This is a genomic window from Mycobacterium sp. SMC-21 (assembly GCF_045310825.1).
Taxonomy (GTDB): Bacteria; Actinomycetota; Actinomycetes; order Mycobacteriales; family Mycobacteriaceae; genus Mycobacterium.
The window spans coordinates 113,624-171,294 of sequence record NZ_JBJIAO010000006.1 but is presented as its reverse complement, the minus strand read 5'-3'; the positions used below and the strand labels follow the sequence as shown (position 1 = coordinate 171,294).

53 protein-coding genes and 1 pseudogene (2 of these 54 running past the window's edge) are annotated in these 57,671 nt (G+C 69.1%); 41 read left to right on the top strand and 13 right to left on the bottom strand.

Annotation, left to right across the window (positions count from 1 at the left end; translation table 11 throughout):
• From ACJH6H_RS09230 to ACJH6H_RS09205, 6 genes are all read left to right on the top strand, one after another.
• Positions 1–1,757 carry the 3' portion of a circularly permuted type 2 ATP-grasp protein gene (locus ACJH6H_RS09230; protein ID WP_406774700.1) on the top strand. It extends 928 nt beyond the left edge of the window, so 1,757 of the gene's 2,685 nt are visible here — the last part of the coding sequence; its start codon lies off the left edge, out of view; the stop codon is at positions 1,755–1,757.
• Positions 1,754–2,650, top strand: coding sequence for a transglutaminase family protein (locus ACJH6H_RS09225; protein WP_346415621.1), 897 nt, complete (start codon positions 1,754–1,756; stop codon positions 2,648–2,650). Before ACJH6H_RS09230 ends, ACJH6H_RS09225 begins: the two co-directional genes overlap by 4 nt.
• The gene (locus ACJH6H_RS09220) at positions 2,643–3,668 is read left to right on the top strand and encodes a putative zinc-binding metallopeptidase (RefSeq protein WP_212811581.1); all 1,026 of its coding nucleotides are present in this window, start codon (positions 2,643–2,645) and stop codon (positions 3,666–3,668) included. The genes ACJH6H_RS09225 and ACJH6H_RS09220 overlap by 8 nt, the downstream gene beginning before the upstream one ends.
• 32 nt (positions 3,669–3,700) lie before the next feature.
• On the top strand, positions 3,701–4,009 hold the full coding sequence (locus ACJH6H_RS09215) for a DUF4333 domain-containing protein (protein WP_244872566.1): 309 nt from the start codon (positions 3,701–3,703) through the stop codon (positions 4,007–4,009).
• Positions 4,010–4,077: 68 nt separating this feature from the next.
• Positions 4,078–4,914, top strand: a complete 837-nt coding sequence (locus ACJH6H_RS09210; RefSeq protein ID WP_212811580.1) for a DUF3097 domain-containing protein — start codon at positions 4,078–4,080, stop codon at positions 4,912–4,914.
• Positions 4,915–4,948: 34 nt separating this feature from the next.
• On the top strand, positions 4,949–6,277 hold the full coding sequence (locus ACJH6H_RS09205; protein WP_318984526.1) for a replication-associated recombination protein A: 1,329 nt from the start codon (positions 4,949–4,951) through the stop codon (positions 6,275–6,277).
• Here ACJH6H_RS09205 and ACJH6H_RS09200 read toward each other — a convergent pair.
• The gene (locus tag ACJH6H_RS09200) at positions 6,274–6,891 is read right to left on the bottom strand and encodes a hypothetical protein (RefSeq protein WP_212811578.1); all 618 of its coding nucleotides are present in this window, start codon (positions 6,889–6,891) and stop codon (positions 6,274–6,276) included. The two genes, ACJH6H_RS09205 and ACJH6H_RS09200, sit on opposite strands and share 4 nt — an antisense overlap.
• 152 nt (positions 6,892–7,043) lie before the next feature.
• Here ACJH6H_RS09200 and alaS point away from each other — a divergent pair, with 152 nt between their 5' ends.
• From alaS to aroB, 9 genes are all read left to right on the top strand, one after another.
• Positions 7,044–9,731, top strand: coding sequence for an alanine--tRNA ligase (gene alaS, locus ACJH6H_RS09195; protein WP_318984528.1), 2,688 nt, complete (start codon positions 7,044–7,046; stop codon positions 9,729–9,731).
• 2 nt (positions 9,732–9,733) lie between these two features.
• A complete protein-coding gene (gene ruvX, locus ACJH6H_RS09190) occupies positions 9,734–10,237 on the top strand; it encodes a Holliday junction resolvase RuvX (protein WP_212811576.1) in 504 nt (167 codons plus the stop codon).
• On the top strand, positions 10,234–11,526 hold the full coding sequence (gene mltG, locus ACJH6H_RS09185; RefSeq protein ID WP_244872565.1) for an endolytic transglycosylase MltG: 1,293 nt from the start codon (positions 10,234–10,236) through the stop codon (positions 11,524–11,526). Before ruvX ends, mltG begins: the two co-directional genes overlap by 4 nt.
• Positions 11,523–12,299, top strand: a complete 777-nt coding sequence (locus ACJH6H_RS09180; protein ID WP_212811575.1) for a shikimate dehydrogenase — start codon at positions 11,523–11,525, stop codon at positions 12,297–12,299. The genes mltG and ACJH6H_RS09180 overlap by 4 nt, the downstream gene beginning before the upstream one ends.
• A 147-nt stretch (positions 12,300–12,446) precedes the next feature.
• The gene (locus ACJH6H_RS09175; protein ID WP_212811574.1) at positions 12,447–12,878 is read left to right on the top strand and encodes an A24 family peptidase; all 432 of its coding nucleotides are present in this window, start codon (positions 12,447–12,449) and stop codon (positions 12,876–12,878) included.
• A complete protein-coding gene (locus tag ACJH6H_RS09170; RefSeq protein ID WP_212811573.1) occupies positions 12,875–13,369 on the top strand; it encodes a GNAT family N-acetyltransferase in 495 nt (164 codons plus the stop codon). The genes ACJH6H_RS09175 and ACJH6H_RS09170 overlap by 4 nt, the downstream gene beginning before the upstream one ends.
• A 42-nt stretch (positions 13,370–13,411) precedes the next feature.
• A complete protein-coding gene (aroC, locus tag ACJH6H_RS09165) occupies positions 13,412–14,608 on the top strand; it encodes a chorismate synthase (protein WP_212811572.1) in 1,197 nt (398 codons plus the stop codon).
• Between the two features lie 4 nt (positions 14,609–14,612).
• A complete protein-coding gene (locus tag ACJH6H_RS09160) occupies positions 14,613–15,248 on the top strand; it encodes a shikimate kinase (RefSeq protein WP_020101671.1) in 636 nt (211 codons plus the stop codon).
• On the top strand, positions 15,245–16,324 hold the full coding sequence (aroB, locus tag ACJH6H_RS09155; RefSeq protein ID WP_212811571.1) for a 3-dehydroquinate synthase: 1,080 nt from the start codon (positions 15,245–15,247) through the stop codon (positions 16,322–16,324). Before ACJH6H_RS09160 ends, aroB begins: the two co-directional genes overlap by 4 nt.
• A 7-nt stretch (positions 16,325–16,331) precedes the next feature.
• On the opposite strand, the gene ACJH6H_RS09150 is transcribed toward aroB, so the two are convergent.
• Positions 16,332–16,679, bottom strand: coding sequence for a hypothetical protein (locus ACJH6H_RS09150; RefSeq protein ID WP_053853629.1), 348 nt, complete (start codon positions 16,677–16,679; stop codon positions 16,332–16,334).
• 143 nt (positions 16,680–16,822) lie between these two features.
• Entirely contained in the window at positions 16,823–17,392 is a 570-nt protein-coding gene (locus ACJH6H_RS09145) for a B-4DMT family transporter (RefSeq protein ID WP_212811570.1), read from the bottom strand.
• Positions 17,393–17,425: 33 nt separating this feature from the next.
• Here ACJH6H_RS09145 and ACJH6H_RS09140 point away from each other — a divergent pair, with 33 nt between their 5' ends.
• The 11 genes from ACJH6H_RS09140 to ACJH6H_RS09090 all read left to right on the top strand — a co-directional run bounded on the left by ACJH6H_RS09140 (position 17,426) and on the right by ACJH6H_RS09090 (position 29,580).
• Positions 17,426–18,520: a Xaa-Pro peptidase family protein gene (locus ACJH6H_RS09140; RefSeq protein WP_212811569.1), complete on the top strand. Its 1,095-nt coding sequence runs from the start codon at positions 17,426–17,428 to the stop codon at positions 18,518–18,520.
• A gap of 28 nt (positions 18,521–18,548) precedes the next feature.
• Entirely contained in the window at positions 18,549–19,112 is a 564-nt protein-coding gene (gene efp / locus ACJH6H_RS09135) for an elongation factor P (protein ID WP_212811568.1), read from the top strand.
• Positions 19,105–19,572 (top strand): transcription antitermination factor NusB, encoded by a 468-nt coding sequence (gene nusB / locus ACJH6H_RS09130; protein ID WP_020101665.1) that lies wholly within the window; start codon positions 19,105–19,107, stop codon positions 19,570–19,572. Before efp ends, nusB begins: the two co-directional genes overlap by 8 nt.
• Before the next feature lie 2 nt (positions 19,573–19,574).
• Positions 19,575–20,114 carry a hypothetical protein gene (locus ACJH6H_RS09125; protein WP_212811567.1) on the top strand — a complete coding sequence of 180 codons (540 nt, stop codon included), beginning with the start codon at positions 19,575–19,577 and terminating at the stop codon, positions 20,112–20,114.
• Between the two features lie 64 nt (positions 20,115–20,178).
• Entirely contained in the window at positions 20,179–22,428 is a 2,250-nt protein-coding gene (locus ACJH6H_RS09120; RefSeq protein WP_406774699.1) for a molybdopterin-dependent oxidoreductase, read from the top strand.
• A 431-nt stretch (positions 22,429–22,859) separates the two neighbouring features.
• Positions 22,860–23,630, top strand: a complete 771-nt coding sequence (locus ACJH6H_RS09115) for a GntR family transcriptional regulator (RefSeq protein ID WP_318984529.1) — start codon at positions 22,860–22,862, stop codon at positions 23,628–23,630.
• Positions 23,627–23,857 (top strand): ferredoxin family protein, encoded by a 231-nt coding sequence (locus ACJH6H_RS09110; protein ID WP_061006677.1) that lies wholly within the window; start codon positions 23,627–23,629, stop codon positions 23,855–23,857. Before ACJH6H_RS09115 ends, ACJH6H_RS09110 begins: the two co-directional genes overlap by 4 nt.
• A gap of 8 nt (positions 23,858–23,865) precedes the next feature.
• On the top strand, positions 23,866–25,281 hold the full coding sequence (locus ACJH6H_RS09105) for an ABC transporter substrate-binding protein (protein ID WP_406774698.1): 1,416 nt from the start codon (positions 23,866–23,868) through the stop codon (positions 25,279–25,281).
• Positions 25,278–26,132 (top strand): ABC transporter permease, encoded by an 855-nt coding sequence (locus tag ACJH6H_RS09100; protein ID WP_212811564.1) that lies wholly within the window; start codon positions 25,278–25,280, stop codon positions 26,130–26,132. The genes ACJH6H_RS09105 and ACJH6H_RS09100 overlap by 4 nt, the downstream gene beginning before the upstream one ends.
• Positions 26,129–26,872, top strand: coding sequence for an ABC transporter ATP-binding protein (locus ACJH6H_RS09095; protein WP_212811563.1), 744 nt, complete (start codon positions 26,129–26,131; stop codon positions 26,870–26,872). Before ACJH6H_RS09100 ends, ACJH6H_RS09095 begins: the two co-directional genes overlap by 4 nt.
• Positions 26,869–29,580: a fumarate reductase/succinate dehydrogenase flavoprotein subunit gene (locus ACJH6H_RS09090; protein WP_212811562.1), complete on the top strand. Its 2,712-nt coding sequence runs from the start codon at positions 26,869–26,871 to the stop codon at positions 29,578–29,580. Before ACJH6H_RS09095 ends, ACJH6H_RS09090 begins: the two co-directional genes overlap by 4 nt.
• Here the strand turns inward: ACJH6H_RS09090 and ACJH6H_RS09085 are convergent.
• The 3 genes from ACJH6H_RS09085 to ACJH6H_RS09075 are packed head-to-tail and all read right to left on the bottom strand — an operon-like array spanning position 29,526 to position 33,522.
• Positions 29,526–30,962 (bottom strand): amidase, encoded by a 1,437-nt coding sequence (locus ACJH6H_RS09085; RefSeq protein ID WP_212811561.1) that lies wholly within the window; start codon positions 30,960–30,962, stop codon positions 29,526–29,528. The genes ACJH6H_RS09090 and ACJH6H_RS09085 overlap by 55 nt on opposite strands.
• An 8-nt stretch (positions 30,963–30,970) precedes the next feature.
• Positions 30,971–32,269, bottom strand: a complete 1,299-nt coding sequence (locus tag ACJH6H_RS09080; RefSeq protein WP_212811560.1) for a D-arabinono-1,4-lactone oxidase — start codon at positions 32,267–32,269, stop codon at positions 30,971–30,973.
• Positions 32,266–33,522 (bottom strand): alanine racemase, encoded by a 1,257-nt coding sequence (locus ACJH6H_RS09075; protein WP_212811559.1) that lies wholly within the window; start codon positions 33,520–33,522, stop codon positions 32,266–32,268. Before ACJH6H_RS09075 ends, ACJH6H_RS09080 begins: the two co-directional genes overlap by 4 nt.
• 101 nt (positions 33,523–33,623) lie before the next feature.
• Here ACJH6H_RS09075 and ACJH6H_RS09070 point away from each other — a divergent pair, with 101 nt between their 5' ends.
• Positions 33,624–34,628 carry an AraC family transcriptional regulator gene (locus tag ACJH6H_RS09070; RefSeq protein ID WP_244872563.1) on the top strand — a complete coding sequence of 335 codons (1,005 nt, stop codon included), beginning with the start codon at positions 33,624–33,626 and terminating at the stop codon, positions 34,626–34,628.
• Here the strand turns inward: ACJH6H_RS09070 and ACJH6H_RS09065 are convergent.
• Positions 34,616–35,822 (bottom strand): annotated as a pseudogene (locus ACJH6H_RS09065) (FAD-dependent monooxygenase). The gene ACJH6H_RS09070 and the pseudogene ACJH6H_RS09065 overlap by 13 nt on opposite strands.
• A gap of 47 nt (positions 35,823–35,869) precedes the next feature.
• On the opposite strand from ACJH6H_RS09065, the gene ACJH6H_RS09060 reads away from it, so the two are divergent.
• On the top strand, positions 35,870–37,540 hold the full coding sequence (locus ACJH6H_RS09060) for a sulfatase-like hydrolase/transferase (protein WP_212811557.1): 1,671 nt from the start codon (positions 35,870–35,872) through the stop codon (positions 37,538–37,540).
• Here ACJH6H_RS09060 and ACJH6H_RS09055 read toward each other — a convergent pair whose 3' ends face one another.
• Positions 37,541–38,755, bottom strand: coding sequence for a serine hydrolase (locus ACJH6H_RS09055; protein WP_212811556.1), 1,215 nt, complete (start codon positions 38,753–38,755; stop codon positions 37,541–37,543). It lies immediately after the preceding gene.
• A 111-nt stretch (positions 38,756–38,866) separates the two neighbouring features.
• Between ACJH6H_RS09055 and ACJH6H_RS09050 the strand changes: the two genes are divergently transcribed.
• The 8 genes from ACJH6H_RS09050 to pyrF all read left to right on the top strand — a co-directional run bounded on the left by ACJH6H_RS09050 (position 38,867) and on the right by pyrF (position 48,830).
• Positions 38,867–40,171 (top strand): MFS transporter, encoded by a 1,305-nt coding sequence (locus ACJH6H_RS09050; RefSeq protein ID WP_406774748.1) that lies wholly within the window; start codon positions 38,867–38,869, stop codon positions 40,169–40,171.
• Positions 40,172–40,268: 97 nt separating this feature from the next.
• Positions 40,269–40,841: a bifunctional pyr operon transcriptional regulator/uracil phosphoribosyltransferase PyrR gene (pyrR, locus tag ACJH6H_RS09045; RefSeq protein ID WP_406774747.1), complete on the top strand. Its 573-nt coding sequence runs from the start codon at positions 40,269–40,271 to the stop codon at positions 40,839–40,841.
• A complete protein-coding gene (locus ACJH6H_RS09040) occupies positions 40,838–41,782 on the top strand; it encodes an aspartate carbamoyltransferase catalytic subunit (protein WP_267325448.1) in 945 nt (314 codons plus the stop codon). The genes pyrR and ACJH6H_RS09040 overlap by 4 nt, the downstream gene beginning before the upstream one ends.
• Positions 41,779–43,062, top strand: a complete 1,284-nt coding sequence (locus ACJH6H_RS09035; RefSeq protein WP_406774697.1) for a dihydroorotase — start codon at positions 41,779–41,781, stop codon at positions 43,060–43,062. The genes ACJH6H_RS09040 and ACJH6H_RS09035 overlap by 4 nt, the downstream gene beginning before the upstream one ends.
• Complete coding sequence (locus ACJH6H_RS09030) at positions 43,059–43,562, top strand: transporter (protein ID WP_212811553.1); 504 nt, start codon at positions 43,059–43,061, stop codon at positions 43,560–43,562. The genes ACJH6H_RS09035 and ACJH6H_RS09030 overlap by 4 nt, the downstream gene beginning before the upstream one ends.
• Positions 43,559–44,686 carry a glutamine-hydrolyzing carbamoyl-phosphate synthase small subunit gene (gene carA / locus ACJH6H_RS09025; protein ID WP_212811552.1) on the top strand — a complete coding sequence of 376 codons (1,128 nt, stop codon included), beginning with the start codon at positions 43,559–43,561 and terminating at the stop codon, positions 44,684–44,686. The genes ACJH6H_RS09030 and carA overlap by 4 nt, the downstream gene beginning before the upstream one ends.
• Positions 44,686–48,027: a carbamoyl-phosphate synthase large subunit gene (gene carB, locus ACJH6H_RS09020; RefSeq protein ID WP_212811551.1), complete on the top strand. Its 3,342-nt coding sequence runs from the start codon at positions 44,686–44,688 to the stop codon at positions 48,025–48,027. Before carA ends, carB begins: the two co-directional genes overlap by 1 nt.
• Complete coding sequence (gene pyrF, locus ACJH6H_RS09015; protein WP_406774696.1) at positions 48,024–48,830, top strand: orotidine-5'-phosphate decarboxylase; 807 nt, start codon at positions 48,024–48,026, stop codon at positions 48,828–48,830. The genes carB and pyrF overlap by 4 nt, the downstream gene beginning before the upstream one ends.
• Here the strand turns inward: pyrF and ACJH6H_RS09010 are convergent.
• From ACJH6H_RS09010 to ACJH6H_RS09000, 3 genes are all read right to left on the bottom strand, one after another.
• Positions 48,818–49,855 carry a DUF2330 domain-containing protein gene (locus tag ACJH6H_RS09010; RefSeq protein ID WP_406774695.1) on the bottom strand — a complete coding sequence of 346 codons (1,038 nt, stop codon included), beginning with the start codon at positions 49,853–49,855 and terminating at the stop codon, positions 48,818–48,820. The genes pyrF and ACJH6H_RS09010 overlap by 13 nt on opposite strands.
• Positions 49,856–49,885: 30 nt before the next feature.
• The gene (locus tag ACJH6H_RS09005) at positions 49,886–50,245 is read right to left on the bottom strand and encodes a hypothetical protein (RefSeq protein ID WP_133426668.1); all 360 of its coding nucleotides are present in this window, start codon (positions 50,243–50,245) and stop codon (positions 49,886–49,888) included.
• A gap of 139 nt (positions 50,246–50,384) precedes the next feature.
• The gene (locus ACJH6H_RS09000) at positions 50,385–50,765 is read right to left on the bottom strand and encodes a hypothetical protein (RefSeq protein ID WP_406774694.1); all 381 of its coding nucleotides are present in this window, start codon (positions 50,763–50,765) and stop codon (positions 50,385–50,387) included.
• A gap of 757 nt (positions 50,766–51,522) precedes the next feature.
• Here ACJH6H_RS09000 and mihF point away from each other — a divergent pair.
• From mihF to metK, 5 genes are all read left to right on the top strand, one after another.
• On the top strand, positions 51,523–51,840 hold the full coding sequence (mihF, locus tag ACJH6H_RS08995) for an integration host factor, actinobacterial type (protein ID WP_011894593.1): 318 nt from the start codon (positions 51,523–51,525) through the stop codon (positions 51,838–51,840).
• Between the two features lie 39 nt (positions 51,841–51,879).
• The gene (gmk, locus tag ACJH6H_RS08990) at positions 51,880–52,434 is read left to right on the top strand and encodes a guanylate kinase (protein WP_406774693.1); all 555 of its coding nucleotides are present in this window, start codon (positions 51,880–51,882) and stop codon (positions 52,432–52,434) included.
• A gap of 75 nt (positions 52,435–52,509) precedes the next feature.
• Complete coding sequence (gene rpoZ / locus ACJH6H_RS08985) at positions 52,510–52,803, top strand: DNA-directed RNA polymerase subunit omega (protein WP_020101623.1); 294 nt, start codon at positions 52,510–52,512, stop codon at positions 52,801–52,803.
• 19 nt (positions 52,804–52,822) lie between these two features.
• Positions 52,823–54,082 (top strand): bifunctional phosphopantothenoylcysteine decarboxylase/phosphopantothenate--cysteine ligase CoaBC, encoded by a 1,260-nt coding sequence (coaBC, locus tag ACJH6H_RS08980; RefSeq protein ID WP_061006656.1) that lies wholly within the window; start codon positions 52,823–52,825, stop codon positions 54,080–54,082.
• 112 nt (positions 54,083–54,194) lie between these two features.
• A complete protein-coding gene (gene metK, locus ACJH6H_RS08975) occupies positions 54,195–55,403 on the top strand; it encodes a methionine adenosyltransferase (RefSeq protein ID WP_212811544.1) in 1,209 nt (402 codons plus the stop codon).
• Between the two features lie 112 nt (positions 55,404–55,515).
• On the opposite strand, the gene ACJH6H_RS08970 is transcribed toward metK, so the two are convergent.
• Both ACJH6H_RS08970 and ACJH6H_RS08965 read right to left on the bottom strand, forming a co-directional pair.
• Positions 55,516–56,748, bottom strand: a complete 1,233-nt coding sequence (locus ACJH6H_RS08970) for an MFS transporter (protein ID WP_346415697.1) — start codon at positions 56,746–56,748, stop codon at positions 55,516–55,518.
• On the bottom strand, positions 56,748–57,671 hold the 3' portion of the coding sequence (locus ACJH6H_RS08965) for a PLP-dependent cysteine synthase family protein (protein ID WP_346415698.1). The gene runs 102 nt beyond the window's last position; only the last 924 of its 1,026 coding nucleotides appear in the window; the start codon falls outside the window, past its right edge; the stop codon is at positions 56,748–56,750. Before ACJH6H_RS08965 ends, ACJH6H_RS08970 begins: the two co-directional genes overlap by 1 nt.

The window sequence follows — 57,671 nt, the reverse complement described above, 5'->3', positions numbered from 1 at the left end:
GCACCCTCAAACGGGTCGACGTCGTACTGCGCCGGGTGGACGCCGAGTACGTCGATCCCTTGGACCTGCGTCCGGATTCCCGGCTCGGCGTCGTCGGTCTCGTCGAGGTACTGCGCCGCGGGGCGGTGACGGTGGTGAACACCCTCGGCAGCGGCATCCTGGAAAGCCCGGGTATCGCCCGCTTCCTGCCGGAGCTGGCCGAGCTGCTCACCGGGGAGACCCCGGAACTGCCGAGCGCCCGATGTTTCTGGGGCGGCATCGACGCCGAACGTTCGCACCTGTTGAGCAAACTGTCCACCCTGTTGATCAGGCCGGTGACCGGCGGACCGGCGATCGTCGGCCCCGCCCTGTCCAGCGCCAAGCGGGCCGCGCTGGCGGCCCGGATCTCCGCCGCCCCGTGGCAATGGATGGGCCAGGAACTGCCCGAGTTCTCTACGGCCCCCGTGGATCTGCTGCCCAGCGGACTGTCCGCCGACAGCGTCGGGATGCGGCTGTTCACCGTCGCCCAGCGCGGGGGATACGCGCCGATGATCGGTGGGCTGGGTTACGTGCTGGCCCGCGGGCACGCCGCCTACGGCATGGAAACCGTTGCGGCCAAGGATGTCTGGGTGCGATCGCCCGACCGGGCCGCGGTGGTGCAGACGCAGGCCGTCGAGCTGCCGGCCATGACGGCGAGCCCGACCCGCGCGGTGAGCTCGCCGCGTGTGCTCTCCGACCTGTTCTGGCTGGGCCGGTACGCCGAACGTGCCGAGTTCACCGCCCGGCTGCTCACCGTCACCCGTGAGCGCTACCACGAATTCCGCTACCGGCGGGACCTCGGCGGCAGCGACTGCGTGCCGGTACTACTGACCGCACTGGGCCAGATCACCGGCACCGACACCGGCGCCGACGGCGACTACGCCGAACAACTGGCCATCACGCCGACCACGCTGTGGGCACTCACCGCCGACCGGCACCGTCCGGGCTCGCTGGCGCAATCCGTCGAACGGCTGGGCCTGGCCGCGCGCGCCGTCCGCGACCAGATGTCGAACGACACCTGGATGGTGCTCGCCGCCGTCGAACGCGCGGTGCTGCAGCCGTCCGACCGCGCTCGGCAGCGCCAGGGCACCGCACTGCCGCCGCCGGATTCGAAAACAAAGGGGGAGGCGTACCTGTCGACCGCGCCCAGCCAGACCCTGGCGGGGATGCTGGCGCTGTCCGGCGTGGCGGCCGAATCCATGGTGCGTGACGTGGGCTGGACGATGATGGACATCGGCAAGCGCATCGAGCGCGGTCTCGGCCTGACCGCGCTGCTGCGGGCCACCCTCACCACCACCCACGGCGCCGAGACCGAACGGACCGTCAGCGAGTCCGTGCTCGTGGTGTGTGAATCGGCGGTGATGTACCGCAGGCGCATGCTGGGACAGGTGAGCGTGGCAGCCATCGCCGACCTGGTGCTGTTCGACGAGGAGAACCCGCGGTCGCTGGCCTTCCAGTTCGAGCGCCTGCGCGCCGACCTGCGGGCACTGCCGTCCTCCACAGGATCGACCCGCCCGGAACGGATGATCGACGAGATCGCCGCCCGCCTGCGACGCCAGGATCCGGCCGATCTCGAGCACGTCACCGACGACGGGCGGCGCGCTGAACTCGCCGAGCTGCTCGACGGTATGCACACCGATCTGCGGGAGTTGTCCGAGCTGATCCGGGCCGCGCACCTGGCCCTCCCGAGTGGCATGCAGCCGCTGTGGGGCCCCGACGAACGGCGGCAGATGCCATGAGCTGCGAGTACCAGATCACCCATCGCACGCGGTACCGCTACTCCGACGTCGTCACCAGCTCGTACGGCCGCGGATTCCTCACCCCGCGCGACAGCGGTCAGCAGCGCTGCCAGTCGTACCGGCTCAACATCGACCCCGAACCTGCCGACCGTTCCACGAGCCGGGACGCGTACGGCAACATCAGCTCGTATTTCCATGTGACGCAACCACATCACGAACTCGTCGTGACGGGACGCAGCATCGTGGAGGTCGACCCGCCGCCCGCCGAGTGGTACGCCGCAGGTGCGGCGCTGGCGCCGTGGGAGCAGTCCCGGCCGACGGGGCCGGACGGTGCGCTGGCCACCGAATTCGTGCTCGACCTGCAACCCGCGGAGATCACCGACGAGGTGCGGGATTACGCCGCACCGAGTTTCGTGCCGGGCCGTCCGCTGATCGAGGTGCTGCGCGACCTGAACTCGCGCATCTTCGCCGACTTCACCTACCGGTCCGGGTCGACGACGGTGTCCACCCGGGTCGCGGAAGTCCTGGCCGCCCGCGAAGGGGTGTGCCAGGACTTCGCCCGCCTGGCCATCGCCTGCCTGCGCGCGAACGGTCTTGCCGCCAGCTATGTTTCGGGGTATCTGGCCACCGACCCGCCGCCGGGCAAAGAACGTATGGTGGGAATCGATGCCACCCATGCCTGGGCGTCAGTGTGGACGCCGCAGAACAACTGGCTGGGGCTGGACCCGACCAACGACCAGATGGTCGACGAACGCTACATCGTGGTCGGGTTCGGGCGCGACTACGCCGACGTGCCGCCGCTGCGCGGCATCATCTACACCGACTCAGAGAGCAGCATCATCGACGTCTCCGTCGACGTCGCACCTATTGCGGGAGGCGAACTGCGTGCGTGACTTCAACTGCCCCAACTGCGGCCAGCGGCTGGCCTTCGAGAACTCGGTGTGCCTGGGCTGCGGCAGCGCCCTGGGGTTCTCGCTGGACGACATGGCGCTGTTGGTGATCGCGCCGCCGGACGGTACCGGCGACAGCGACCACGCCGGAGCGGTGGCCTCGACCGACTACCAGCTGTGCGCGAATCTTCATCTGGCGCAATGCAACTGGCTGGTCCGGATCGAGCCGGTGCGGCAGCTGTGCCCATCCTGCGCGTTGACCCGGACGCGCCCCAATGACGACGACACCAAGGCGCTGGCGGCCTTCGCGGTCGCCGAGCAGGCCAAGCGCCGGCTGATCGCCGAACTGACGGAGCTGGGCCTGTCGACCGAGGGCCTGGCCTTCGACCTGTTGTCCAGCGAGCAGCAACAGGTGTTCACCGGGCACCAGAACGGCGTCATCACCCTGGACCTCGCCGAGGGCGACGACGTGCACCGCGAACAGCTGCGCATCGCCATGGCCGAGCCGTACCGGACGCTGCTGGGCCACTTCCGCCACGAGATCGGGCACTACTACTTCTACCGGCTGGTCGAGCCGTCGCCCGATGCCCTCGCGCGGTTCACCGAATTGTTCGGGGACCCCGACGCCGACTACCAGGCGGCGCTGGACCGGCACTACCGCGACGGTGCGCCCGCCGGGTGGGAAGAGCAGTACGTGTCGTCGTACGCCACGATGCATCCGGCCGAGGACTGGGCCGAGACGTTCGCGCACTATCTGCACATCCGGGACGCCCTCGACACCGCGGCGGCCTTCGGTTTCGCGCCCGCCGGCGCCACCTTCGAGCGGCGGGTGCTGGGCCCCAGCGGATTTGACACCCTGATCGAGCTCTGGCTGCCGCTGGCCTGGGCGTTGAACATGGTCAACCGGTCGATGGGCAAAGAGGATCTGTACCCGTTCGTGCTGCCGGCCGCGGTGCTCGAGAAGATGCGGTTCATCCACACGGCGGTGGACGAGGCGGGCGCCTCCCGCGCGGCGCGTTGACGCGGTCACGGCGATAGAGCACGATCGCGCCCATGATGCGCGTACGGGTGGGGGCAGCGGTGCTACTGGGTCTGGTGGCCCTGGCACCGGCCGGGTGTAGCTCGAAAACCACGGTCAAGGCCGACGACGCCGCCAAACAGGTGGTCAAGCTGGTGTCGGATCAGAACAAGTTCACCCCCACCGACGTGAAGTGTCCGTCCGACGTGGAGGCCACCAAGGGTGCCCAGTTCGACTGCCACTTCACCGGTCCGCGCAAGGTCCAGTACGTCGCACACATGAAGATCGTGAAAGTCGACGGTGAGCGCATCACCTGTGACATCAAGGTCGAGAAGGCCCCGTAACCGGTCTGTGACGAAAACACGGGTGGCGCAACCGGATCTGGCCCGCGATCGTTCCTAGGATCGGTGCCGTGAGCGACCGATACGGATCCGATGTACTGGCCCGCAACCCGAACGCCAGGAAGCGTTCTACCGAGCAGCCCGCCGAGAAGGGGCTCGTGGTGGAGTGCGCCACGACCGGCTTCGTGGGCGCCGTGATCTCGGTCGAGTACGGCCGCATGGTCCTCGAGGACTTCGACGGCTACCGCAAGCCGTTCCCCATAGGCCCGGGCTATCTGGTCGACGGCAATCCCGTCATCCTCACCGCGCCCAAGCGCACCGCGCCGGCCGCGCCCACCCGCACCGCCTCGGGTTCGGTTGCCGTGCAAGGACATCGGGCCCGCACCGCGCTGGCCAGCCGCATCTACGTGGAGGGCCGCCACGACGCCGAACTCGTCGAGCAGGTGTGGGGACACGATCTGCGGGTCGAGGGCGTGGTCGTCGAGTACCTCGGCGGTGTCGACGACCTGGCCGCCATCGTGCGCGAGTTCCAGCCGGGACCGGGCCGCCGGCTCGGCGTGCTCGTCGACCACCTGGTGTCGGGCTCGAAGGAGGCCCGGATCGCCGAACAGGTGCGCCGTGGTCCGGGCGGCGAGCACACGCTGGTCGTGGGCCACCCGTTCATCGACATCTGGGAGGCCGTCAAACCCGCCCGCATCGGGCGTGAGGCGTGGCCCGTCATCCCGCGCGGCATCGAATGGAAGCACGGCGTGTGCGACGCGCTCGGCTGGCCGCACGCCGACCAGGCCGACATCGCCCACGCGTGGCAGCGCATCCGGGGCCGGGTGCGGGACTGGAACGACCTCGAACCCGCGCTGATCGGACGGGTCGAGGAACTCATCGACTTCGTGACCGCACCTGCCGACTGAACCGCCGGTCGGTGCGGCGTGGTAAGCCTGAACCGTGTCTGATGGGCTGTTCGACGTAGGGGGCGAACCCGACGTATCGTCCGCCGCCCCCACCCAGGCACCATTGGCGGTGCGGATGCGGCCCGCCGGCCTCGACGAGGTCGTCGGCCAGGATCACCTGCTCAAGCCGGGTTCGCCGCTGCGCCGCCTGGTCGAAGGCTCGGGCGCGGCGAGCGTCATCCTGTACGGGCCGCCCGGCACCGGCAAGACCACCCTGGCGTCGCTGATCTCCGGGGCCACCGGCCGCCGGTTCGAGGCGCTGTCGGCGCTGTCGGCCGGCGTCAAGGACGTCCGCGCGGTGATAGAAGAAGCACGTCGAGGCGCGATTCACGGCCGTCAGACCGTGCTGTTCATCGACGAGGTGCACCGCTTCTCCAAGACGCAGCAGGACGCCCTGCTGGCGGCCGTCGAGAACCGGGTGGTGCTGCTGGTGGCGGCGACCACCGAGAATCCGTCGTTCTCGGTGGTGGCGCCGCTGCTGTCGCGGTCGCTGATCCTGCAGCTGCAGCCGCTCACGGCCGACGCCGTCCGGACCGTCGTGCAGCGGGCGATCACCGATCCGCGCGGTCTGGGCGGTGCCGTCGAGGTCGACGACGACGCCGTCGAGCTGCTCGTGACGCTGTCGGCGGGTGATGCGCGGCGGGCGCTGACGGCGCTCGAGGTTGCCGCCGAGACGGCCGGAGACGGGCCGGTGTCCATTGAAGTCATCGAGCAGTCCCTCGACAAGGCTGCCGTGCGCTACGACCGCGACGGGGACCAGCACTACGACGTCGTCAGCGCGTTCATCAAATCGGTGCGCGGCTCGGACGTCGACGCCGCGCTGCACTACCTGGCGCGGATGCTGACCGCGGGGGAGGACCCGCGCTTCATCGCGCGCCGGCTGATGATCCTGGCCAGCGAGGACATCGGCATCGCCGATCCGACCGCCCTGCCGATCGCCGTCGCCGCCGCGCAGACCGTGCAGCTCATCGGGCTCCCGGAGGCCCAGCTGACCCTCGCCCACGCGACGGTGCACCTGGCGACGGCGCCGAAATCCAACGCCGTGACCGTCGCCCTCGGCGCGGCGATGGCCGACATCAAGGCCGGCAAGGCCGGCATGGTGCCCGCGCATCTGCGCGACGGGCACTACGCCGGTGCCGCCGCCCTCGGCCACGCCCAGGGCTACAAGTACGCGCACGACCACCCGGGTGGTGTTGCGGCGCAACAATATCCACCCGATGAGCTGGTCGGGGTCGACTACTACCGGCCCACCGCGTACGGGGCGGAACGCGAGATCGGCGGCCGGTTGGAGAAGCTGCGCGCCATCATCCGGCGCAAGCGCTAGACCAGTTCGGGTACCCGCAGGTGGGCGATCGCGAGATCGAATGCGCAGTCGGCGATCTCCGACGCCCCGGCGGCTTGCACCGATTCGACCTTCAGTGCCGTGGCCTGCTGCCAGTAGTCCGCCATCAACTCGCGGGTGCGGAAGGACGCCGACGACACCGCACGGCCAGAACCGCGGTCGACGAGCAGGCTGGCGCTGCAGAACCCCGGCAGGTGCTCGATCTGCCGCAGCACGGTGTCGCGGTAGTAGTCGATGCCGGCCTCCATGAGATCCGGCGGCACTGTGAGCCAGGTGGCCCGCACACACGCGCCGTTACCGTGCTCACGGTGCAGAACGGCGATCTCCCACTCCTCGACCAGCGGGGCGCCGCCACCGAAGCGTTCGGCGGCGAGATTGCGGAGCCGGCGGCCCTCGCCGGCGCTGTAATGCAGGGCGTCCTCGGACTCCCACGCGCTGGTGGCGATGCACCGGCCGGATTCCCGGTCGACCAGCAGGGACAGGCCGATGGAACCGGGAAGTTCCTGCAGTACGGGCATGACCTCGTCGCGGATATAGGCAATGCCGTCATCGATCTGGTCAGGGCTCGCCATCATCGTGGTAGAACGTGCGAACACGGTCCACCCCCTCTTTGTTCAGGGCGGCGCTCCGGTGGCGCCACCGGATAGACACAACTGTCCGCCGCGGCGGCGCTGCGCACAAGGCCGACCGGTACTGTTATCCGGGCAACTACCCGGTCCCCAGACGGACAACAGAAGGACAACAGCACGTGCAGACACACGAGATCAGGAAACGATTCCTCGATCATTTCGTGAAAGCGGGCCACACCGAGGTGCCGAGCGCATCGGTGATCCTGGACGATCCGAACCTGTTGTTCGTCAACGCCGGCATGGTGCAGTTCGTGCCGTATTTCCTGGGCGACCGCACCCCGTCGTATGACAAGGCGACCAGCGTCCAGAAGTGCATCCGCACACCGGACATCGACGAGGTCGGCATCACCACCCGGCACAACACGTTCTTCCAGATGGCCGGCAACTTCTCGTTCGGCGACTACTTCAAGCGTGGCGCCATCGCGCTCGCCTGGGATCTGCTGACCAACCCGGTGTCCGAGGGTGGCTACGGCTTCGATCCCGAAAAGCTCTGGGCCACCGTCTATCTCGATGACGACGAGGCCATCGGGCTGTGGGAGGAGATCGCCGGTCTGCCGCCCGAGCGCATCCAGCGCCGCGGCAAGGCCGACAACTACTGGTCCATGGGCATCCCGGGGCCCTGCGGTCCGTGTTCGGAGATCTACTACGACCGCGGCCCCGAGTACGGCATCGACGGTGGTCCCGAGGCCAACGAGGACCGCTACATCGAGATCTGGAATCTCGTGTTCATGGAGAACGAGCGCGGCGAGGGCACCAGCAAGACCGACTTCGAAATCCTCGGCCCGCTGCCGCGCCAGAACATCGACACCGGCATGGGTGTCGAGCGCATCGCCTGCCTGCTGCAGGGTGTCGACAACGTCTACGAGACCGACCTGGTCCGCCCGGTGATCGACATGGTCGCCTCGGTGGCCCCGCGCCACTACGGCGCCGGCAACCACGCCGACGATGTGCGCTACCGCGTCATCGCCGACCACAGCCGGACCGCCGCGATCATCATCGGCGACGGCGTCACCCCGGGTAACGAGGGCCGCGGCTACGTGCTGCGCCGCCTGCTGCGCCGCATCATCCGCGCCGCCAAGCTGCTCGGTGTCGAGCAGCCGATCATGAGCGACCTGATGGCCACCGTGCGCGACACGATGGGTCCGTCGTACCCGGAGCTGGTCACCGACTTCGAGCGCATCAACCGCATCGCGGTCGCCGAGGAGACCGCCTTCAACCGCACCCTCGCGTCGGGTTCGCGGCTGTTCGAGGATGCGGCGGCGGCCACCAAGGCCGCCGGCAAGACCGTCGTCTCCGGTAGTGACGCCTTCACGCTGCACGACACCTACGGTTTCCCGGTCGAGCTGACGCTGGAGATGGCGGCCGAAGCCGGCCTGACCGTCGACGAAGAGGGCTTCCGGGGCCTGATGGCCGAGCAGCGCGCCCGCGCCAAGGCCGACGCCGCCGCCCGCAAGCACGCGCACGCCGACCTGTCCGCCTACCGCGACCTGGTCGACGCCGGCCCCACCGAGTTCACCGGTTTCGACGAATTGACCTCCGAGGCAAGGATTCTCGGCATTTTCGTCGACGGCAAGCGGGTCCCGGTGGTGACGCACGGCAGCGAGGGCTCGGACCGCGTCGAGCTCGTGCTGGACCGCACGCCGCTGTACGCCGAGTCCGGTGGCCAGATCGCCGACACCGGAACGATCACCGGCACCGGGTCGTCGGCCACCGCCAAGGCCGCGGTCACCGACGTGCAGAAGATCGCGAAATCGCTGTGGGTGCACACCGTCAACGTCGAGTCCGGCGAGTTCGTCGAGGGCGACACCGTCACCGCCGCCGTCGACCCGACCTGGCGCCGCGGTGCCACGCAGGGCCACTCCGGCACGCACATGGTGCACGCCGCGCTGCGACAGGTGCTGGGCCCGGGCGCCGTTCAGGCCGGCTCGCTGAACCGGCCGGGCTACCTGCGCTTCGACTTCAACTACCAGGGCGCGTTGAGCGACGCACAGCGCACCGAAGTGGAGGAAGTCACCAACGAGGCCGTGCAGGCCGACTTCGAGGTGCACACCTTCCACGAGAAGCTGGAGAAGGCCAAGGCGATGGGCGCCATGGCGATGTTCGGCGAGTCCTACCCGGACGAGGTCCGCGTCGTCGAGATCGGCGGCCCGTTCTCGCTGGAGCTGTGCGGTGGTACGCATGTCGAGCGCTCGGCGCAGATCGGCCCGGTGACGATCCTCGGTGAGTCGTCGGTGGGTTCGGGTGTGCGTCGTGTCGAGGCCTATGTCGGGCTCGAGTCGTTCCGGCACCTCGCCAAGGAACGTGCGCTGATGGCCGGCCTGGCCGCGTCGCTGAAGGTGCCCTCGGAAGAGGTGCCCGCCCGCGTCGCCACCCTGGTCGAGAAGCTCAAGGCCGCCGAGAAGGAACTCGACAAGGTCCGCCTGGCCGGTGCCAAGGCGGCCGCCGCCGACGCCGCGGCCGGTGCCGAGGTCATCGGCAAGGTCCGCGTCGTCGCCCAGCGGATGGCCGGCGGCATCTCCGGTGGTGACCTGCGCACCCTGGTCGGCGACATCAAGGGCAAGCTCGGCTCGGAGCCCGCGGTGATCGCGCTGATCGCCGACTCGGGCGAGTCGGTGCCGTACGTGGTGGCCGTCAACGCCGCCGCGCAGGACCTCGGGTTCAAGGCCAACGAACTGGTGCAGCAGCTGGGCGCCGCCGTCGGTGGCCGTGGTGGTGGAAAGGCCGATCTGGCACAGGGTTCCGGTAAGGGGGCAGCGGGTATCGACGCGGGTCTGGCCGCGCTACGCGCTGAACTGGGCCGGAGCTAGCTTTGGCTGATACCGACCGCATGCCCGACCGCCCCGGCGCCGACGACCCCGGTCGCGGCCGCCGGCTGGGCATCGACGTCGGCACGGTGCGGATCGGTGTCGCGGTGTGCGACCCCGACGGCATCCTCGCGACGCCGCTGGAGACGGTGCGTCGCGACAAGACCGACAAGCACCTGGGCCGGCTGGTGAAGCTGGCCGGTGAGCAGGAGGCGGTCGAGATCGTCGTCGGGCTGCCGCGCACACTGAAGGACCGGGCGAGCAGCTCGGCGCGGGACGCGATCGAGGTGGCCGACGCCCTGGCGGTGCGGGTGGCCCCGACTCCGGTACGGATGGCCGACGAACGGCTGACGACGGTCACCGCGCAGCGCTCGCTGCGGGAGGCCGGGGTGCGTGCGAAGGGGCAACGTCAGATGATCGATCAGGTGGCCGCCGTCGGCATCCTGCAGAACTGGCTGGACATGCGCCGCTCGGTGCTGGCCGCCGCAGAGCGCGAGGTCGGCGAATGACTCCGGCCGAGGACATGCGCCCGGACGCCCCGGGCGACGACGACGAGTGGGGCAGCAGCACCCGCATCAAGCCCGAATCGGTGGGCCGGCCGCGCCGCGGCATGAGCCGGGCCGAGCGGGTCCGCGCCGAGCGCAACCGCAAGCGCCGCCGGCGCCGCAGCATGGTGGCGTTGACGGTGTTCATCGTCGTCGTGGTCAGCGCGGTGTTCCTCGGCTCCCGGCTGTGGCACGGCATCTTCGGCTCGGGCAACGACTACTCCGGTGACGGCAACAACGACCTCGTCGTCGAGGTGCATCAGGGCGACTCGACCACCGCGATCGGGCAGACCCTGTTCGATCACGGCGTCGTGGCGAACGTGAAGACGTTCGTCCTGGCCGCCGAGGGCAACAAGGCGATGACCGAGATTCAGCCCGGGTTCTACAAGCTGCGCACCGAGATCTCGGCCGCCAACGCGGTGTCCCGGCTCACCGAGAAGAACAATCGGGTGGGCCGCCTGGTGATCCCGGAGGGCCGCCAACTCGACGACACCACCGACGTCAAGACCAACAAGATCAACCAGGGCATCTTCAGCCTGATCTCGGCGGCTTCCTGCGTCGACCTGGACGGCAAGCGCAAGTGCGTGTCCGCCGACGAGCTGAAGAAGGCCGCCGGTGCCGCCGACATCTCGGCGTTGCTCGTGCCGAGCTGGGCGGCCGGACCGGTGAAGTCGCTGGGCCCCGACCACCGCAGGCTCGAGGGCCTCATCGCGCCCGGCACCTGGAACGTCGACCCGGCCGGCACGCCGACGTCGATTCTGGCGAGCCTGATCAGCGCAAGCGGTCACCAGTACGAAAAGGGTGGCCTGCTCGATGCCGGCGCCGCCGCCAACCTGAACCCGTACCAGATCCTCATCGTGGCATCGCTGGTGCAGCGCGAGTCCAACCCGCAGGACTTCGCCAAGGTGGCCCGCGTCATCTACAACCGGCTGGCGACCCCAGACCATCGCAGGCTGCAGTTCGACTCGACGGTGAACTACCCGCTGGACCGGCAGGAAGTGGCCACCACCGACGCCGACCGCGAACAGCCGACGCCATGGAACACCTATGCGCGCGAAGGACTTCCGGTCACGCCGATCTGCTCGCCCGGCCAGCCCGCCGTCGTCGCGGCGCAGGACCCGGCGCCGGGGGACTGGCTGTACTTCGTGACCATCGACCTGCAGGGCACCACGGTCTTCACCCGCGACTACCAGCAGCACCTCGCCAGCATCGAGCTCGCCAAACGCAACGGCGTGCTCGACAGTGCGCGATGAGAGCCGCGGTTCTGGGTTCGCCCATCGCGCATTCGCGGTCCCCGCAGCTGCACCTGGCGGCCTACCGGGAGCTCGGGCTGACCGACTGGACCTACGACCGCATCGAGTGCACCGAGGAACAATTGCCCGGCCTGGTGGGCGGTTTCGGCCCGGAATGGGTCGGGGTCTCGGTCACGATGCCCGGCAAGTTCGCGGCGCTGCGCTTCGCGACCGAACGCACGCCGCGCGCTGAGCTCGTCGGCTCGGCCAACACCCTGGTACGGATCGACGGCGGCTGGCGCGCCGACAACACCGACGTCGACGGCGTCGTCGGCGCCCTGGGCGAGGTATCCGGAGCGGCGGCGGTGCTGGGCTCCGGCGGCACCGCGCCCGCGGCCGTCGTGGCCTTGGCCGAACTCGGTGTGCGGGACCTGGCGATCGTTGCCCGCAATGCCGACAAGGCCGGGGCACTCGTGGAGCTGGGGGAGCGGCTGGGCGTCGCGACGCGCTGGGTAGCCCTCGGCGAGAAGCTGAATTCCCTTGGCGTGGTGGTCAATACACTGCCTGCCGCGGTGGCGGGTGAGATCTCCGGGACCGTGGCCGACACCGCCGTGCTGCTCGACGCCATCTACGACCCGTGGCCGACGCCGCTGGCCGCCGCCGTTTCCGCGGCCGGTGGCCGGGTGGTCAGCGGCCTGCAGATGCTGCTGAACCAGGCCTACGCCCAGGTGGAGCAGTTCACCGGGATGCCCGCGCCCCGCGAGGTGATGGCGGCGGCGCTCGCGGCGTCCTGAATCCAGTTTTGTGCGCGGCTCGGCTGGTAGAGCCGAAAATTGGGGCCCAAGAAGTCCGTGAGTGCAATCGACGTGGTACTTCCCTGGCCGGCACCCTGTGGAACATTCGTGTCGGGACGCCCTGCGCAACGCCCTTAGCCTCGAAAGATGGGGGCGGGCTTGGCTATTGGTGCCTGGATGATCGCGTTGTGTGCCTATGACCTCCGCGAGCGACGGCTGCCGAACTGGCTGACGCTGCCGGGCGCCGCGGTGATCGTCGCGGCCGGCGTGATCACGGGCAAGGGGACTGCCGCGGCGTTGGGGGCCGCGGCTTTGTTCGCGCTCTACCTCCTGATCCACCTGCTCAGCCCACGGGCGATGGGCGGCGGCGACGTCAAACTCGCACTCGGCCTCGGCGCATTGACCGGCATGTGCGGCGCCGGCGTGTGGGTGCTCGCCGCGATCGGGGCGCCGCTGCTGACCGCGGGGTACGCGGCGCTGATCCTCGTGCGGCGAGCCGGACGCACCGTGCCACACGGACCGTCGATGTGCCTGGCGAGCGCCGCGGCCGTCGCGCTCGGTACCTTTGCCTCACCATGACCACCCGCACCGCCACCACCGCCGACCTGCCCGCGATCGCCGACATCTACGCGCATTACGTACGCAACAGCGTGGCGTCGTTCGAGCTCGAGCCGCCCACGGCCGAGGAGTGGCAGGCGCGGTTCGCCAAGGTCTTCGCCGCCGGGCTGCCGTTCCTCGTCGTCGAGCGCGAGGGCAAGGTCGCGGGGTACGCGTACTGCTTGCCCTGGAAATCCCGGCCGGCCTATCAGGGCACGGTGGAGGACTCGATCTACCTGGCGCCGTGGGCCACCGGACAGGGTGCCGGCAAGGAACTCCTCGGCGCGCTGCTGGACGCCGCCCGCGCCGCCGGCGTGCGTGAGGTCATCGCGGTGATCGCCGACAGCGGCGACCCGTCGTCCGTCGCACTGCACAAGAAGGTGGGTTTCGACGAGGCCGGCCGACTGCGGCAGGTCGGGCACAAACACGGCCGCGACATCGACACCGTGCTGCTGCAATGCAGCCTGGGCTGACGGATTTCAGCCGGTAAACCCCCTCATGGGACAATGGGACACGTGTTGCGATGGACCACAGCAGGTGAATCCCACGGTCGTGCCCTGGTGGCCATGCTCGAAGGCATGGTGGCCGGTCTCTCGGTGACCTCGGACGACATCGCCACGCAGTTGCAGCGGCGTCGTCTCGGCTATGGCCGCGGTGCCCGGATGAAGTTCGAAAAGGACGAAGTCACGCTGCTCGGCGGCGTTCGGCACGGCCAGACGCTCGGCGGCCCGATCGCCATCCAGATCGGCAACACCGAGTGGCCCAAGTGGGAGACCGTCATGGCCTCCGACCCGGTCGACCCGGAGGCGCTGGCCAACACCGCGCGTAACGAGCCGCTCACCCGGCCCCGGCCCGGGCACGCCGACTACGCCGGCATGCTCAAGTACGGCTTCGACGACGCCCGCCCGGTGCTCGAGCGCGCCAGTGCCCGCGAGACCGCGGCCCGCGTCGCGGCCGGCACCGTCGCCCGCGCGTTCCTGAAGCAGGCCCTCGGCGTGGACGTCGTCTCGCACGTCATCTCCATCGGCGCATCGAAGCCCTACGACGGCCCGGTCCCGCAGCCCGAGGATCTGGAGGCCATCGATGACAGCCCGGTGCGTGCCTTCGACAAGACCGCCGAGGAAGCCATGATCGCCGAGATCGAGGCCGCCAAGAAGGACGGCGACACCCTCGGCGGTGTCGTCGAGGTGGTGGTCAGCGGACTGCCCGTCGGCCTCGGCTCGTTCATCAGCGGTGACAACCGGCTGGACAGCCAGCTGGCCGCCGCCGTCATGGGCATCCAGGCCATCAAGGGCGTCGAGATCGGTGACGGCTTCGAGACCGCACGGCGCCGCGGCAGCGTCGCACACGACGAGATCTACCCGGGCGCCGACGGCATCACCCGCTCCACCAACCGCGCCGGCGGTCTGGAAGGCGGCATGACCAACGGCCAGCCGCTGCGGGTCCGCGCCGCGATGAAGCCGATCTCGACCGTGCCACGCGCGCTCGCGACCGTCGACATGGCCACCGGCGAAGAGGCCGTCGCCATCCACCAGCGTTCCGACGTGTGCGCCGTGCCCGCGGCCGGTGTGGTCGTCGAGGCCATGGTGGCACTGGTGCTGGCCCGGGCCGCGCTGGACAAGTTCGGCGGCGACTCGCTGGCCGAGACGCGCGCCAACGTCGAGAACTACCTGCGTGCGGTGCATGAGCGCGAACCGCAGATGTCCGGATAACCCGATGGCGCCCAAGGCTGTACTGGTCGGCATGCCCGGTTCGGGCAAGTCGACGATCGGTCGACGGTTGGCGAAGGCGCTGCAGGTGCCGATGCTCGACACCGACGCCAAGATCGTCGAGACCACCGGTCGCAGCATCGCCGACATCTTCGCCGAAGGTGAACCGGTGTTCCGCAAGATCGAAGCCGACGTGATCCGCGACGCGCTCGCCGAACACGACGGCGTCGTGTCGCTCGGCGGTGGCGCGGTGACGACCCCGGAGGTGCGGGAAGCGCTCGTCGGCCATACCGTCGTCTACCTGGAAATCAGTGCGGCAGAAGGCGTTCGGCGCACCGCGGGCGGCGGACGCCCGCTGCTCGCCGGCGACGACCCGGGCGCCAAATACCGCGAGCTGATGGCGCAGCGCGTGCCGCTGTTCCGGCAGGTCGCCACCCTCCGCGTGAACACCAACCGACGCAATCCCGGTGCGGTGGTCCGCCACATCGTGCACCGGCTCGAGCAGCCGCGCTGCGACGAGCACTCCCGGCGCCGCCGCCGCTCGGCGTGGCGCCGGCTGCCCACGGTCCTGAACCCCGGACCGACCACCGAGGCCCCGCCGAGCCCTGCGGCACTGGCGAAACGATTGAAAGGCTCGCAATGACTGAACCCGTCGTCGTCGAGGTGAACGTCGACCGGCCGTACCCGGTGATCATCGGGACCGGTCTGCTCGGCGACCTCGGCCGCGTCCTGCAGGGCCGGCACCGCGTCGCCATCCTGCACCAGCCGGTGCTGAACGAGACCGCCGAGGCGATCCGTAGTTACTTGGCGGCGGGCGGAATCGACGCGCACCGCATCGAAATCCCGGACGCCGAGGCGGGCAAGGAACTGCCCGTTGTCGGGTTCATCTGGGAAGTGCTGGGGCGCATCGGGATCGACCGCAAGGACGCCATCGTCAGCCTCGGCGGCGGCGCGGCCACCGACGTCGCGGGGTTCGCCGCCGCCACCTGGCTGCGCGGCGTGGACATCGTGCACGTGCCCACGACGCTGCTCGGCATGGTCGACGCCGCCGTCGGCGGCAAGACCGGCATCAACACCGACGCCGGCAAGAACCTCGTCGGCGCATTCCACCAGCCGCTGGCCGTGCTGGTCGACCTCGCGACGCTGGAATCGTTGCCGCGCAACGAGATCATCGCCGGCATGGCCGAGATCGTGAAGGCCGGCTTCATCGCCGACCCGGTGATCCTGGACCTCATCGAGGCCGACCCGGAGGCCGCGCTGGACCCCGCCGGCACCGTCCTGCCCGAACTCATCCGCCGTGCCATCGCCGTCAAGGCCGAGGTGGTCGCCGCCGATGAGAAGGAATCGGCACTGCGCGAAATCCTCAACTACGGCCACACTTTGGCGCACGCCATCGAGCGCCGGGAGCGCTACCAGTGGCGGCACGGCGCCGCCGTGTCGGTGGGCCTGGTGTTCGCCGCCGAGCTCGGCCGGCTTGCCGGACGCCTCGACGACGACACCGCGGACCGCCACCGCCGGGTGCTCACCGCGCTGGGCCTGCCGGTCAGCTACGACGCCGACGCCTTCCCGCAACTGCTGGAGTCGATGGCGGGGGACAAGAAGACCCGTTCGGGCGTGCTGCGCTTCGTGGTGCTCGACGGCCTGGCCAAGCCGGGCCGCCTCGAAGGCCCGGACCCCTCGCTGCTGGCGGCCGCCTACTCGGTGGTGGCGAAAGACTGAGCTGCGCTCAGTAGACGGGGTTGAAATAGTCGGTGCCGCCGACCGGGCATTCGACCTTGGCTTTCCACGTCGTGCCGGTCTGGATGCCCGGGAACCACAGATTGTGGCTCTGGTTTGCCTGCAGCTGGAACGGCACCTTGTACACCGGCAGGGGCTTGACCGACTTCCATCCGAACCACGGCTCCGCGGAGTAGAAGCACAGGCCTTCACTTCCGGTCGAGTTGATGTGGACCGTGACGCCCGCCGCGTCGCTTGTCGTATCGATCGACGACGCGGCCTGCGCGGTTCCTGTTCCGGTTCCGAGGGCGATCATCGCCAGGGCAGCTGCGGCGGTGACGAACTTCGTGCGGTTCATGATGTGCTCCTGTTTGGGATTTGCGGCTCCGGTTGAGCCGCTCTCACAGGTAGGAGCAGTTACGCCGCGGAAGTCTTACAACTTTTCGGCAAAAAAGATCGCGGCCCGTCTGATGACGGGCCGCGGCCTTTTTGCGTGGCTGCTCAGGACTCGGGGTTGGTCTTGGGCCTGGTCTCGATGACCTCGGTCTCGCCTTCGTGACCCTCGACGGGGACCGCGACAGCGACCGCGGCGAAGACGTCGGTGTCGGCGCGCTCGCTCTCACCGGCGTGGTCGTGCTTCGGCGGCGGCGGGGCGTTGCGGTCGACCAGGTAGCGGCCGAGCGAGACACCGCAGATGCCGCCCACGAAGACGATCAGTGCGGTGAACGCGGCGAAGGTGGTGAGCTCGGCGGCCAGGGCGTCGACGTAGATGTTGTCGTAGAACTGGCCGATGAGCCAGGAGAAGAAGCCGCTGACGACGCCGGCGAACAGACCGCCGACCAGCCAGGCCATCGCCAGGTCCTCGCGGCGGTCGGGGTCCGGCTGCGCCTTCGCGTCGCTCTGGCCGTCGAGGACGCCCCAGGCAAAGGCAGCGAGGATGTACAGCACGACGAGCGTGACGCTGATGATCAGCGACTGTTTTTCCCAGGCACCGATCATTGCGCCTTGCAGCAATCGGACGATCACCATCAACGCCGCAAAGACGATTCCGCGCAGCAACCACTTACTCATGAGCAGACAGCGTAGCGAGTAGCGTCACATATCGTGACAATTTCCCACCGGCGCCACATGCTGCGTCGCCACCTGGCGGCCGCCGAGCTGGATGCGATCCTGATAACCGACCTGGTCAACGTGCGTTATCTGTCCGGATTCACCGGCTCGAACGCGGCACTGCTGATTCCCACTGAAGGGGAGACGCCCATCCTCGCCACCGACGGGCGGTACCGGACGCAGGCGGCGCAGCAGGCCCCCGACGCACAGATCCTCATCGAGCGGGCGTGTGCGCCTCAGCTCGTGCGCGCCGCGGCGGCGGCCGGCATCAAGCGGCTGGGCTTCGAGAGCCACGTCATGACCGTCGACGCCCACGCGGCGCTGCAGCGGGTCGGTGGCGACGACCTCGAACTCGTCCGGGCGCCCGGCATGGTCGAAGTACTGCGCGAGGTCAAGGACGCCGGTGAGATCGCGATCCTGCGGCTGGCCTGTGAGGCCGCCGATGCGGCACTGAAAGATCTCGTCGAATCGGGTGGGCTGCGTGCCGGCCGCACCGAGAAGGAGGTCGGCCGCGAACTCGAGGCGCGGATGCTCGACCACGGCGCCGACGGCCCGTCGTTCGAGACCATCGTCGCGACGGGCGCCAACTCGGCGATACCGCACCACCGGCCCACCGAGGCCGTGCTGGCGGCCGGTGACTTCGTCAAGATCGATTTCGGCGCGCTGGTCGAGGGCTACCACTCCGACATGACGCGCACCTTCGTGCTGTCGCCGGTGGCGCAGTGGCAGCGCGACATCTACGACCTGGTCGCGACGTCGCAGCGGGCCGGCCGGGAAGCGCTGGCGCCGGGCACGACGCTGTCGGCCGTCGACCGGGCATCGCGGCAGGTCATCGTCGATGCCGGGTACGGCGAGCAGTTCTCCCACGGGCTCGGGCACGGCGTCGGTCTGCAGATTCACGAAGCGCCGGGAATCAACTCCGCCGCCGCCGGTACACTGCTTGCTGGCTCCGTGGTCACCGTGGAGCCCGGTGTCTACCTGCCCGGCCGGGGCGGTGTCCGGATCGAGGACACGCTCGTCGTCAGCGGCGATACGACACACACACCTGAGTTGCTTACCCGGTTCCCCAAGGAACTGGCCATCCTCTGATGACAGAGAGCTAGGAGCAGTACCCACCGTGGCATCTACCGCCGACTTCAAGAACGGTCTCGTCCTCAACATCGAGGGCCAGCTGTGGCAGATCATCGAGTTCCAGCACGTTAAGCCCGGCAAGGGCCCGGCCTTCGTGCGCACCAAGCTCAAGAATGTGCTGTCGGGCAAGGTCGTCGACAAGACCTTCAACGCCGGTGTGAAGGTGGAGACCGCGACCGTCGACCGTCGTGACGCCACCTACCTGTACCGCGACGGCGCGGACTTCGTCTTCATGGATGCCGAGGACTTCGAGCAGCACCCGCTGTCGGAGGCCCTCGTCGGCGACGCCGCCGGCTTCCTGCTGGAGAACCTGCAGGTGCAGATCGCGTTCCACAACGGCGCGCCGCTCTACCTGGAACTGCCCGTCAGCATCGAGGTCGTCGTCGCGCACACCGAGCCGGGCCTGCAGGGCGACCGCTCGAACGCCGGTACCAAGCCGGCCACCCTGGAGACCGGCGCCGAGATCCAGGTGCCGCTGTTCATCAACGTCGGTGACAAGCTCAAGGTCGACACCCGCGACAGCAGCTACATCAGTCGGGTCAATGCCTGACCGTCGCTCCGACAAGGGCCGGCACCAGGCGCGCAAGCGCGCCGTCGACCTGCTGTTCGAGGCCGAGGCCCGCGGGATCACTGCGGCCGAGGGCGCCAAGCTGCGCAACACCCTGGCCGACAGCGACCCCGAGGTGTCGGCGCTGAACCCGTACACGGTGACCGTCGCCAACGGCGTCACCGAGCACGCCGCCCACATCGACGACCTGATCTCGGCGCACCTGCAGGGCTGGACGCTGGAGCGGCTGCCCGCGGTGGACCGCGCGATCCTGCGTGTCGCGGTGTGGGAGCTGCTGCACGCGACGGACGTGCCGGAGCCGGTCGCCGTCGACGAGGCCGTCGAGCTGGCGAAGTCGCTCTCCACCGATGAGTCGCCCGGCTTCGTCAACGGCGTTCTCGGCCAGGTGATGCTGGTGACGCCGCAGATTCGGGCGGCGGCCGCGGCGGTCCGGGGCGAGTAGTCATGGACGAGCCGCAGGACTGGGCGCCGTACTCGAGTGTCGACGATGCGGCGAAGGTCTATCTGCGCGATCCGGAGCTGGCGCTCGAGCAGCTGCGGTCGGTGGTCGACTTCCGGTCCATCAAGTCCTTCATCATGTCGCGCGGCGCGTCCGAGGAGTCCTGGGGCGACGCCGTGTGGCAGGAGGTCGTCCTCACCGACGGTGAGCGACTCATCATGTGGCGGGCCGACGACGACGCGAGCGGCGACGACGAGCACCTGCGCCGGACGCTGGACACCTCGGTGCGGACCATCCTGTTGTCGACCATCACCGACCACATCCTGACCACGCAGTTCGAGGTGCTGGGCGACGGTACGCGGCGCCTGGCCGAGGTACGACTGCGGATGTACACCCAGCTGATCACCCGCAGCCGGCAGAAGTCGGCCATCGACACCGACTTCTTCTGCGAGTCGTTCCGGTACACCAAGTCCGTCGATGACGGTGGCCTGGCCCAGATGCAGCGGCTGCTGCAGTTCGGCCGGGAGCTTTCGCACGCGTTGTAGCCCGTCTCCCGGATATCGGGAGCAATCGTGACCCACGTCTCAGTAACGCCGTTACAGTCGGACGATGGGAACCCAGCCACGAATGATCGCCGGAGTCGGCGAAGACGGTCTGCACCTGCACGCCTGCTGCCTGTGCGAAGCCATGTGCGGCTTGGAGATTCAGGTGTCGGACGGCAAGGTCGCCGGCGTCCGGCCCAACAAGGCCGACGCGTGGAGCGCGGGCCATATCTGCCCCAAGGGCGCTTCCCTCGGCGCGTTGCACGAAGACCCCGACCGGATCCGCCGCCCGATGATCAAGGTCGACGGGCAGTGGCACGAGGTCGACTGGGACACCGCGTTCCGCCGCTGCACCGAACTGCTGGCGCCAGTGATCGCAAAGCACGGCATCGGGGCGGTCTCCGCGTACACCGGAAACCCACTGGCGCACTCGTTTTCGCTGTCGCGGTACGCGGCGATCCTGCTCGGCTTGTCCGGCATGCCGATCACGTACTCGCCGGGCACCATCGATCAATGGCCCAAGAACCTGTCGTCGCACCTGATGTACGGCAGCTGGTGGGCGTTCCCGACCCCGGACCTGGAACGCACCGACCTGCTCGTGGTGATGGGCGCCAACCCCGCGGCGTCGCAGGGCTCGCTGCTGGCCGCCCCAGACATCATGGGCCTCATCGGCGGAATCCGTAAGCGCGGCAAGGTGATCGTGATCGACCCGGTGCGCACCCAGACCGCGGCCAAGGCCGACGAGTGGCTGCCCATCACGCCGGGCACCGATGCGGCGCTGCTGCTCGGCGTCATCCACACCGTGTTCGACGAAGATCTGGTGAACCTCGGCGAGCTCGAGCAGCACCTCGACGGGGTGGCCGAGCTGTGCCGGGCCGTCGCCGACTGGTCGCCTGAAAGGGTCTCTGCCGCAACGGGTATCGACGCGGAGCGGATCAGGGGACTGGCGCGCGAACTGGCCGGCACGCCCCGCGCCGTCGTGTACGGCCGCATCGGTACGTGCAACCAGGAATTCGGCAGTCTCGCCAGTTGGCTCATCGACGTCGTCAACATCGTCACCGGCCACTTCGACGTCCCCGGCGGCGCGATGTTCGCCACGCCGACCGCCTGGACCGTCACCAGCCAGACCATCCCGGGACTCGAGGACGGGGCGCCCAACTTCGGCCGCTATCAGACCCGGGTCCGTGGCGCCAAGGAAGTGCTGGGTCAGGTCCCGGTCTCGTGCATGCTCGAAGAGATCACCACCCCGGGCGAGGGCCAGCTCAAGGCCCTCATCACCGTCGCGGGCAACCCCGTGCTGTCGACGCCGGGCGGTGACAAACTCGACGAGGCGCTGCCGCAGCTCGACGCGATGATCTCGGTGGACCTGTGGCTCAACGAGACCACCCGGCACGCCGACGTCATCCTGCCCGGCCCCTCGGCGCTCGAGCAGGCGCACTCCGCGGACCTGCTGCTGGGCGCGGCGATCAACAGCTTCGCCCGGTATTCGCCGCCGGTTTTTCACCGCGAGGACCCCGACGCGCCGGAGGAGTGGGAGATCCTGATCCGGCTCACCGGGCTGTGCACCGGCACCCCGGCCGAAGACGTCGACGTCGCCGCGCTCGACGACGGCTGGTTCGACTACCTGTGCTTCACGCAGGGACTCGACGGCGCCGAGATCCGCAAGAAGTACGACCACGGCGGTCCCGAGCGCATGCTCGACCTGACGCTGCGGACCGCCGCGTTCGGCGACCGGTACGGCGAGAATCCCGACGGGCTGACGCTCGAGAAGCTCAAGGCCCATCCCGACGGCATCAACTACGGTCCCATGGTGCCGCGCGTGCCCGAGGTGCTGGGTACCGCGGACAAGAAGATCCGGGTGGCCCCGCAGTACCTGCTCGACGACCTGCCCCGGCTCGCCGCGCGGCTGGAGCGTCCGGCCGACGAGCTGGTGCTGGTCAGCCGGCGGCACCTGCGGTCCAACAACTCCTGGCTGCACAACGTCGGCGCGCTGATGAAGGGCCGCGACCGCTGCACGCTGCTCATGCACGCCAGCGACGCGGCCGCGCGGGGTATCGCGGACGGCGACAACGCCGAAGTCGCTTCTGGCGCAGGCAAGATCGTCGTACCCGTCGAGGTGACCGACGCGATCAAGCCGGGCGTGGTGTCCATGCCGCACGGCTGGGGACACGGGCAGCCCGGCACCCGGCTGGGGATCGCCAACGCGTCGCCCGGGGTGAACACCAACGTCCTGTCGCTGCCGGACTTCCTCGACGAGCCGTCCGGCAACGGCGCTCTCAACGGGATTCCGGTGACGGTGTCGGCCGCGGGGAGTTAGTGGCCGAACACTGGCTGCGTCAGCGCAATCACAACTGCTGCAAGGGATTTGCTGGTCGCATGCCCAGCGCATGCGGACCGTCGAGTGCGCGGAGAGGTCCTTGGTTTCAATCGCAAGACACTGTTGGACGTTCTGATTGAAGGCAGGTACTTCTTCGGGGCGTCAGCGATCCCTGAGTTCAATCACCACGGCGGATTGTCATCACGATTGAACCCACGCACTTTCGCGGAGTCGAAGGTTGTGGCCGCCGGTGAACGCTGTTGAATTCATCGAGATTCGAACTATCGGCCGTTCTCGAGGTGGCGCAATAGCCCGCGAACTCAGGGTTTCCGCAGGTCAGGTGTGGATTGAGGCGGCGGAATGCGGGTACCGTCGAGACACCCGATTTGAGGGTGCAGACCTGATCGCCGCGGGTCCCTAGGTTCAACCGCATGCCCGAGTCCTCCCCGTCGCTTCGCTCGCCCCAGGCGACCGATCCGACCCCGCTACGCCGGCGCGCCGACCGTGCCCGCCAGGTGGCCGACGTGCTGCGCCATCAGGTGCGCGACGGCGTCTACGCGGCGGGCCTGCCCGGTGAGGCCGAGCTGGTGGCCGAGTTCTCGGTATCCCGCAACACCGTGCGCGAGGCGCTGGCGATCCTCAAGGCCGAGGGGCTCATCGACCGGGGTCCACGCGTCGGCACCCACGTGGCGCAGCGCAAATACGATCACGGCCTGCACGCGCTGGTCGGGCTGAAGGAGACCTTCAAGGACTACGGTGAGGTCCGCAACGAGGTCCGCGCCGCCACGCGGTTGCCGGCGCCCGCTGCGGTCGCGCGCCGTCTGCAGCTCACTCCCGGCGAGCCCGTGGTGTTCATCGAACGGCTGCGCTATCTGGGCGACCTGCCGCTGAGCCTGGATCTGACGTACCTGGTGCCCGATATCGGTGCCGCCGTCCTCGAACACTCGCTGGAGACCAACGACGTGTTCGCGTTGATCGAGCAGGTCACCGAACAGCGGCTGGGCTCCGCCGACATTGCGCTGGAAGCGGTTTCGGCCGACCCGCACACCGCGGCCACGCTGGACATCCCGGCGGGCGGCGCGATCCTGATGCTCGAACGGCTCACGACCCTCGACGACGGGCGTCCCGTCGACCTCGAATACATCCGACTGCGTGGTGACCGAATCACCATGCGCGGCAACCTGTTACGGAGTGAATCATGACGCTGGTCAACAACCAACGAGCCGATGTCCCGGTCACGATCGACGAGTCGCTGTGTATCGAGGGCTGCACCCTGTGCGTCGACGTCTGTCCGCTCGACTCGCTGGCCATCAACCCCGACAACGGCAAGGCGTACATGCACGTTGACGAGTGCTGGTACTGCGGTCCGTGTGCTGCGCGCTGCCCAACCGGCGCCGTATCCGTCAACATGCCCTACCTCATCCGTTAAGGACCACCATGAAACGCCTTACCGCCCTGGCCGCCACCGTCGTCCTCGCCGCCACCGGCTGCTCGGTCGATTCGGCCGGCAAGGACGACAACACCGTCAACGTCGTCGTCGGCTACCAGTCCAAGACCATCAACACCGTCACCGCCGGAACGCTGCTGCGCGCCCAGGGCTACCTGGAGCATCGGCTCGATGACATCGGCGCCAAGACCGGCAAGAAGTACCACGTCGAATGGCAGGACTACGACACCGGTGCGCCGATCACCGCGCAGATGGTCGCTGAGAAGATCGACATCGGCTCGATGGGTGACTACCCGATGCTGATCAATGGATCGAAGACCCAGAGCAACGAACGTGCCAAGACCGAACTGGTGGCGGCCACCGGGTCCAGCCCGACTGGGGCGCTCAACATGGTTGTGGTGTCCCCGGATTCACCGGTTCAGTCACTCAACGAGCTGGCGGGACAGAAGGTCTCCGCCAGCGTCGGCTCGGCCGGTCACGGCACTCTGGTAAGGGCGCTGTCGAAGATCGGCATCGACCCGAAGACCGGCGTCGAGGTACTCAACCAGCAGCCGCAGATCGGCGCGTCGGCGCTGGAATCCGGTCAGGTCAAGGCGCTTTCGCAATTCGTCGCCTGGCCGGGATTGCTGGTCTTCCAGAACAAGGCCCGGCTGCTGTACGACGGCGCCGAGCTGAACTACCCGACCTGGCACGGCGTCGTCGTGCGACGGGCCTACGCCGCAGCACATCCCGAGGTGCTCGATGCGTTCCTGCAGGCACAGCTCGATGCCACCGACTTCCTCAACGCCAAACCTCTGGAGGCGGCAAAGATCGTCGCGCAGGGCAGCGGCCTGCCGCAGGAAGTCGTGTACCTGTACAACGGCCCTGGCGGCACCCGGTTCGACACCACACTGAAGCCGTCGCTCGTGGACGCACTGAAAGGTGATGTGCCGTACCTGAAGTCGATCGGTGACTTCGCCGACCTGGACGTCGCCAAGTTCGTCGAGGACGGACCGCTGCGCAAGGCCTTGTCGGAACGCGGCCGCGACTACAACGCCGAGGCCGCCCGCACTGCGAACCCGTCGGTCGTGCACGGTACCGACCCGGTGTGCAACATCCCGGTCGACAACCCCGCGCTGGCCGGTGAGCTGTGGCAGGACGGTTCGGACACCACGCAACCGGCGGCCAACCCGACGTGCCTGTTGAAGGCGATCCGGGCGGTGGAGGCCAAGGGCGCCAAGGTCCGCGCTGCCTACGTACCGGATGCCGAGCTCGGAACCCGTTGGCTGGCAGACAAATCCGTGTGGGTGCAGCAGGGTGCGGAGTTCGTGCCCTTCGACACCGACGCCGGCGCGCGCCGCTACCAGGCGGCCCATCCCGGTTCGTCGGTGGTGACCTACCAACAGGCGCTGGTGGGTGTGGCATGACGGCGATAGCCGCGGTGTCGGCGGCACCGGTGCTGCCGGTCGAGGCTGACCTGCCGCGGCAGCGCGGATCCGCAAAGTGGCGCAGTTACCTCGTCAAGGCGCTGTCGGTCGTTGCGGCCGTGGGCATCTGGCAGCTGCTGACGGCCAATCACGTCCGGTTCTGGCTGCGTTTCGACAACCTGCCGACGGTGACCCAGATCGCCGCGAAATTCGTCGACCGCCTCGGCGCCACGCAGTACTGGCTGGACCTGACGCAGTCGGTGATCCGGATCGTCAGCGGCTTCGGGCTGGCGGCGGTGATCGGCGCCGCCGTCGGTATCGCGCTGGGCCGGTCGCGGTTGTTCGCCGACATCGTGGGGCCGCTGACCGAGTTGGCGCGGCCGATCCCGGCCATCGCGCTGGTGCCGGTCGCCATCCTGCTGTTCCCGACCGACGAGGCCGGCATCGTGTTCATCACGTTCCTGGCGGCGTTCTTCCCGATCATGGTCAGCACCCGGCACGCCGTGCGGGCGCTGCCGACACTGTGGGAGGACTCGGTGCGGACGCTCGGCGGCAGTCGCTGGGATGTGTTGCGGCAGGTCCTGTTTCCGGGTGTCCTGCCCGGGCTGTTCGGCGGTCTGTCGGTCGGTATGGGCGTGGCCTGGATCTGTGTGGTGTCCGCGGAGATGATCTCCGGCCGGCTCGGCGTCGGGTACCGCACCTGGCAGGCGTACACGGTGCTGGACTACCCGAGCGTCTTCGTCGGCATCATCACGATCGGCGCGCTGGGCTTCGGCACGGCGGCTGCGGTGGAACTGATCGGCCGGCGACTGACCCGCTGGTTGCCGCGCGGTGAGGAGAATGCGCGATGACTGCGGTACTCACTGCGGGTCTCCGGCTGGAGTTGGATCGGATTCGGCTGTCCTACACCGGCGAGCCGGTGGTGGACGGGTTGAGCCTGACGGTCCAGCCGGGGGAGATCCTGGTGCTGACCGGCCCGTCGGGCTGCGGCAAGTCGACGGTGCTGCGGGCGCTGGCCGGGCTGCTGAAGCCCGACGCCGGGCGGGTGCTGGCGGACGGTGAGCTGGTGACCACCACGTCGCGGGACCGCGGCATGGTGTTCCAGGACAGCGCGTTGTTGCCGTGGCGCACAGTGCGATCCAACATCGAGCTGGCGCTGCAGCTGCGCGGGGTGCCGCGCGCCGGGCGCCGCGAACGTGCCGAACGCTGGATCGACGAGGTCGGGCTCACCGGGTTCGCCGATTTTCTGCCGAAGAGCCTGTCCGGCGGTATGCGCCAGCGGGTCCAGCTGGCGCGTGGTCTGGCCGGTGCGCCGCGGGCCGTTCTGATGGACGAGCCCTTCGGCGCCCTGGACGCCAAGACCCGACATGCCATGCAGGCGTTGCTGATCGACACCTGGCAGGCCCATCCGACCACCATCGTGTTCGTCACGCATGACGTCGACGAAGCCCTCGCCCTGGGTGACCGGGTGGCGGTCCTCGGCCGCGCCGGCCAGCCGCTACGTGCGCTGCTGGACGTCCCCAGCCCCCGCGACGCCGAAATCTCCCGCACCGAACTGCGGGCCGAAATCCTTGGAGCACTACACCAATGAGCACGCTGGAGATTCCAGACCTCGCCGATGCCGTCCGCCTCGACTGTGACGTCCTGGTGATCGGCGGCGGCACCGCCGGCACCATGGCGGCCCTGACCGCCGCCGAGAACGGCGCCCAGGTCCTGCTGCTGGAGAAGGCGCACGTGCGCCATTCCGGTGCTCTGGCCATGGGTATGGACGGCGTCAACAACGCCGTCGTCCCGGGCAAGGCCACCCCGGAGGACTACGTCGCCGAGATCACCCGGGCCAACGACGGAATCGTCAACCAGCGCACCATCTATCAGACCGCGACGCGCGGTTTCGCCATGGTGCAGCGTCTCGAGCGCTACGGCGTGAAGTTCGAGAAGGACGAGCACGGCGAGTACGCGGTGCGTCGCGTGCACCGCTCCGGCTCGTACGTGCTGCCGATGCCCGAGGGCAAGGACGTCAAGAAGGCGCTGTACCGCGTGATGCGGCAGAAGTCGATCCGGGAGAAGCTGCGCATCGAGAACCGGCTGATGCCGGTGCGTGTCCTGACCGCGAACGGGCGGGCGGTGGGCGCGGCCGCGTTCAACACGCGCACAGGCGAATTCGTCACGGTGGCAGCCAAGGCCGTCATTCTGGCGACGGGGGCCAGCGGCCGGCTCGGCCTGCCCGCGTCCGGGTACCTCTACGGCACCTACGAGAACCCGACCAACGCCGGCGACGGCTACTCCATGGCGTATCACGCGGGGGCCGAGCTCTCCGGTATCGAGTGCTTCCAGGTGAACCCGTTGATCAAGGATTACAACGGCCCGGCCTGTGCCTACGTCGCGAATCCCTTCGGCGGATACCAGGTGAACGCGCTGGGGGAGCGGTTCGTCGACTCGGACTACTGGTCGGGCCAGATGATGGCCGAGGTCAAGAGCGAGATCGAATCGGCGCGCGGCCCGATCTACCTCAAGGTCACCCACCTGCCGGACGAGACCATCACCGCGATGGAGAACATCCTGCACACCACCGAGCGACCGACGCGCGGCACCTTCCACGCGAACCGCGGCCACGATTACCGCACTCACGACATCGAGATGCACATCTCGGAGATCGGTTTGTGCAGTGGGCATTCGGCGTCCGGCGTCTGGGTCGACGAGCATGCCCGCACCACCGTGCCCGGGCTGTACGCGGCCGGCGACATGGCGTGCGTCCCGCACAATTACATGATCGGCGCGTTCGTCTACGGGGACCTCGCCGGCGAACACGCCGCGTCCACGCTCGCCGATGTCGAAGCGCCCGTGGACCTTCCGCAGGACCAGCTGGCCGAGGCGCACGAACTTATCTACCGTCCCCTGCGGCATCCGGACGGGCCGCCACAGCCGCAGGTCGAATACAAGCTGCGCCGCTTCGTCAACGACTATGTGGCCCCGCCCAAGACGGCCACCAAGCTGTCGATCGCGGTCCGCACGTTCGAGCGGATGGCCGAGGAGATCGAGCAGATGGGTGCCCGCACCCCGCATGAACTGATGCGGACGGTCGAGGTGTCGTTCATCCGGGACTGCGCCGAGATGGCGGCCCGGTCGTCGCTCACCCGGACCGAATCACGGTGGGGTCTGTACCACGATCGTGCCGACATCCCCGAGCGCGACGACGAGCAGTGGCGCTATCACCTGAACCTGCGCAAGGGCCAGGACGGTGAGATGGAGTTCCTGAAACGGCCGGTGGCACCGTATTTCGTGCCGGTGCCCGACCTGGACCACCTGCCGTCGGACCATGCAGTGCAGCATGTGCACCAGCCGGATCTGGTCGGCGGCAAGGCACCGGCGACCGCAGGCTCGCGGCTGCGCCCGGCCGACCCGGCGACGCCGCCGTCCCCGCGCATCGCTGCCGTGGTGGCGCTGGAAGAGCCGGTGCTCTCCGACCTCACCGAATACCTGCAGGACGCCGACGCGGGTGTCCGGCGAGCTGCCGTCGCCGTGCTGGTGGAGAACCTGCCGGACGGCTACCAGCCGGACCTGGTCGCCGCGCTCGGTGACGCCGACGGCGCGGTGCGCGCGGAGAGTGCCCACGCCTTGCGCGAACTCGTCGAGGTGCTGCCCGACCCCGCGGCGGTCGCGCCGTACCTGACCTCCGCCGACCCGGTGGTGCGGGCTGTGACGCTGTACGTGCTGAGCTCGCGCCGGGTCGGGGCGGCCCCGGATTACCGTGCCGCCGTGACAGATTCGGATCACCGCGTGCGGATCGAGGCCGTGCGTGCGCTGGTCTCCGTCGATGACGTCGACGGGGTGGCCGCGGCCGCCGCCGACGACAACCGCGAGGTGCGGATCGCCGCCGGGAACGGCCTGGCCACGCTCCGGTCGGGTGCCGACACCGTGCGGCAGCTGGTGGCCGACCGTGACCCGCTGGTGCGGGCGGCGGCGCTCGCCGCGCTGGCCGCCGTCGGCTGTGCCGAGCAGGACGTGCCGGAAGTGCAACGCGCCCTTCGGGAGCCAGCGTGGCAGATTCGTCAGGGTGCGGTGCGGGCACTGTCGGGCGCGGCACCGGAGGTTGCCGTCGAACCCTTGTCGCAGGCGCTGCACGACCCGCACCTGGACGTGCGCAAGGCCGCGGTGCTGAGCCTGACGCGGTGGGCCGACTCCGAGGAGGCCGCGCGGACCGCGCTCGGTATCGCGCTGGAAGACGGCGACGCCGACGTGCGGGCCTACGCCCGCCACGCGCTCGGTGACGCCGCGCGGCACGTGCTGGCGGGTTCCTGAATCCGCGCGAACGGCCGCTCGGCTTCCAGGAGGAAGGCCAGTTCGAGCAGCGTGCGCTCGTCGCCGTAGGCGCCGGACAGTTGCACGCCGACCGGTAGGCCGTCGGGAGACTGGTGCAACGGCAACGAGATCGCCGGTGTACCCGCGATGTTGTTGAGCGGCGTGTAGGCGACATACCGGCGCAGGCGGTCGATCAGCTCGGGGAAGTCGACGGTCGGTGCGATGTAGCCGAGCCGCGGCGTGGTGTGCGAAAGCACCGGCGACAGCACGACTTCGTGCCGAGCGAACATCTGCGCGTACTGGTGGGCGACGCGCCGTAGGCGCAGCAGCGCGCCTGGGGTGCGGTGCAGGTGGCGCCGGTGGTGCGCGCGCAGCCCCAGGCTCAGGCCGTCGGCCTTGGCCGCATCGAACGACCGGTCGAGGATCAAGCGGCCGGTACCGACCGCGAGATCGGCCAGCAGCGCCCAGTACTGGACGAAGTCGTCGGCGAACTGGGCGGTGACCGGCAGCGTGATCGGCTCGACGATATGACCGGCGGCCTCCAGCACCGCCGCGGTATCTTCGACGGCCGCGCGGGTGGCGTCGTCGACCGGCTCGCCGGTGACGCTGTCGAACAGCACACCGACGCGCAGGGTCCGTTGCGCCGGCCCGCTCACCCGGCCGATTGGTGCGAGTTTCGGATTACGCCAATGGTTCTCGCACGCGGCGACGAACGCGGCGGTGTCGCGGACGCTGCGGGTCAGGACGCCCTCGGAGATCATGTTGATCGGCAGATGCCGGGCCTGCTCGCCGTCGCGGTGCCGGCCCCGGCTCGGCTTGAGCCCGACCAGGCCCGCGCAGGCGGCGGGAATGCGGATGGAGCCGCCGCCGTCGTTGGCGTGGGCGATGGGCACGACGCCCGCGGCGACCAGGGCGGCCGATCCGCCCGACGAGGCGCCGACGGAGTATTCGGTGTTCCAGGGGTTCCGGACCGGCGGCTCCGTCATGTACTCCGTGGTGGCGTTGAAACCGAATTCGGGCATCCGCGTCTTGCCCAGCAGCGTCAGCCCGGTACTGAGCAACTGCGCCGCGTATGCGCCGTCCCGCTTCGCAGGCCGGGCCGTGAACGCCTCCGAACCGTGCGTGGTCGGCAGCCCGGCGACGTCGGTGTTGTCCTTGATGAAGGTTGGCACACCGAAGAACTCGGCACCCGGGTCGGTGCCGTGCCGCGGCGGCAGCTCGCATGCCACCGCCCGCAGCTCGGGGTCGGCCAGCTGCGCCCGGGCGTGCGCGGCGGCAGCCAGTTCGTCCGGGCTGACCTGCCGGTCCCGCACCAACCGGGCCAGGCCGACGGCGTCGTGGTCACCGAGCGCGTCATCGCCGAAGGCGTGGATCGTCGTCATGCGTGCCCTCATTCTCCGAGTACCCGGTGCAGGTAGTCATTTGTGAATGTTCTTCTGGGGTCGAGCTTTTCGCGCACCGCGAGGAAGTCGTCGAACCGCGGGTAGGTGTCGCGCAGGTCCGCCGCGGTGCGGCCATGCATCTTGCCCCAGTGCGGACGCCCGTCGTAGCGGCGCATGATCTGCTCGACCGCGCGGAAGTACTCGGTCGGGTCGTCGCGCACATAGCGGTGCACCGCGATGTACGCGCTGCGGCGGCCGTACGCGGTGGACAGCCAGTTCTCGTCGTCGGCGGCGGCACGGACCTCGATGGGAAAGCCGATGCGCCAACCCCGTTGGGCGATCAGGCTGCGCACCTCGTCGAATGCGGCGCCCACCGACTCGTAAGGGACGGCGTACTCCATCTCGCGGAACCGCACCCTTCGTGGTGAGGTGAACACGCGGTCGGAGCGCTGGGTGTGCTCACGGTCGGACAGGAACCGGGTGACGGTGCGGTTCAGTGTGGGCACGGTGGACGGCAGCGCGCTGCCGACGGCGCAGATCGCTCCCAGCACGCCGTTCTCGATCAGTTCCTCCTCGACCCATTGCGACACCCGGTTGGTGGACTCCAGCGGGGTGTAGGCGGGCAGCCGGATATTGGCCTTGGTGAACGCGGTATCGGTGTGCGGAAACCAGAAGAACTCGAAATGGTCTGTGTGCGTGCAGCGTTCATCGAATGTCGCGACGACGTCGTCGATCGGTTCGACGCGTTCGATGGCGTGGATCGCGAAGCTCGGGACGCACTGCAGCGTCACCTCGACGATGATGCCCAGTGCGCCCAGGCCGACGCGCGCCGCCGGCAGCAACTCGCTGCTCTGCTCCTCGTCGATGCGGACCAGTTCGCCGGTGCCCGACACCAGGGTCAGCCCGACGACCTGCGTCGCCAGGCCGCCGAAGGCCAGGCCGGTGCCATGCGTGCCGGTCGAGATGGCGCCGGAGATGGTCTGGCGGTCGATGTCGCCCATGTTCTCGAGCGCGAGCCCGTGCCGCGCCAGTAGCTGCGTCAGCTGCCACAGCGGAGTGCCGCCGCCGACGGTGACCTGCCTGCGCTCCCGGTCGACGCTGATCACGCCGGCCAGGGCGCCCAGGTCCACCTGGATGTCGGGAGCGACGGCGATGCCGGTGAAGCTGTGCCCGGACCCGACGACCTTGATCAGCCGGCCGGTCGCCGTCGCGCGGGTGACGGCGTCACACACCGCCTCGATCGTGCTGGGCCGCAGGACTTCCGTCGGGTTGGCGGTCTCGCAGCGTCCCCAGTTGGTCCAGCTCACAGGAACGTCTTCCCTTCGCCTCGATAGGTGAGTGCCGTGCCGACGGTCGTGCCGGCATCGACCATGGCGAACGCGTCGACGTGCTCGCTGAGCTCGCCGGCCTTGCAGTGCCGGAACCACACGCGGTCACCGACGTTCAGTGCGGCAGCGGATTTTCCGGCCACGGGCGTCTGCACTTCGCCGGCCATCTCGGCGGACAGCAGACTCAGCCCCGGTGGCCAGACCGGCAGCGGCACGCGGTCCCGGGCCGGTGGTCCGGAGGCGATCCAGCCGCCGCCCAGCACTGTCGCGATCTGCGGCGTGGGCTTGCGCACCACGGACAGCGCGAATGCCGCGGCCGGGGCCGGGGTGAAGCCCTGGTAGGTGTCGAACAGGTGCGGGCCGAAAAGCCCACTGCCCGCTGCGATCTCGGTGACCGCCGGATCCGAGGCGGTGAATTCGATGGACCCGGTCCCGCCGCCGTTGACGAATTCGAGCTCGGCCACCTGCCGGACTGCGGCCACCGCGAGGCCGCGGCGCTCGAGCAGTTCGTCCTTGGAGCGGCGCTGCATCCACCGGATGAGCTGGGACCGCGCGGCCTGGCCGCGGACATCGTCACCGACCCCGGCGATCTGGGCCTCGTAGGACATCAGGCCCACCAGCGTGAAGCCGGGGCGGCCGGTGATCGCAGCGGCCAGGGCGCGGGCCTGCGCCGCGGTGTGCACGGGGGAGCGGCGCACCCCGAGGTGGCCGAGTACCGGTGCCTGCCACGAGGCGTCGAGGTCCAGGCAGACGCGCAGTGCCGGACGCGTCGACGGCGCGGCGACGCTGTCCACCAGGTCGAGCTGGGCGAGGGAGTCCACCATGAGCGTCACGCGCGCCGCCAGCTCCGGTGCCGACGCCAGCCGGGCGATCGCGGTGCGGTCGGCCGTCGGGTAGCCGACGACGACGTCGTCGTGCGGTGGGTGCTCGGCGTCGCCTGCGGCCAGCCACAGGGCTTCGGGCAATGTGAACGCCAGTACCCCCGCGTAGCCATCGAGGGCCGTGACGGCGTCCAGGATCGTCCGTGACCGGACCGATTTGGACGCCACTCGGATCGGCGTTCCTGCCGCGCGGCGGCGCAGGTCGTGCGCGTTGTGGTGCAGCGCAGCGAGATCGACGGCGGCGAGCGGCGTCTCCAGGTGCGCGGTGGCGGCGGTCAATGCCGGCCAGTAGATCTCCGGACGTGCCCACGACCCCTCGACGGAAGGCGGCTTCGACAGATCGACCGGCATTGACCACACCATGGATCGGGAGCTAACCGCATGTCGATGGGTGCGCACGAGGGCATCGGTGACCACAATGGGGGGAAATCCGGACACGTGTTGGAGGTGGGGTGGACAGGCACAGCGCGGCGTTGATCCCGACGTCGGTGCTCGTCAACGTCGTCGACGTCGCCGATCGCGCGGGTCTGCCCACGGAGCGGTGGCTGGCCGCGGCCGGCCTGACGGCCGCGACGCTCAATTCGCCCGAAACGCGGGTGTCGTTCCGGCAGGCGGCGCTCGTGCTGCGGCATGCGGTACGCGCCATGCCGGACCGGGGCCTCGGCATCGACGTCGGGGCCCGCGACATGTTCGTGTCCTTCGGCGTGCTCGGGCTGGCCATCCGATCGGCCGAAAACCTCGGCGCGGCAATGCAAGTGGGCCTGGAACTGCACCAGAGCGCGGGTAGCTTGATGGACGTCGGCGCCGAGCTGATCGGCGACACCTTCGCCCTGCGCGCCTACGAGCGTTCCCCGGAACCCGAGCTGCTGCCGTTCCTGTGTGAAGAGCTGTTCTGCAGCGTGCTCGTCACCGTCCGGACCGTGCTCGAGCTGCCGCAGCAGACACCGGAGTACGTCCAGGTCAATTACCCGCCGCCGGTGTACGCGCAGCGGTACCGCGAGTTCTTCGGCTGCCCGGTCCTGTTCAATGCCGACGCCAACCGGCTGGCGTTCCCGGATCCGCTGTGGTCGCAGCGGCTACCGCGCGCCGATCCGACGACGCACGCCGTCGCCGTCGCCGCCTGCCGTGACATGGTGACCCAGGGCGACCAGCCGACCGACGTGGTGCAGACCGTCGAGACGATGCTGCGCGAGAGCGTGCGCGATCCACTGACCATGGCCCAGGTCGCCAAGCGGCTCAACATCACCGAACGCACCCTGCGGCGGCGCCTCAGCGCCGATGGGCAGCAGTTCATCGCGTTGCGCGACAAGGTGCGCAGTGAACGCGCGCGATACTTGGTCCGTGAGACCGCGATGCCCATCCACGCCATCGCCGCCGAGGTCGGGTTCACCGACCCGCGGGAGTTCCGTCGCGCCTACATCAAATGGACCGGGCACGCCCCGACTCACGACCGATAGTCCGGCAGGTCGATCGACTCGGCGGTAGAGAACCATTTGCGCGCGGCCCAGGGCCGCAGCGGCCACCGCTGCACCCACTTCATGACCGCCGCCCCGATGGCGATGTCACGTTCGGACTGCGGCGCGTAGCCGTCGAGGCCGGCCGGCAGGTCCTGACACCGGTCGACGTACGGCCGCATGACGGTCTCGTAGCGGCGCAGTGCCGCCGCGATCCCTGTGGCGTCGAATGCCGCGGCCGGCCCGAGCTCACCGGCCAGCACGTACGCCCCGACCAGCGCCAGGCTGGTGCCCATGCCGGACAGCGGCGACGCGCAGTACCCGGCATCCCCACACAGGGTGACGCGGCCGGCCGACCAGGTGTCCATGTGAACCTGCACAAAATCGTCGAAATAGAAATCGTCGGATTGTGCTGCGGCACTCAGCAATTCATCGCAGTACCAGCCGGCGTCGCGGAACCTCGGCCAGCAGCGTCAGCTGCGCATCCATGTCGCGGCGGTCGTAGTCGATCGGCCCGGAACGGAAGGCCAGCCCGGCCTTGGCGGTCGACTCATCGTGCGACGGCCGCAGCGAGGCGTTGAGCCCGCCGGCGGCCTGGAACATCAGGAACCAGCCGTCCAGGCCGATCATGTCCGGTGCGGTGAACCAGGCGTTGTATCCGCCGAGTCGGCGGATGAACCGCTCCTCCGGGCCGAAAGCCAACTGCCGGACCGCGGAATGCGGACCGTCGGCACCGACGACCAGGTCGACCTCGACCACGGAGCCGTCGGTCAGCGTGGCCCGCACCCCCGACTCGTCTTCCTCGAGCACGGAAACCCGCGTGCCGAAGCGGTATTCGGCCACGTCGCGGGTCGCCTGGTAGAGCACATCGGTCAGGTCACCGCGCAGAATCTCGAGCGCGGAGACAATCCCGTTGCCGCCGAACGCCTCGACCGGCATCTCGGCACGGCGGGTGCCGTCGGCGCGCACCCAGGCGATGCCGCGCTGAAACAGGCACCGCTCGGTCATCGCAGGCAGCAGGCCCATTCGCGTGACCACCTCGCGGCCCGCGCCACGCAGGTCGACCGTCTGCCCGCCCGGGCGGATGCTCGGCGCCGCCTCGACGATCACCACCCGGTAGCCGTTACGTGCCAGCCAATGCGTCAAGGCGGGTCCGGCGACCCCGGCGCCGCTGATCAACACGGTCGGTTGCACCATGGCGAAAGCCTATGCGCACTGACAGCATTCACTCCTAGGCTGGCCCCATGGCAGACATCGACCGGCGCACAGTTCTCAAAGGCACGGCGGCGGTAGCGGGGGCGGCCGCGGCGGGGGTCGGTGGCTACCAGCTACTGTCGCGGGGCGGCCGCGAGCACTCGGCAAGCAGGCCCAACATTCTGGTGATCATCGTCGACCAGATGCGGGCGCCCCAATGGTTTCCCGCTGCCAGACAACTCGGCGAACTGCTACCCAACCTGGATCGGCTGCGACAGCGCAGCGTGTCCTTCGAGTCCCACTACTCGGCATCCAACATGTGCACGCCGTCGCGCGGCGTCCTGACCACCGGGCTCTACTCGCATCAAACGGGTTGCCTGTACACCGGGGAAGGCCCCACCGAATCCACCCTGGCGCCGCGCTTCCCGACGTGGGGCACCATGCTCCGCGACCAGGGCTACCGGACCTGGTGGTGGGGGAAGTGGCACCTGGGCCACATCTCCGACACCACCCCCGACGGCCTTGACGCTCACGGTTTCTCCGGCGGCACGTACCCGTCGCCCAACGGTGGCCCGAACCAGGGGCTCCAGGTCGACCACACCATCGCCGACCAGTTCGACGGCTGGTTCGCCGACCACGCGGGCAGTGGCCCGTGGTGCACCACGGTGTCGCTGGTGAACCCGCACGACATCTGCTGGTGGCCGAGAAACCCACTGCCGGACGATGTTCCGCGGGTGTTCTCCGGCACACCCGTCAACTTCGAGAACGCCGACGACCTGCGGCGGCGGGGCAAGCCGCAGCTGCAGATCGACTACATGAACTTCATGTCGCCGCTGATGACCGGCCCGGTGCCGTACTCGGGTCCCGACATGGCAGCGCAGTGGGCCCGGTGCCTCGACAACTACCTGTGGCTGCATCAGCAGGTGGACGTCCAGATCGGCCGCGTCCTGAACACTCTCGCGTCCCGCCCCGACGTCGAGCGCGACACCGTCGTGGTGTTCACCTCCGACCACGGCGAGTACGCCGGCTCGCACGGCCTGCGCGGCAAGGGCGCGGCCATCTATGAGGAGTCGATCCGGGTGCCGCTGTACATCCACGACCCGGCCGGTCACCTGACCCCCAAACCCGGCGAGCGCCGGCGGCAGCTCACCTCCAGCGTCGACATCGCACCGCTGCTGCTCACCATCGCGGCCGGCGGCAACGGCTGGCGCTCCGACAGCCGTTACGCCTACCTGCAGGCGCGCGGCGACATCGCCGCCATCGCGGCCGACCCGGGTGCAGCGGGCCGTCGGTGGGTAGCCCACGCGACCGACGACATGTCGGTCGAGGAAATGGCGACGCTGATGAAATCGCCTGCGGTGCAGAAGATGTTCGGCGGCGGCGCGGTGCCCACCGAGATTCCGACGTCGGCGCCCAGCCACATCGTCGCCGTGCGGACGCCCGACGCGAAGCTCGGCCGCTACGCGTACTGGCAGCCCGGCGGCATGGAAGCCGACCACAGCCGCAAGATCGACTACGAGCTCTACGACTACGAATCGCCCTCGGGCGCACACGAACTCGACAACCAGGCGGGCCGCAGCAGCAAGCAGGCCACGCTGCAGGGGTTGCTCGAAAACGAGGTGGTGCCCGAGCTGCGGGCCCCGCTGCCGGCCTGGATGCACGACGCCCAGGAACAGGGCATGGCAGACATGCAGCGGCTCACCGCAGCGCGGGCCGGCTAGTTACAGCCCCAGCGCCTGGTACGTCCGCTTCACGAATTTCGGTCGCGCCGAACGGAGTTTGGCCTGCGAGGCATTGCCGGCGACAGCTGCCGCGGCATCCACGCTGAGCTCCGGCTGATTCTGGATCAGGTAGATCAGGATCAGGTTCGCGTTCGGGTCGGCCTGCCACCACGTGCCGAAGGCGCCCGGCCAACTGAACGTGCCGGGGCCGCCGGGACCGAAGAACGGCGTCGCCTTGGCCTCGTCGGTGACCAGCGACAGGTTCAGCCCGAAGCCGCGGCCGATCCAGAACGGCGCACCCAGGAAGTTCTGCGACTTCTGCTCGGCGGTCAACCGGTCGGTCCGCATGGACCGCACGGATTCCTCCGACAGCACCCTTACTCCGTCGACCTCGCCGCCGGCCAGCAGCATCCGCGCGAACGTCAGGTAGTCGTCGACGGTCGACCAGAGTCCGCCGCCACCGGCGCAGAACGTCGGCGGCATCACCTGCGGTGGCCCCATCTTCCCGGGCTGCAGGCGCAGGGCGTCCCCGTCGGCGGCCAGCTGGTACATGGTCGCCGCGCGCCGCCGGCCCGAATGCGTCACCGCAAAACCGGTGTCGACCATGTTCAGCGGTTTGAAGATGCGCTCCGCCAACACATCTGGCAGCGGCTTGCCCTCGACGCGCGACAGCAGGAAGCCCAGCACGTCGGTCGACTGGCTGTAGGTCAGCGCGTCGCCGGGCTGGTGCGCCAGCGGCAGCTGTCCCAGCTCGGCCAGCCAGCGGTCGGGATCCTGCAGCGACTGCAGCTTGTTGTAGGCCCGGCCGAGTGGCGGCGGCACGGTGAATCCGTAGGCCAGACCGCCACGGTGGGTCATCAGATCCTCGACGGTGATGGGCCGCCGGGCGGGCACGGACCGGTCCAAGGGTCCGTCGAGGCTCGTCATCACGCGCGGGTTGGCGAGTTCGGGAATCCAGTTCGCGATGGGATCGGTCAGGGCGAGCCGGCCCTCGTCGACCAGCGTCATGGCCGCCGCGACCGTGATCGGCTTGGACATCGACGCGATACGGAAGACGGTGTCGCGCTCCATCGGCAGCTTGGCTTCCACGTCGCGGTGGCCGAGCGTGTTGACCTGCCGCACCGCGCCGTCCTGCCACACCAGCGTGACCGCGCCGGCCAGCAGGCCGGTGTCGATCGCCGCGCTGACCGATTCGGTGTTCGCGTCGAGATTCACCCCGTCACGTTAACCGGTGGGGGTGGGATGGTCGCGGTACCGTCCGAACCATCGGGAAGGTAGGCGATACTGCCTGACGTGGCTGCAGACGTGTCGACCCCGAGCACACCGATGAACAAGGTGGCGTTCGCCAGTTTCATCGGCACCGCGATCGAGTTCTACGACTTCTACATCTACGGGACGGCCGCGGCGCTGATCTTCCCGCAGGTGTTCTTCCCGAACCTGCCGCCCGCCATGGCGACCATCTCGTCGCTGGCCACGTTCGCGGTCGCGTTCCTGGCCCGCCCGATCGGCGCGGCGGTCTTCGGCCATTTCGGAGATCGGCTGGGCCGCAAGAAGACTCTGGTCGCGACGTTGCTGATCATGGGATTGTCGACCGTCGGCGTCGGCCTGGTGCCCAGCTCGGCCACGATCGGCCTGGCAGCGCCGATCATCCTGTTGATCCTGCGCGTGTTCCAGGGCTTCGCCGTCGGTGGGGAGTGGGCCGGTTCGGCCCTGCTGAGCGCCGAGTACGCGCCGGTAGGCAAGCGCGGCACCTACGGCATGTTCACCCAGCTGGGCGCCGGTGCCGGCCTGGCCGTCAGCAATCTGGTGGTGCTGATCGCCAACGTGACGATCGGGGAGAAGAGCCCGGTGTTCCTGGACTGGGGCTGGCGGCTGCCGTTCCTGTTCAGCGCGGTGCTGCTGGCCGTGGCGCTGTACGTGCGGCTGACCATCGACGAGACTCCCGTCTTCGTCGCCGAGCAGAAGCGGGGCACGGTGCCCCGCGCGCCGTTCTCGGAGCTGGTGCGCCGGCAGGGCAAGCAGGTGCTGCTCGGGGCCGGGTGCATGGTCGGCATCTTCACCATGAGCTTCCTCGGCGGCACCTATCTGATGAGTTACGCCAGCACCCGCATCCACCATCCGCGGACGCTGATCCTGTCGGTCGGCGTGCTGGCCGGGGTGTCGCTCATGGTGTTCTCGGCGATCTCGGCGGTGCTGTGCGACCGGTACGGGCGACGGCGCGTCATCCTGGTCGGGTTCGGGTTGGCGCTGCCGTGGGCATTCCTCGTCATGCCGCTCATCGACTCCGGCTCGCCGGTCGGGTTCGCGGTGGCGATCGCCGCCATCTTCTGCATCTTCGGGCTCGCTTACGGACCCATCGGCGCGTTCCTGCCTGAGACGTTCGCCACGCGGTACCGCTACACCGGGGCCGGCATGGCCTTCAATCTCGCCGGAATCGTCGGCGGCGCGTTGCCGCCGCTGGTCGCCGGCCCGCTCGTCGCCGCCCTCGGGAGCTGGGCCGTTGGGCTGATGATCGCGGTCTTCGTGCTGGTCAGCATCGTGTGCACGCTGGTGTTGCCCGAAACCCGGGGGACGGAGCTCGACGATACGGCGGGCGACATGCCCGACGAGGACGCCCTGGCGGCCTGCTAAGCTACGCGGCTAGTTAGACGTCCTTTAACGACCCGTCCAGAGAGGCGGAGAAGGAGGTCAGGTACTCGTGGCTGTCACAGGCAACGATGCAACTGGCGTGCCCGGCGGCTCGGACCGGGAACTGTTGTCCGCCGCTGATGTCGGCCGGACCATCTCGCGCATCGCGCATCAGATCATCGAGAAGACCGCGCTCGACGCGTCCGACGCCCCGCGCGTGGTGCTGCTCGGCATCCCGACCCGCGGCGTCACCCTGGCCACCCGGATCGCCGAAAAGGTCAAGGAATTCTCCGGTGTCGAGCTGCCGGCAGGCGCCCTCGACATCACGCTGTACCGGGACGACCTGAACTTCAAACCGCCGCGGGCGCTCGCCTCGACCTCGATTCCGGAGGGCGGCATCGACAACGCGACGGTGATCCTCGTCGACGACGTCCTGTACTCGGGCCGCTCCGTGCGCTCGGCCCTCGACGCGCTGCGCGACATCGGCCGCCCCCGCATGGTGCAGCTGGCCGTCCTCGTCGACCGCGGTCACCGCGAACTGCCCATCCGCGCCGACTACGTCGGCAAGAACGTCCCGACGTCGCGCACCGAGAACGTCAAGGTGCGGCTGTCAGAGACCGATGGCGGAGACGATCACGTCTCCATTGCGCCCTATGGAGGACCCGCCCGGTGAAACACCTGTTGTCCGCCTCGGACCTGAGCCGCGACGCGGCGACGGCCATTCTCGATGACGCCGACAAGTTCCGCGAAGCGCTGCTGGGCCGCGACGTCAAGAAGCTCCCGACGCTGCGTGGCCGCACCGTCATCACGATGTTCTACGAGAACTCCACCCGCACGCGGGTGTCGTTCGAGGTGGCCGGCAAGTGGATGAGCGCCGACGTCATCAACGTCAGCGCCTCCGGTTCGTCGGTGGCCAAGGGCGAGTCGCTGCGGGACACCGCGCTGACCCTGCGCGCCGCGGGTGCCGATGCGCTGATCATCCGGCACCCGGCTTCCGGTGCGGCACAACAACTTGCGGCATGGACCCGCGACGAACACGGCGGGCCGTCGGTGATCAACGCGGGTGACGGCACCCACGAGCACCCGACGCAGGCGCTGCTCGACGCGTTGACCATCCGCCAGCGCCTGGGCGGTCTCGAGGGCCGGCGCGTGGTGATCGTCGGCGACATCCTGCACAGCCGGGTGGCGCGCTCCAACGTCTCGCTGCTGTCGACGCTGGGCGCCGAGGTCGTGCTGGTGGCGCCGCCGACACTGCTGCCGGTCGGGGTCGGGGACTGGCCGGTGACCGTCTCGCACGACCTGGACGCCGAACTGCCGGCCGCCGACGCGGTACTGATGCTGCGGGTGCAGGCCGAGCGGATGAACGGCGCCTTCTTCCCGTCGGCGCGCGAGTACTCGGTGCGCTACGGACTGTCCGAGAAGCGCCTGGCCGGCTTGAGCGAGGACACGGTGGTGCTGCACCCCGGTCCGATGCTGCGCGGCATGGAGATCGCCTCGTCGGTCGCCGATTCGTCGCAATCAGCTGTACTGCAACAGGTTTCGAATGGGGTGCATGTTCGTATGGCAGTGCTGTTCCAGCTTCTCGTCGGCGCGGGCCGGGAGGTGATCGCGTGAGCACGCTCATTCGCGGCGTCCGGCTGTACGGCGAGGGTGATCCGGTCGATGTGTTGATCGCCGATGGGCAGATCGCCGAAATCGGTAGCGGTCTGACGGCCGACGAGGTCATCGACGCCGCCGGCCAGATCATGCTGCCCGGCTTCGTCGACCTGCACACCCACCTGCGCGAGCCCGGCCGCGAGTACGCCGAGGACATCGAAACCGGCTCGGCGGCAGCCGCACTCGGCGGTTACACCGCGGTGTTCGCCATGGCCAACACCGATCCGGTCGCCGACACCGTCGTGGTCACCGACCACGTCTGGCACCGGGGACAGCAGGTCGGCCTGGTCGACGTGCACCCCGTCGGCGCCGTCACCGTCGGGCTCGAGGGCAAGCAGCTCACCGAGATGGGCCTCATGGCCGCCGGTGCCGGGCAGGTCCGGATGTTCTCCGACGACGGCATCTGCGTCGATGACCCGCTGGTGATGCGCCGGGCATTGGAATACGCTGCGGGACTTGGGGTTCTGATCGCCCAGCACGCCGAGGAACCGCGCCTGACCGTGGGCGCCGTCGCCCACGAGGGCCCGAACGCCGCCCGGCTGGGACTGGCCGGCTGGCCGCGCTCGGCCGAGGAGTCCATCGTGGCCCGCGACGCGATCCTGGCCCGCGATGCCGGGGCCCGGGTGCACATCTGCCACGCCTCCACCGCGGGCACCGTCGAGCTGATCAAATGGGCCAAGGCGCAGGGTATTTCGATCACCGCCGAGGTCACCCCGCATCACTTGCTGCTCGACGACAGCCGGCTCGCGGACTATGACGGCCGTAACCGCGTCAACCCGCCGCTGCGCGAGGCCAGTGACGCCGAGGCGCTGCGGCAGGCCCTGGCCGACGGTGTGATCGACTGCGTCGCAACCGATCACGCCCCGCACGCCGAGCACGAGAAGATGTGCGAGTTCGCCCACGCCCGTCCCGGCATGCTCGGCCTGCAGACCGCGCTGTCGGTGGTGGTCGAGACCATGGTGGCGCCCGGACTGCTCAGCTGGCGCGACGTCGCCCGCGTGATGAGCGAGGCCCCGGCCGCCATTGTCGGCCTGCCCGACCAGGGCCGCCCGCTGGCGGTCGGCGAACCCGCCAACCTGACCGTGGTGGACCCCGACGCGACCTGGACGGTGCAGGGCACCGGCCTGGCCAGCCGCTCGGACAACACGCCGTACGAGTCGATGACGCTGCCCGCCGCCGTCACGCTGACGATGCTGCGCGGCAAGGTGACCGCGCGGGATGGGCAGTCGCCTGCATGAACACAGGGACTCTGATCACCTACCTGGTGCTGGCCGCCGTCGTGGTGGTGCTGCTGGGCTTCGCGATCCGGCAGATGCTCAAGGGCTGGGTGCACCGGGTGCAGCGGCAGGCCGGCGCCGTCGGCCTGCTGCCCGCGCTGCCCGACACCGTGGGACCGGCGATCGTGCCGGCCACCAAGGGCATGTACATCGGCAGCACCTTCGCGCCGAGCTGGCAGGACCGAATCGCGGTGGGCTCACTCGGGTTTCGCAGCAAGGCCGTGCTGACGCGCTACCCCGAGGGCATCATGCTGCAACTCACGGGCGGCAGCCCGATCTGGATTCCCGACGAATCCATCACCGCGATCCGCACCGAGCGGGCCATCGCCGGCAAGGTGCTCACGTACGACGGGATTCTCGCCATCCGGTGGCGGCTGCCGTCGGGTACCGAAATCGATACCGGATTCCGCAGCGACGACCGTCGCGAACTGGCCAAATGGGTTGAGGAGGACAGTAAGTGACGAGTGACCAGACCGCCGTACTGGTGCTGGAGGACGGCCGGGTGTTCACCGGGACACCGTTCGGCGCCGTGGGCCAGACGTTGGGTGAGGCGGTGTTCTCCACCGGCATGTCCGGCTACCAGGAGACGCTGACCGACCCGAGCTACCACCGGCAGATCGTGGTGGCCACCGCGCCGCAGATCGGCAACACCGGCTGGAACGGCGAGGACAACGAGAGCCGTGACGACAAGATCTGGGTCGCCGGCTACGTCGTCCGCGACCCGTCGCCGCGGGCGTCCAACTGGCGCGCCACCGGCACACTCGACGACGAACTGGTGCGCCAGGGCATCGTCGGTGTGGCGGGCGTCGACACCCGCGCCATCGTGCGGCACCTGCGCAACTTCGGGTCGATGAAGGCCGGTGTCTTCTCCGGCCCGGCCCTGGCCGACATCGACACCCTGGTGGACCGCGTCCGCAACCAGCCGTCGATGCTGGGTGCCGACCTGGCCGGCGAGGTCAGTACTGGCGACCGCTACGTCGTCGAACCCGTTGGTGCGGAGCGCTTCTCGATCGCGGCCATCGACCTCGGGATCAAGACCAACACCCCGCGCAACTTCGCGGCCCGCGGCATCCGCAGCCACGTGCTGCCGTCGTCGGTGACGTTCGACGAGGTCGCCGCCCTCAAGGTCGACGGGGTGTTCCTGTCCAACGGCCCGGGTGACCCGGCCACCGCCGACCACATGGTCGAGTTCACCCAGCAGGTGCTCTCGGCCGGAATCCCGTTGTTCGGCATCTGCTTCGGCAACCAGATTCTGGGCCGTGCGCTCGGTCGCTCGACCTACAAGATGACCTTCGGCCACCGCGGTATCAACATCCCGGTGGTGGAGCAGGCCACCGGACGCATCGCGATCACCGCGCAGAACCACGGCTTCGCGCTGGAAGGCGAGGCCGGGGAAGAGTTCGACACCCCGTTCGGCCGCGCCGTGGTCAGTCACACCTGCGCCAACGACGGTGTGGTGGAAGGTGTTTCGCTGCTCGACGGGCGCGCCTTCTCGGTGCAGTACCACCCGGAGGCAGCAGCCGGTCCGCACGATGCCGAGTACCTGTTCGACAAGTTCGCCGATCTCATGGCAGGGGAGAAGTAATGCCACGCCGCTCAGACCTCAACCACGTCCTGGTGATCGGGTCCGGCCCGATCGTCATCGGCCAGGCCTGCGAGTTCGACTACTCGGGCACCCAGGCCTGTCGCGTGCTGCGCGCCGAGGGGCTGCAGGTCAGCCTGATCAACTCCAACCCGGCGACGATCATGACCGACCCGGAGTACGCCGACAACACCTACGTCGAGCCCATCACCCCGGCATTCGTCGAGAAGATTTTTGCGCAGCAGGCCGAGCGCGGTAACAAGATCGACGCGGTGCTGGCCACCCTCGGCGGGCAGACCGCGCTCAACACCGCGGTCGCGCTGCACGAGAACGGGGTGCTCGAGAAGTACGGCGTCGAGATGATCGGCGCGGACTTCGATGCCATCCAGCGCGGCGAGGACCGGCAGAAGTTCAAGGACATCGTCGCCAAGGTCGGCGGCGAATCCGCCCGCAGCCGCGTCTGTTTCACCATGGACGAGGTCCGCGAGACCGTCGCCGACCTCGGCCTGCCGGTCGTGGTCCGCCCGTCCTTCACCATGGGCGGCCTGGGTTCGGGCATGGCCTACACCAACGAGGACGTCGAGCGGATGGCCGGCGACGGCCTGGCCGCATCGCCTTCGGCCAATGTGCTGATCGAGGAATCGATCTACGGCTGGAAGGAATACGAGCTCGAGCTGATGCGCGATCACCACGACAACGTCGTGATCGTCTGCTCGATCGAGAACTTCGATCCGATGGGCGTGCACACCGGCGACTCGGTGACCGTCGCGCCGGCCATGACCCTGACCGACCGCGAATACCAGATCATGCGCGACCTCGGCATCGCCATCCTGCGCGAGGTCGGCGTCGACACCGGTGGCTGCAACATCCAGTTCGCCATCAACCCGGCCGACGGCCGCCTCATCGTCATCGAGATGAACCCGCGCGTGTCGCGCTCGAGCGCATTGGCTTCCAAGGCAACGGGTTTCCCGATCGCCAAGATCGCCGCGAAGCTGGCCATCGGCTACACCCTGGACGAGATCGTCAACGACATCACCAAGGAAACCCCGGCCTGTTTCGAGCCGACCCTGGACTACGTCGTCGTCAAGGCACCGCGGTTCGCCTTCGAGAAGTTCCCCGGCGCCGACCAGACGCTGACCACCACCATGAAGTCGGTGGGCGAGGCGATGTCCTTGGGCCGCAACTTCATCGAGGCGCTCGGCAAGGTGATGCGGTCGCTGGAGACCAAGCGCGCCGGGTTCTGGACCGGAACCGATCCCGACAAGACGCTCGACGAACTGCTCACCGGACTGCGCACCGCGACCGACGGCCGGCTGTACGACATCGAACAGGCGCTGCGCCTTGGTGGTTCGGTCGAGGTCGTCGCCGAGGCCTCGGGTGTGGACCCGTGGTTCGTCGACCAGATCGCCACCCTGGTGGCGCTGCGCGGCGAACTCGTCGACGCGCCCGTGCTCAACGAGCGTCTGCTGCGCCGCGCCAAGCACAGCGGCCTGTCCGACCGCCAGATCGCCGCGCTGCGGCCGGAATTGGCGGGCGAGGCCGGTGTGCGCGCACTGCGCGAGCGGCTCGGCATCCGGCCGGTGTACAAGACCGTCGATACCTGCGCGGCCGAGTTCGACGCCAAGACGCCGTACCACTACAGCAGCTACGAGCTGGACCCGGCGGCCGAGACCGAGGTGGCGCCGCAGACCGAGAAGCCCAAGGTGCTGATCCTGGGCTCGGGCCCGAACCGCATCGGACAGGGCATCGAGTTCGACTACAGCTGCGTGCACGCGGCAACCACGTTGAGCCAGGCCGGTTTCGAGACCGTCATGGTGAACTGCAACCCGGAGACGGTCTCGACCGACTACGACACCGCGGACCGGCTGTACTTCGAGCCGCTCACCTTCGAGGACGTGCTCGAGGTGTACCACGCCGAGCAGGCCTCCGGCGCCGGTGGCCCGGGCGTGGTCGGCGTGATCGTGCAGCTCGGTGGCCAGACCCCGCTGGGCCTGGCCGACCGGCTCGAGAAGGCCGGGGTGCCCGTCGTCGGTACCAGCCCCAAGGCCATCGACCTGGCCGAGGACCGCGGCGAGTTCGGTGAGGTGCTGCGCGCGGCCGGGTTGCCGGCTCCGCGCTTCGGCACCGCAACGAGTTTCGAGCAGGCCCGCAGGATCGCCTCCGACATCGGCTACCCGGTGCTGGTGCGCCCGTCGTACGTGCTGGGCGGCCGCGGCATGGAGATCGTCTACGACGAGCAGACGCTGCAGGGCTACATCGAGCGGGCCACCGAGCTCTCGCCCGAGCACCCCGTGCTGGTCGACCGGTTCCTCGAAGATGCCATCGAGATCGATGTCGACGCGCTGTGCGACGGCACCGAGGTGTACATCGGCGGCGTGATGGAGCACATCGAGGAAGCCGGCATCCACTCCGGCGACTCGGCCTGTGCGTTGCCGCCGGTCACGTTGGGCCGCACCGACATCGCGGCCGTGCGCAAGGCCACCGAGGCCATCGCCCACGGCATCGGCGTGGTCGGTCTGCTGAACGTGCAGTACGCGCTCAAGGACGACGTGCTCTATGTCCTGGAGGCCAACCCGCGCGCCAGCCGCACGGTGCCCTTCGTGTCGAAGGCCACCGCGGTGCCGCTGGCGAAGGCCTGCGCCCGGGTCATGTTGGGCGCCACCATCGCCGAGCTGCGGGCCGAGGGCATCCTGGCCGCCGAGGGCGACGGCGCCAGTGTCGCGCCCAACGCGCCGATCGCGGTGAAGGAAGCCGTCCTGCCGTTCCACCGGTTCCGCAAAGCCGATGGCTCGCAGGTGGATTCGCTGCTCGGGCCGGAGATGAAGTCGACCGGCGAGGTCATGGGTATCGACAGCGATTTCGGTACCGCGTTCGCCAAGAGCCAGACCGCGGCCTACGGCTCGCTGCCTTCGGGCGGCACGGTGTTCGTGTCGGTGGCCAACCGCGACAAGCGCTCGCTGGTGTTCCCGGTCAAGCGTCTGGCCGACCTCGGCTTCCGGGTGCTGGCCACCGAGGGCACCGCGGAGATGCTGCGCCGCAACGGCATTCCGTGCGAGGTTGTGCGCAAGAACTTCGAAGAGCCCAGCCCGGACCGTCCGGCCATGTCGGCGGTCGACGCCATCAAGGCCGGCGAGGTCGACATGGTGATCAACACGCCGTACGGCAACTCGGGTCCGCGCATCGACGGCTACGAGATTCGCTCGGCCGCGGTGTCGGCCAGCATCCCGTGTGTGACGACGGTGCAGGGCGCGTCGGCCGCGGTGCAGGGCATCGAGGCCGGTATCCGCGGGGACATCGGCGTGCGGTCGCTGCAGGAGCTGCACAGCCAGTTGGGCGCGAAGTGAGCTTCGGCTCGCGGTTGCGGGCCGCCATGGCACAGCGGGGTCCGCTGTGCCTGGGCATCGACCCGCACCCCGAGCTCCTGAGCGCCTGGGGTCTGCCGGTGTCGGCCGACGGTGTCGCGGCGTTCAACGACATCTGCGTCGAGGCGTTCGCGGGCTTCGCGATCGTCAAGCCGCAGGTCGCGTTCTTCGAGGCCTACGGTTCGGCGGGCTTCGTCGTGCTGGAACGCACCATCGCCCGGCTGCAGGAGGCCGGCGTCCTGGTGCTGGCCGACGCCAAGCGCGGTGACATCGGCTCGACCATGGCCGCCTACGCGCAGGCGTGGGCGGGCGATTCGCCGCTGGCTGCCGACGCGGTGACGGCGTCGCCGTACCTCGGCTTCGGCTCGCTGCAGCCGCTGCTCGATGTCGCGGCCGTCCACGGCCGCGGGGTGTTCGTGCTGGCCGCCACGTCCAATCCGGAGGGTGCGTCGGTGCAGCGCGCGGTGGCGGGCGAGCGCACCGTGGCGCAGACGATCGTCGACGATGTCGCCGCGGTGAATGCCGCGGGCGACGGCTCGGTCGGTGTCGTCGTCGGAGCCACGCTGGCCGAGGTCCCCGATCTGTCGCAGCTCGGCGGACCGGTGCTGATGCCCGGCGTCGGCGCGCAGGGCGGCCGCCCGGACGCGCTGGCCGGTCTCGGCGGCGCTCAGCCGGGCACCCTGCTCCCGGCGGTGTCGCGTGAGGTGCTGCGGGCCGGGCCGGACGTCGCGGCCGTGCGGGCCGCGGGGGAGAAGCTCCGCGACGCCGTGGCCTATCTGGCCTGACGCCGCCGGCGCCACCAGAGCACCCCGACCAGTACCCCGGCGCCAAGCGCGGCGCCGATCAGTGCCAGGCCCGAGACGTCGCCGTGGTTGCGCGTCAGGTAGATCACCTGCGCGTAGTCGGAATCGGTTGCGGCCCGGGTGAATACGTAGTCGCCGTCGATGCGCTGCGGCTCGCCGAGGTAATTCGTCCAGCGGGTCAGATAGTGACCCCGGTACGACGTGAGCGCCGGGGTGTCGACGCGTCCGGCGTACTGCAGCGTCGCCGCGTTGCCGGGCACGGGCACCGCACTGGGATTCATCCGGTGGTCGGCCAGCACGTACAGATCGACGCGCTGCGGAGCCTTCGCCGACCGGGACAGCCGCATCGGATAGACGGCCGTGTCCGAGGCGAACGACAGCCGCAGCGGCTGCAGGGTTCCGGACAATGTCGCGCCGGCGGCATCCGCAGCGAGCTGGATCGCGACGATCTCCCAGCGCGCCGCGACGTATGGCGCCAGGTTGGTATCGAGCCCGTCGGGGTGGGGGAAGCCTTTGTCCGTCAACCAGTGCGCCAGGGCCGTGGGGTCGTCGCCGGCCAGGCGCGTGACGTCGAACGGCCCGATCCGCCGGCTGCCCAGCACGTTGACGCCGCCCGGGCGCGCACCAGCCGCGTCGAGGGCGCCGCGGGAGCCGGCGGTGAGCCAGTCGAAGGTCGGCCACCAGCTGTCGTGGTATTCGATCCTGGGCGCCGTGAGGCGCGCCAGCTCGTCGAACACTGCGCCGTCGCCCAGCGTGACGTGCGCGACCGACGGCACGGGCATCACCCAGGCGGCCCGATCCGAGGCGCCGCTGACCCCGAACGACATCAGGATGTCCTCGGTGCTGCCGTCCCAGGCGATCAGGGCCCGCTCGTCGACGACGGTCGCGCCAGGATGGTCCGGGATGTAGGCGCCGCAACCGCAGGCCCAGGCCGGCGCTGCGATGTTCGCCGTCAGCGTGGCGAACAGCAGCATCAGGACGCACAGCGACCGGTACGCGACAGCCATCGGCATGAACGTACCGGCCGGGCACCTATGTCACAGCGGAATCCAGATGGGGCCCAGCCAGAAGCCCCACGCGCTGAAGCGGGGCTCGAACACCGGGTTCACCCACTGACCGTTGTAGTCGAACGGCTGGTGGTCGAAGCGGCCGTCATCGATACCGCGGTGGTACCAATCGCGACCACGGTCGTCGCGCCAGCCGTCACGGTCCTGGTGCCAGTCGACGCCGCGCTGCCAGCCGCCGCGGTCGTCGCGGTGGTCGTCGTGGCCCCGGCACGGGGCGCCCGGCCCGCACCATGGGTCGGCACTCGCCGTCGCCAGCCCGATGCCGAACAGTCCGGCGGCGCCGATGCCGGCCGCCAAGGTGGATGCGGTCAATGCCTGCTTGATCTTCATGCCGCTGACGCTATTGCGGTTCGATGGGCGTGCACTTAGCTGTACTTAGGTGTTTGCTGTGCGTGGCGGTGCAGCCAGGAACATGTTGTGCGGCAGCCTGTTTGGGACGCAGTCCCGCAGACGACGAGACGGGCGTCGATCACAGCGGAATCCAGATCGGGCCGAGCCAGAAGCCCCACGCGTTGTGACCGTTGTCCCAGACCGGGTTCACCCACTGGCCGTTGTAGTCGAACGGCTGGTGGTCGAAGCGAGCATCGTCGATGCCGCGGTGCTGCCAGTCGCGGCCCTGGTTGTCGTGCCAGTTGTCGTCGCGGCCGACGGGGGCCGCCGGGCCGCGGTTGTCACCCGGGCCGCGGTTGTCCCCGGGGCCGTGGTTGTCGTGGTCGTCGTGCTGGCCGCACTGCGCGTTCGGCGGGCAGCCCGGGTCGGCATTGGCGCCGGCCAGGCCGACGCCAAACAGCCCGGCGACGCCGATGCCGGCTGCCAGGGTGGATGCGGTCAACGCTCGCTTGAAGTTCATCGCTGCACAGTCCTCCTCGTGATGGGTACGACATTGAAGTTAGGACCGCCTAATGTGCGCGCACTTTGGCGTCGTTAGGTGTGTGCTGTGCGTGTCGCAACGGTTCGGTCACCGGGCGCTGACTGTTGCCTGTGGGAAACCTGGCTCGGATGGAAGGCATTGGCCGGGAGACGGTTTCATGACGAAGCGGTCGTCGGGGCGATGCGCGGAGGCTCGGCCAGGTCGGCGCATGGACGCAGGCCGGTGTTTGCGGAGTCTGCGTGACGGCGCGCAGCGACGGCGCGTCGGCCGCGTCGTGGGGTGCTGAACCGGTCTCCGATTCGGCAAATACCCCTCGATTTGGGTGGTCCGACCGCCCAAATCGGCCGACAGACGCGCCGGCAGTGCACCGACCCGTTCGGCCCCGCACCGACACGCCCGACACGCCGTGACCTGCGAAAATTTTCCTGACGAACCCCGGCCGGCGGCCCGAAAATGCGCCCGGCCGCGCCGCGGCGGGTCGGCCGTCCTCCCACTGAGTGCTCAAAACCCTTGATACGCAGGCAGATCTGTGGCTGCAGCGCCTCGAAAGGGGCCTTGGTGAGCTTGCACTTCGCGGCCACCCGGAGCCGCCGTTCGCACTACACGCTGGGCTTTTAGCTTCGTTACCCGGGGGGTGGGGTTAGCGCTTGTCGGGAAGCGTGGGTACGGTCGTCGTCGCTGGCTGGTTCACCCCAGCCGTGACAGAAATTATTTGACGGAGATACGGAGGAACCCCGTGGCCCTTCCCCAGTTGACCGACGAACAGCGCGCGGCAGCGTTGGAGAAGGCTGCTGCCGCACGTCGAGCACGTGCCGAGTTGAAAGACCGGCTCAAGCGCGGCGGCACCAACCTCAAGCAGGTCCTGACGGACGCCGAGACCGACGAGGTCCTCGGCAAGATGAAGGTTTCCGCTCTGCTGGAAGCCCTGCCCAAGGTCGGCAAGGTCAAGGCGCAGGAGATCATGACCGAGCTGGAGATCGCTCCGACCCGCCGTCTGCGCGGCCTGGGCGACCGTCAGCGCAAGGCCCTGCTGGAAAAGTTCGACTTTTCCTGATCTGACGCAAGACTGACGAGCAGTAGGGGCCGGACGGCGATGAACCGTGTTGTTGTGCTGTCCGGCCCCTCTGCCGTGGGCAAATCCACGGTCGTGCGCTGCCTGCGTGAGCGGGTGCCCGACCTGCATTTCAGTGTCTCCGCCACGACGCGCGCGCCGCGTCCCGGCGAGGTCGACGGTGTCGACTACACATTCGTCTCGGCCGACGAGTTCCAGCGCCTCATCGATGACGGCGAGCTGCTCGAATGGGCCGAAATCCACGGGGGACTGCAGCGCTCCGGCACCCCCGCGCGCCCGGTCCGGGACGCCATCGCCGCTGGTCGGCCCGTCCTCATCGAAGTCGATCTGGCCGGCGCCCGGGCCGTCAAAGAGGCCATGCCCGAGGTGCTGACGGTCTTCCTCGCGCCGCCCAGCTGGGAGGCGCTCGAGAGCCGTCTCATCGGCCGCGGCACCGAAAGCGCCGAGGTGCAGGCCCGCCGCCTGGCTACCGCGCGGGCCGAACTGGCCGCTCAGGACAGTTTCGATGTGACTGTTGTCAACAGTCAGTTGGAATCCGCCTGTGCAGAATTGGTATCCTTGCTGGTGGGCCGCTGAGCGGTCTGCGCAGAACCGCACAGATATCGCTGATAGCGACGCCAATCTTCACACCAAACGCCGGGAGAATCCTTCGTGAGCACCACTGTCGAGAGCATCGACTCCGACGCCGCCATCGCCTACGACACGCCGCTGGGTATCACCAATCCACCGATCGACGAGCTGCTCGATCGCGTGTCGAGCAAGTACGCGCTGGTCATCTACGCCGCGAAGCGGGCGCGCCAGATCAACGACTACTACAACCAGCTCGGTGACGGCATCCTCGAGTACGTCGGCCCCCTGGTCGAGCCGGGCCTGCAGGAGAAGCCGCTGTCGATCGCCATGCGCGAGATCCACGGCGACCTGCTCGAGCACACCGAGGGCGAGTAAGGCCGCGTAGGCGCCGAACATGGCCGACCGCAAACGCATCGTCGTCGGAGTCGCCGGAGGTATCGCCGCCTACAAGGCGTGCACCCTGGTTCGTCAGCTGAGCGAGGCCGGGCATTCGGTCCGCGTGGTGCCGACCGAGTCGGCGCTCAAGTTCGTCGGCGCCGCCACTTTTGAAGCACTGTCCGGCAATCCCGTCCACACGGGCGTGTTCGAGGACGTCTCCGAGGTGCCCCACGTCCGGTTCGGCCAGCAGGCCGACCTGGTCGTGGTCGCACCGGCAACCGCCGACCTGATGGCCCGGGCGGTGGCGGGGCGCGGCGACGATCTGCTGACCGCCACGCTGCTCACCGCGCGCTGTCCGGTGCTGTTCGCCCCGGCGATGCACACCGAGATGTGGATGCACCCGGCCACCGTCGACAACGTCGCGACATTGCGGCGTCGGGGTGTCGTCGTGCTGGACCCGGCCTCCGGGCGCCTCACCGGCGCCGACAGCGGTGCCGGACGGCTGCCTGAGGCCGAAGAGATCACCACGTTCGCCCAGCTGCTCCTGGAGCGCGGCGACGCGCTGCCCCGCGATCTGGCCGGGGTCAAGGTCGTCGTCACCGCCGGCGGAACCCGCGAGGCCATCGATCCGGTCCGCTTCATCGGCAACCGCAGTTCCGGCAAGCAGGGCTACGCCGTGGCGCGTGTGATGGCCCAGCGCGGCGCCGAGGTCACCCTGATCGCCGGCAACACCGTGGGCCTGGCCGACCCGGCGGGTGTCGACGTCGTGCACATCGGTTCGGCGGCGCAGCTGCGCGATGCGGTGTTCAAGTACGTGTCCGACGCGCACGTCCTCGTGATGGCCGCCGCGGTCGCCGATTTCCGTCCCACCGAGGTAGCGACCACCAAGATCAAAAAGACGCACGGCCCCGGCGATGCCGACGGAGCGCCCGTCATCGAACTGACGCGGACCGACGACATCCTCGCCGGCGCGGTGCGGGCGCGCACCGACGGCCAGCTGCCGAACCTTCGTGCCATCGTCGGATTCGCCGCCGAGACCGGCGATGCGAACGGCGACGTGCTGTTCCACGCCCGGGCCAAGCTGCAGCGCAAGGGCTGTGACCTGCTGGTTGTCAACGCGGTGGGCAACGGCAGGGCCTTCGAGGTCGACGTCAACGACGGCTGGCTGCTGGCCGCCGACGGCACCGAGTCAGCGCTGGAGCACGGGTCCAAGACCTTGATGGCCAGTCGCATCGCCGATGCGACCGCGGCCTTCCTGCGTGGCAAGGACGAATGAACATAGCCTGAACCGCGCCGCGGAACGGGTTTGCTGCGCAGGGGTACACGACAGTCGGTAGCCGGGCGCGGATATTATGCGCCGGACTAAAGTTTTGGAAGGGATTTGCGACGTGAGTGAAGGTCGGCTGTTTACCAGCGAGTCAGTGACCGAAGGACATCCGGACAAGATCTGCGACGCCATCAGCGATTCGGTGCTGGACGCGCTCCTCGCGCAGGATCCCAAGTCGCGGGTCGCGGTGGAGACGCTCGTGACGACGGGTCAGGTCCATGTCGTGGGCGAGGTGACCACCAGCGCCAAGGAAGCGTTTGCCGACATCCCGCTGATCGTCCGTGACCGGATCCGCCAGATCGGTTACGACCACTCCGACAAGGGCTTCGACTACGCCACCTGCGGCGTCAACATCGGCATCGGCGCGCAGTCCCCGGACATCGCCGCGGGCGTCGACACCGCGCACGAGGCGCGTGTCGAGGGCGCCGGTGACCCGCTGGACGCCCAGGGCGCCGGCGACCAGGGCCTGATGTTCGGTTACGCCATCAACGACACCCCCGAGCTGATGCCGCTGCCGATCGCGCTGGCGCACCGGCTGTCGCGGCGCCTCACCGAGGTCCGCAAGAACAACACCGTCGACTACCTGCGGCCCGACGGCAAGACCCAGGTCACCATCGAGTACCGCGACAACGTCCCGGTCCGCCTGGACACCGTGGTGCTGTCGACCCAGCACGCCGAGGGCGTCGACCTGGACAAGACCCTGGCGCCGGACATCCGCCGCCACGTCGTCGAGACCGTGCTGGCCGACCTGGCCCACGACACCATGGACACCTCCGACTTCCGGCTGCTGGTCAACCCGACCGGCAACTTCGTCGTCGGCGGCCCGATGGGTGACGCCGGTCTGACCGGCCGCAAGATCATCGTCGACACCTACGGCGGCTGGGCCCGCCACGGCGGCGGCGCCTTCTCGGGCAAGGACCCGTCAAAGGTGGACCGCTCGGCGGCGTACGCGATGCGCTGGGTGGCCAAGAACGTCGTCGCCGCCGGCCTGGCCGACCGCGTCGAGGTCCAGGTCGCCTACGCCATCGGCAAGGCCGCCCCGGTGGGCCTGTTCGTCGAGACCTTCGGCACCGAGCACTTCGACCCGGCCCGCATCGAGAAGGCCATCACCTCGGTCTTCGACCTGCGTCCCGGCGCGATCATCCGCGACCTGGACCTGCTGCGCCCGATCTACGCGCCGACCGCCGCCTACGGCCACTTCGGCCGCACCGACATCGAACTGCCGTGGGAGCAGCTCGACAAGGTCGACGACCTGAAGGCTTCCGTCTGACGACGATCAAGCGGCGAGGAACGAGCCGCGTTGAGGAGTCAGACAATCAGGCTTCGGTCTAAACCCGTCACGAAGACAAATGCCCCCGCACTGCGGGGGCATTTGTGTTTGATCAGGCGACCGGCTGTGGCTCCAGTCGACGGCTTCGGTACAGCGCCACGGCGACCAGCAGGCTGATCACCGTGAGCGACAGCCAGATCAGCTCCGGCCGGCCGGCATGACGCGCCGTCTCCATCAGCGCACCTGTGGCGAGATTGCCCACCAGGATGCCGATGCCGACGATGGTGTTGTAGAAGCCGTAGTACGTCGCCACCAGCCGTTCGCCGGCCAGGGACACCACGGTGTCCATCTCGAACGGATAGACCGCGGCCGAGCCGACGGCCAGCAGCGCGGCCGTCAGCAACAGCGCCGCCACCGCGGCCGGCAGACCCCATCGGTCATCGGGCACCACGATCAGCGGGACGAACGCCGCCGCGAGCACCAGCACGCCGATGGTCAGCGACTGGACGCGGCCGTAGCGTGCCGTGAACCAGGCCGTGATGCGGATCTGGCCGCCGATGGCCACCAGGCCCGACACCGCGAAAACTGCCGCTACGATGGCCGATTCGTGGTGCGGCGACAGCACGGCGGCGTGCAGCGGCAACGCCAGGTACACCTGGAACGTCACCACGTAGGTGCCCACCATCGACGCCGCGAACAACAGGAAGGGACGGTTGGCGAGCACGGTGCGCCAGTCGTGCAGGACCGAGACCCGTTCGGCGGCAGCGTGATCGGCGTGGTCTTTCGGCAGCGCGAACAGCTGCGCGATGGTCAGCACCGCGAACACCACGGCCGCCATGCCCGCCGTCACCCGGAAGTCCAGCGCCATCAGGGCCAGGCCCACCAGCGGGCCGGCGAGGATGCCGCCCTGATAGAAGACGTTGAACACCGTGAACGCCGCCACCCGCCGGTCGCCGGAGTCCGCGGCCAGGTAGGCCCGCACCGCCGGGTTGAACAGTGCCCCCGCGAAACCGGTTGCCGCCGAGGCGATCAGCAGCACCGGGAGGGACTGTGCGACCGCCAGCAAGCCGAATGCGGCTGTCCGCAACAGGCACCCCGCCACGATCAGCGGCTTGTAGCCGAGCCGGTCGGCCAGCGTCCCACCGACGATGAACATGCCCTGCTGTGAGAAGTTCCGTACCCCGAGCACCAGCCCGACGGCCCAGCCGGCCAGGCCGAGCGGGCCGGCCAGGTACCCGGCCAGGTACGGCATCAGCATGTAGAAGCCGAGGTTGATGCCGAACTGGTTGAGCATCAGCACCCGGCTGGGCCAGCCGAAGCTGCGGAACTGGGTGAGCACCTGCATCACAGTGCCGCCGCGTCGGGCCTGCGCACCGTGGTGCACCGGGTCCACGAATGCACCACGCGCTCGGTGTGGTCGGCGATCACGGCGGGCTCGGCGGGTGGCTCGATGCCGAGCAGGCCGTGCTGGCGGCAGTAGTCGTCGTTGTAGATGGTGTCGAAATACCGTTGCGGCCCATCGGGAAAGATCGCGGCGATCGTGGTGTCCGCGTCGTGGTGGCGTGCCGCCCAACCGGCGACCAGTGCCACCGCGCCGCCGCTCCAGCCGCTGCTGGCGTAGCTGGTCGAGGCCAGCGCCCGGCACGCCCACACCGCCTCGGCGGGTGCCACCCAGTGCACCTCCGAGAACGCGTCGTAGTCGACGTTGTCCGGGTAGATGCTCGACCCCAGGCCGCGCATCAGCCGGCTCTGCGCGGGCTGGCCGAAGATCGTCGACCCGATGGTGTCGACGCCGATCAGCAACAGGTCCGGATTGAACTCGCGCAACACTTTTGCCACCCCGGCCGAATGCCCGCCGGTGCCGACCGAGCACACCAGGACGTCGACGGAGCCCAGTTGCGACTGCAATTCGAGGGCGAGATCGCGGTACGCGTCGACGTTGTCGGGGTTGTTGTACTGGTCGGGGTACCAGGCGGTGGGGTCGCCGGCCAGGATCTGGGCCACCCGGTCGCGCCGGGCCTGCTGCCAGCCGCCGGTCGGGTGCGGCTCGGTGACCAGGTCGATGTCGGCGCCATATGCGGCCAGCATGCGCAGCATCATCGGTTCCATGCCCGGATCGGTCACCAGCGTGACCGGGTGCCCGTACACGGTGCCGGCCAGGGCCAGGCCGAGTCCGAGTGTGCCGCTCGTGGATTCGACGATCCGGGCGCCGGGCAGCAGGTCGCCGCGGGCCCGGCCGCGTTCGACCATGTACAGGGCGGGCCGGTC

Coding starts and splice junctions, on each gene's coding strand:
- ACJH6H_RS09225 (WP_346415621.1), top strand. CDS start 1,754: ATGAGCTGCGAGTACCAGATCACCCATCGCACGCGGTACCGCTACTCC.
- ACJH6H_RS09215 (WP_244872566.1), top strand. CDS start 3,701: ATGATGCGCGTACGGGTGGGGGCAGCGGTGCTACTGGGTCTGGTGGCC.
- mltG (WP_244872565.1), top strand. CDS start 10,234: ATGACTCCGGCCGAGGACATGCGCCCGGACGCCCCGGGCGACGACGAC.
- ACJH6H_RS09180 (WP_212811575.1), top strand. CDS start 11,523: ATGAGAGCCGCGGTTCTGGGTTCGCCCATCGCGCATTCGCGGTCCCCG.
- ACJH6H_RS09175 (WP_212811574.1), top strand. CDS start 12,447: ATGGGGGCGGGCTTGGCTATTGGTGCCTGGATGATCGCGTTGTGTGCC.
- ACJH6H_RS09170 (WP_212811573.1), top strand. CDS start 12,875: ATGACCACCCGCACCGCCACCACCGCCGACCTGCCCGCGATCGCCGAC.
- ACJH6H_RS09160 (WP_020101671.1), top strand. CDS start 14,613: ATGGCGCCCAAGGCTGTACTGGTCGGCATGCCCGGTTCGGGCAAGTCG.
- aroB (WP_212811571.1), top strand. CDS start 15,245: ATGACTGAACCCGTCGTCGTCGAGGTGAACGTCGACCGGCCGTACCCG.
- ACJH6H_RS09150 (WP_053853629.1), bottom strand. CDS start 16,679: ATGAACCGCACGAAGTTCGTCACCGCCGCAGCTGCCCTGGCGATGATC.
- ACJH6H_RS09145 (WP_212811570.1), bottom strand. CDS start 17,392: ATGAGTAAGTGGTTGCTGCGCGGAATCGTCTTTGCGGCGTTGATGGTG.
- nusB (WP_020101665.1), top strand. CDS start 19,105: ATGCCTGACCGTCGCTCCGACAAGGGCCGGCACCAGGCGCGCAAGCGC.
- ACJH6H_RS09125 (WP_212811567.1), top strand. CDS start 19,575: ATGGACGAGCCGCAGGACTGGGCGCCGTACTCGAGTGTCGACGATGCG.
- ACJH6H_RS09120 (WP_406774699.1), top strand. CDS start 20,179: ATGGGAACCCAGCCACGAATGATCGCCGGAGTCGGCGAAGACGGTCTG.
- ACJH6H_RS09115 (WP_318984529.1), top strand. CDS start 22,860: ATGCCCGAGTCCTCCCCGTCGCTTCGCTCGCCCCAGGCGACCGATCCG.
- ACJH6H_RS09110 (WP_061006677.1), top strand. CDS start 23,627: ATGACGCTGGTCAACAACCAACGAGCCGATGTCCCGGTCACGATCGAC.
- ACJH6H_RS09105 (WP_406774698.1), top strand. CDS start 23,866: ATGAAACGCCTTACCGCCCTGGCCGCCACCGTCGTCCTCGCCGCCACC.
- ACJH6H_RS09100 (WP_212811564.1), top strand. CDS start 25,278: ATGACGGCGATAGCCGCGGTGTCGGCGGCACCGGTGCTGCCGGTCGAG.
- ACJH6H_RS09095 (WP_212811563.1), top strand. CDS start 26,129: ATGACTGCGGTACTCACTGCGGGTCTCCGGCTGGAGTTGGATCGGATT.
- ACJH6H_RS09090 (WP_212811562.1), top strand. CDS start 26,869: ATGAGCACGCTGGAGATTCCAGACCTCGCCGATGCCGTCCGCCTCGAC.
- ACJH6H_RS09085 (WP_212811561.1), bottom strand. CDS start 30,962: ATGACGACGATCCACGCCTTCGGCGATGACGCGCTCGGTGACCACGAC.
- ACJH6H_RS09075 (WP_212811559.1), bottom strand. CDS start 33,522: ATGCCGGTCGATCTGTCGAAGCCGCCTTCCGTCGAGGGGTCGTGGGCA.
- ACJH6H_RS09060 (WP_212811557.1), top strand. CDS start 35,870: ATGGCAGACATCGACCGGCGCACAGTTCTCAAAGGCACGGCGGCGGTA.
- ACJH6H_RS09050 (WP_406774748.1), top strand. CDS start 38,867: ATGAACAAGGTGGCGTTCGCCAGTTTCATCGGCACCGCGATCGAGTTC.
- ACJH6H_RS09030 (WP_212811553.1), top strand. CDS start 43,059: ATGAACACAGGGACTCTGATCACCTACCTGGTGCTGGCCGCCGTCGTG.
- carB (WP_212811551.1), top strand. CDS start 44,686: ATGCCACGCCGCTCAGACCTCAACCACGTCCTGGTGATCGGGTCCGGC.
- ACJH6H_RS09010 (WP_406774695.1), bottom strand. CDS start 49,855: ATGGCTGTCGCGTACCGGTCGCTGTGCGTCCTGATGCTGCTGTTCGCC.
- ACJH6H_RS09005 (WP_133426668.1), bottom strand. CDS start 50,245: ATGAAGATCAAGCAGGCATTGACCGCATCCACCTTGGCGGCCGGCATC.
- ACJH6H_RS09000 (WP_406774694.1), bottom strand. CDS start 50,765: ATGAACTTCAAGCGAGCGTTGACCGCATCCACCCTGGCAGCCGGCATC.
- gmk (WP_406774693.1), top strand. CDS start 51,880: ATGAACCGTGTTGTTGTGCTGTCCGGCCCCTCTGCCGTGGGCAAATCC.
- coaBC (WP_061006656.1), top strand. CDS start 52,823: ATGGCCGACCGCAAACGCATCGTCGTCGGAGTCGCCGGAGGTATCGCC.
- ACJH6H_RS08970 (WP_346415697.1), bottom strand. CDS start 56,748: ATGCAGGTGCTCACCCAGTTCCGCAGCTTCGGCTGGCCCAGCCGGGTG.